The sequence below is a fragment of the Pseudozobellia thermophila genome, assembly GCF_900141855.1.
Classification (GTDB): domain Bacteria; phylum Bacteroidota; class Bacteroidia; order Flavobacteriales; family Flavobacteriaceae; genus Pseudozobellia; species Pseudozobellia thermophila.
The window spans coordinates 4,767-61,686 of sequence record NZ_FQYU01000010.1 but is presented as its reverse complement, the minus strand read 5'-3'; the positions used below and the strand labels follow the sequence as shown (position 1 = coordinate 61,686).

At 48.0% G+C, this 56,920-nt stretch carries 55 protein-coding genes; 24 read left to right on the top strand and 31 right to left on the bottom strand.

Features of this window, described 5'->3' with window-relative positions; all coding sequences use genetic code 11:
- The first annotated feature begins 289 nt into the window (after positions 1–289).
- The 4 genes from guaA to BUB37_RS18085 all read left to right on the top strand — a co-directional run bounded on the left by guaA (position 290) and on the right by BUB37_RS18085 (position 5,065).
- Entirely contained in the window at positions 290–1,822 is a 1,533-nt protein-coding gene (gene guaA, locus BUB37_RS18100; protein ID WP_072995293.1) for a glutamine-hydrolyzing GMP synthase, read from the top strand.
- A gap of 1 nt (position 1,823) precedes the next feature.
- Complete coding sequence (locus BUB37_RS18095; protein WP_072995243.1) at positions 1,824–4,004, top strand: PBP1 and LysM peptidoglycan-binding domain-containing protein; 2,181 nt, start codon at positions 1,824–1,826, stop codon at positions 4,002–4,004.
- 35 nt (positions 4,005–4,039) lie between these two features.
- On the top strand, positions 4,040–4,444 hold the full coding sequence (locus tag BUB37_RS18090) for an OsmC family protein (protein WP_072995242.1): 405 nt from the start codon (positions 4,040–4,042) through the stop codon (positions 4,442–4,444).
- 81 nt (positions 4,445–4,525) lie between these two features.
- The gene (locus BUB37_RS18085; RefSeq protein ID WP_072995292.1) at positions 4,526–5,065 is read left to right on the top strand and encodes a DUF922 domain-containing protein; all 540 of its coding nucleotides are present in this window, start codon (positions 4,526–4,528) and stop codon (positions 5,063–5,065) included.
- 34 nt (positions 5,066–5,099) lie between these two features.
- On the opposite strand, the gene BUB37_RS18080 is transcribed toward BUB37_RS18085, so the two are convergent.
- The 4 genes from BUB37_RS18080 to BUB37_RS18065 all read right to left on the bottom strand — a co-directional run bounded on the left by BUB37_RS18080 (position 5,100) and on the right by BUB37_RS18065 (position 7,390).
- Positions 5,100–5,636 carry a hypothetical protein gene (locus BUB37_RS18080; RefSeq protein ID WP_072995241.1) on the bottom strand — a complete coding sequence of 179 codons (537 nt, stop codon included), beginning with the start codon at positions 5,634–5,636 and terminating at the stop codon, positions 5,100–5,102.
- A gap of 103 nt (positions 5,637–5,739) precedes the next feature.
- Positions 5,740–6,486, bottom strand: a complete 747-nt coding sequence (locus BUB37_RS18075) for a hypothetical protein (protein ID WP_139278138.1) — start codon at positions 6,484–6,486, stop codon at positions 5,740–5,742.
- Positions 6,487–6,526: 40 nt separating this feature from the next.
- On the bottom strand, positions 6,527–6,796 hold the full coding sequence (locus tag BUB37_RS18070) for a hypothetical protein (RefSeq protein WP_072995239.1): 270 nt from the start codon (positions 6,794–6,796) through the stop codon (positions 6,527–6,529).
- Positions 6,797–6,856: 60 nt separating this feature from the next.
- Entirely contained in the window at positions 6,857–7,390 is a 534-nt protein-coding gene (locus BUB37_RS18065; RefSeq protein ID WP_139278137.1) for a hypothetical protein, read from the bottom strand.
- A 502-nt stretch (positions 7,391–7,892) separates the two neighbouring features.
- Here BUB37_RS18065 and BUB37_RS18060 point away from each other — a divergent pair.
- Entirely contained in the window at positions 7,893–9,974 is a 2,082-nt protein-coding gene (locus BUB37_RS18060; RefSeq protein ID WP_072995237.1) for a tetratricopeptide repeat-containing sensor histidine kinase, read from the top strand.
- A gap of 5 nt (positions 9,975–9,979) precedes the next feature.
- A complete protein-coding gene (locus tag BUB37_RS18055; protein ID WP_072995236.1) occupies positions 9,980–10,726 on the top strand; it encodes a LytR/AlgR family response regulator transcription factor in 747 nt (248 codons plus the stop codon).
- 70 nt (positions 10,727–10,796) lie between these two features.
- On the opposite strand, the gene BUB37_RS18050 is transcribed toward BUB37_RS18055, so the two are convergent.
- A complete protein-coding gene (locus BUB37_RS18050) occupies positions 10,797–11,669 on the bottom strand; it encodes a hydroxypyruvate isomerase family protein (RefSeq protein ID WP_094766790.1) in 873 nt (290 codons plus the stop codon).
- 49 nt (positions 11,670–11,718) lie between these two features.
- Between BUB37_RS18050 and BUB37_RS18045 the strand changes: the two genes are divergently transcribed.
- The 3 genes from BUB37_RS18045 to yidC all read left to right on the top strand — a co-directional run bounded on the left by BUB37_RS18045 (position 11,719) and on the right by yidC (position 15,601).
- Positions 11,719–11,961: a DUF3820 family protein gene (locus BUB37_RS18045; protein WP_072995235.1), complete on the top strand. Its 243-nt coding sequence runs from the start codon at positions 11,719–11,721 to the stop codon at positions 11,959–11,961.
- A 50-nt stretch (positions 11,962–12,011) separates the two neighbouring features.
- Positions 12,012–13,649, top strand: coding sequence for a CTP synthase (locus BUB37_RS18040; protein ID WP_072995234.1), 1,638 nt, complete (start codon positions 12,012–12,014; stop codon positions 13,647–13,649).
- 95 nt (positions 13,650–13,744) lie between these two features.
- The gene (gene yidC, locus BUB37_RS18035; RefSeq protein WP_072995233.1) at positions 13,745–15,601 is read left to right on the top strand and encodes a membrane protein insertase YidC; all 1,857 of its coding nucleotides are present in this window, start codon (positions 13,745–13,747) and stop codon (positions 15,599–15,601) included.
- A 299-nt stretch (positions 15,602–15,900) separates the two neighbouring features.
- Here the strand turns inward: yidC and BUB37_RS18030 are convergent, their stop codons facing one another.
- Positions 15,901–17,307 carry a fasciclin domain-containing protein gene (locus tag BUB37_RS18030; protein WP_072995232.1) on the bottom strand — a complete coding sequence of 469 codons (1,407 nt, stop codon included), beginning with the start codon at positions 17,305–17,307 and terminating at the stop codon, positions 15,901–15,903.
- Positions 17,308–17,523: 216 nt separating this feature from the next.
- On the opposite strand from BUB37_RS18030, the gene mnmA reads away from it, so the two are divergent.
- Complete coding sequence (gene mnmA / locus BUB37_RS18025; protein WP_072995231.1) at positions 17,524–18,714, top strand: tRNA 2-thiouridine(34) synthase MnmA; 1,191 nt, start codon at positions 17,524–17,526, stop codon at positions 18,712–18,714.
- A 41-nt stretch (positions 18,715–18,755) separates the two neighbouring features.
- A complete protein-coding gene (locus BUB37_RS18020; RefSeq protein WP_072995230.1) occupies positions 18,756–19,697 on the top strand; it encodes an NAD(P)H-dependent flavin oxidoreductase in 942 nt (313 codons plus the stop codon).
- On the opposite strand, the gene BUB37_RS18015 is transcribed toward BUB37_RS18020, so the two are convergent.
- The 12 genes from BUB37_RS18015 to BUB37_RS17960 all read right to left on the bottom strand — a co-directional run bounded on the left by BUB37_RS18015 (position 19,692) and on the right by BUB37_RS17960 (position 33,633).
- The gene (locus tag BUB37_RS18015; protein ID WP_072995229.1) at positions 19,692–23,111 is read right to left on the bottom strand and encodes a DUF7133 domain-containing protein; all 3,420 of its coding nucleotides are present in this window, start codon (positions 23,109–23,111) and stop codon (positions 19,692–19,694) included. The genes BUB37_RS18020 and BUB37_RS18015 overlap by 6 nt on opposite strands.
- 88 nt (positions 23,112–23,199) lie before the next feature.
- Complete coding sequence (locus BUB37_RS18010; RefSeq protein WP_072995228.1) at positions 23,200–23,433, bottom strand: putative signal transducing protein; 234 nt, start codon at positions 23,431–23,433, stop codon at positions 23,200–23,202.
- Between the two features lie 85 nt (positions 23,434–23,518).
- Positions 23,519–24,961, bottom strand: coding sequence for a hypothetical protein (locus tag BUB37_RS18005; RefSeq protein WP_072995227.1), 1,443 nt, complete (start codon positions 24,959–24,961; stop codon positions 23,519–23,521).
- Positions 24,962–25,192: 231 nt separating this feature from the next.
- The gene (locus tag BUB37_RS21495) at positions 25,193–25,408 is read right to left on the bottom strand and encodes a GNAT family N-acetyltransferase (protein ID WP_139278136.1); all 216 of its coding nucleotides are present in this window, start codon (positions 25,406–25,408) and stop codon (positions 25,193–25,195) included.
- A gap of 8 nt (positions 25,409–25,416) precedes the next feature.
- Positions 25,417–26,439 carry a DUF3500 domain-containing protein gene (locus tag BUB37_RS17995; RefSeq protein ID WP_072995225.1) on the bottom strand — a complete coding sequence of 341 codons (1,023 nt, stop codon included), beginning with the start codon at positions 26,437–26,439 and terminating at the stop codon, positions 25,417–25,419.
- 125 nt (positions 26,440–26,564) lie between these two features.
- Complete coding sequence (locus tag BUB37_RS17990; RefSeq protein WP_072995224.1) at positions 26,565–27,107, bottom strand: hypothetical protein; 543 nt, start codon at positions 27,105–27,107, stop codon at positions 26,565–26,567.
- Between the two features lie 335 nt (positions 27,108–27,442).
- Positions 27,443–28,774 (bottom strand): DUF58 domain-containing protein, encoded by a 1,332-nt coding sequence (locus tag BUB37_RS17985; protein WP_072995223.1) that lies wholly within the window; start codon positions 28,772–28,774, stop codon positions 27,443–27,445.
- 3 nt (positions 28,775–28,777) lie between these two features.
- Positions 28,778–29,776, bottom strand: coding sequence for an AAA family ATPase (locus BUB37_RS17980; RefSeq protein ID WP_072995222.1), 999 nt, complete (start codon positions 29,774–29,776; stop codon positions 28,778–28,780).
- Positions 29,766–30,983: a DUF4350 domain-containing protein gene (locus tag BUB37_RS17975; protein WP_072995221.1), complete on the bottom strand. Its 1,218-nt coding sequence runs from the start codon at positions 30,981–30,983 to the stop codon at positions 29,766–29,768. Before BUB37_RS17975 ends, BUB37_RS17980 begins: the two co-directional genes overlap by 11 nt.
- Complete coding sequence (locus BUB37_RS17970; protein ID WP_072995220.1) at positions 30,976–31,713, bottom strand: DUF4129 domain-containing protein; 738 nt, start codon at positions 31,711–31,713, stop codon at positions 30,976–30,978. Before BUB37_RS17970 ends, BUB37_RS17975 begins: the two co-directional genes overlap by 8 nt.
- Before the next feature lie 5 nt (positions 31,714–31,718).
- On the bottom strand, positions 31,719–32,585 hold the full coding sequence (locus tag BUB37_RS17965) for a hypothetical protein (RefSeq protein WP_072995219.1): 867 nt from the start codon (positions 32,583–32,585) through the stop codon (positions 31,719–31,721).
- Between the two features lie 73 nt (positions 32,586–32,658).
- Positions 32,659–33,633: a stage II sporulation protein M gene (locus tag BUB37_RS17960; RefSeq protein WP_072995218.1), complete on the bottom strand. Its 975-nt coding sequence runs from the start codon at positions 33,631–33,633 to the stop codon at positions 32,659–32,661.
- A gap of 32 nt (positions 33,634–33,665) precedes the next feature.
- On the opposite strand from BUB37_RS17960, the gene BUB37_RS17955 reads away from it, so the two are divergent.
- Positions 33,666–34,382 carry an RDD family protein gene (locus BUB37_RS17955; RefSeq protein WP_072995217.1) on the top strand — a complete coding sequence of 239 codons (717 nt, stop codon included), beginning with the start codon at positions 33,666–33,668 and terminating at the stop codon, positions 34,380–34,382.
- 97 nt (positions 34,383–34,479) lie between these two features.
- Positions 34,480–35,097 (top strand): trimeric intracellular cation channel family protein, encoded by a 618-nt coding sequence (locus BUB37_RS17950; RefSeq protein WP_072995216.1) that lies wholly within the window; start codon positions 34,480–34,482, stop codon positions 35,095–35,097.
- 19 nt (positions 35,098–35,116) lie between these two features.
- On the opposite strand, the gene BUB37_RS17945 is transcribed toward BUB37_RS17950, so the two are convergent.
- Complete coding sequence (locus BUB37_RS17945; RefSeq protein ID WP_072995215.1) at positions 35,117–35,824, bottom strand: peptidylprolyl isomerase; 708 nt, start codon at positions 35,822–35,824, stop codon at positions 35,117–35,119.
- On the opposite strand from BUB37_RS17945, the gene BUB37_RS17940 reads away from it, so the two are divergent.
- Complete coding sequence (locus BUB37_RS17940; RefSeq protein ID WP_072995214.1) at positions 35,823–36,467, top strand: NUDIX hydrolase; 645 nt, start codon at positions 35,823–35,825, stop codon at positions 36,465–36,467. The two genes, BUB37_RS17945 and BUB37_RS17940, sit on opposite strands and share 2 nt — an antisense overlap.
- A 26-nt stretch (positions 36,468–36,493) precedes the next feature.
- Positions 36,494–37,309 (top strand): lysophospholipid acyltransferase family protein, encoded by an 816-nt coding sequence (locus BUB37_RS17935; RefSeq protein ID WP_072995213.1) that lies wholly within the window; start codon positions 36,494–36,496, stop codon positions 37,307–37,309.
- On the opposite strand, the gene BUB37_RS17930 is transcribed toward BUB37_RS17935, so the two are convergent.
- Entirely contained in the window at positions 37,306–37,953 is a 648-nt protein-coding gene (locus BUB37_RS17930) for a hypothetical protein (protein ID WP_072995212.1), read from the bottom strand. The two genes, BUB37_RS17935 and BUB37_RS17930, sit on opposite strands and share 4 nt — an antisense overlap.
- 5 nt (positions 37,954–37,958) lie before the next feature.
- On the bottom strand, positions 37,959–38,453 hold the full coding sequence (locus tag BUB37_RS17925) for an RNA polymerase sigma factor (RefSeq protein ID WP_072995211.1): 495 nt from the start codon (positions 38,451–38,453) through the stop codon (positions 37,959–37,961).
- 184 nt (positions 38,454–38,637) lie between these two features.
- On the opposite strand from BUB37_RS17925, the gene BUB37_RS17920 reads away from it, so the two are divergent.
- The gene (locus BUB37_RS17920) at positions 38,638–39,963 is read left to right on the top strand and encodes an NAD(P)/FAD-dependent oxidoreductase (protein WP_072995290.1); all 1,326 of its coding nucleotides are present in this window, start codon (positions 38,638–38,640) and stop codon (positions 39,961–39,963) included.
- Positions 39,964–40,028: 65 nt separating this feature from the next.
- On the opposite strand, the gene xerD is transcribed toward BUB37_RS17920, so the two are convergent.
- Complete coding sequence (xerD, locus tag BUB37_RS17915; protein WP_072995210.1) at positions 40,029–40,925, bottom strand: site-specific tyrosine recombinase XerD; 897 nt, start codon at positions 40,923–40,925, stop codon at positions 40,029–40,031.
- A 161-nt stretch (positions 40,926–41,086) separates the two neighbouring features.
- On the opposite strand from xerD, the gene BUB37_RS17910 reads away from it, so the two are divergent.
- The 3 genes from BUB37_RS17910 to BUB37_RS17900 all read left to right on the top strand — a co-directional run bounded on the left by BUB37_RS17910 (position 41,087) and on the right by BUB37_RS17900 (position 42,833).
- Positions 41,087–41,674 carry a porin family protein gene (locus BUB37_RS17910; RefSeq protein ID WP_072995209.1) on the top strand — a complete coding sequence of 196 codons (588 nt, stop codon included), beginning with the start codon at positions 41,087–41,089 and terminating at the stop codon, positions 41,672–41,674.
- A gap of 77 nt (positions 41,675–41,751) precedes the next feature.
- Positions 41,752–42,168: a type II 3-dehydroquinate dehydratase gene (aroQ, locus tag BUB37_RS17905; protein WP_072995208.1), complete on the top strand. Its 417-nt coding sequence runs from the start codon at positions 41,752–41,754 to the stop codon at positions 42,166–42,168.
- A 146-nt stretch (positions 42,169–42,314) separates the two neighbouring features.
- Complete coding sequence (locus tag BUB37_RS17900; RefSeq protein ID WP_072995207.1) at positions 42,315–42,833, top strand: hypothetical protein; 519 nt, start codon at positions 42,315–42,317, stop codon at positions 42,831–42,833.
- Between the two features lie 6 nt (positions 42,834–42,839).
- Here BUB37_RS17900 and BUB37_RS17895 read toward each other — a convergent pair whose 3' ends face one another.
- The 5 genes from BUB37_RS17895 to BUB37_RS17875 all read right to left on the bottom strand — a co-directional run bounded on the left by BUB37_RS17895 (position 42,840) and on the right by BUB37_RS17875 (position 46,497).
- Complete coding sequence (locus BUB37_RS17895; protein ID WP_072995206.1) at positions 42,840–43,127, bottom strand: DUF3817 domain-containing protein; 288 nt, start codon at positions 43,125–43,127, stop codon at positions 42,840–42,842.
- Between the two features lie 56 nt (positions 43,128–43,183).
- Positions 43,184–44,575 carry a dihydrolipoyl dehydrogenase gene (gene lpdA / locus BUB37_RS17890; RefSeq protein ID WP_072995205.1) on the bottom strand — a complete coding sequence of 464 codons (1,392 nt, stop codon included), beginning with the start codon at positions 44,573–44,575 and terminating at the stop codon, positions 43,184–43,186.
- A 210-nt stretch (positions 44,576–44,785) separates the two neighbouring features.
- Positions 44,786–45,313, bottom strand: coding sequence for a DUF1572 family protein (locus BUB37_RS17885; RefSeq protein ID WP_072995204.1), 528 nt, complete (start codon positions 45,311–45,313; stop codon positions 44,786–44,788).
- Entirely contained in the window at positions 45,314–45,808 is a 495-nt protein-coding gene (msrB, locus tag BUB37_RS17880) for a peptide-methionine (R)-S-oxide reductase MsrB (protein WP_072995203.1), read from the bottom strand.
- A 152-nt stretch (positions 45,809–45,960) separates the two neighbouring features.
- Complete coding sequence (locus tag BUB37_RS17875; protein WP_072995202.1) at positions 45,961–46,497, bottom strand: hypothetical protein; 537 nt, start codon at positions 46,495–46,497, stop codon at positions 45,961–45,963.
- A 254-nt stretch (positions 46,498–46,751) separates the two neighbouring features.
- On the opposite strand from BUB37_RS17875, the gene glgB reads away from it, so the two are divergent.
- The 4 genes from glgB to BUB37_RS17855 all read left to right on the top strand — a co-directional run bounded on the left by glgB (position 46,752) and on the right by BUB37_RS17855 (position 53,369).
- Positions 46,752–48,650: a 1,4-alpha-glucan branching protein GlgB gene (glgB, locus tag BUB37_RS17870; RefSeq protein ID WP_072995201.1), complete on the top strand. Its 1,899-nt coding sequence runs from the start codon at positions 46,752–46,754 to the stop codon at positions 48,648–48,650.
- A gap of 81 nt (positions 48,651–48,731) precedes the next feature.
- Entirely contained in the window at positions 48,732–51,131 is a 2,400-nt protein-coding gene (locus BUB37_RS17865; RefSeq protein WP_072995200.1) for a glycoside hydrolase family 31 protein, read from the top strand.
- Between the two features lie 30 nt (positions 51,132–51,161).
- Positions 51,162–51,971, top strand: coding sequence for a M48 family metallopeptidase (locus tag BUB37_RS17860; protein WP_072995199.1), 810 nt, complete (start codon positions 51,162–51,164; stop codon positions 51,969–51,971).
- A 63-nt stretch (positions 51,972–52,034) separates the two neighbouring features.
- Positions 52,035–53,369: an MFS transporter gene (locus BUB37_RS17855; protein ID WP_072995198.1), complete on the top strand. Its 1,335-nt coding sequence runs from the start codon at positions 52,035–52,037 to the stop codon at positions 53,367–53,369.
- Positions 53,370–53,413: 44 nt separating this feature from the next.
- Here the strand turns inward: BUB37_RS17855 and BUB37_RS17850 are convergent, their stop codons facing one another.
- Genes BUB37_RS17850 through BUB37_RS17835 form a run of 4 tightly spaced genes read right to left on the bottom strand, consistent with a single transcriptional unit; the run spans position 53,414 to position 56,371 of the window.
- Positions 53,414–54,139 carry a head GIN domain-containing protein gene (locus BUB37_RS17850; protein ID WP_072995197.1) on the bottom strand — a complete coding sequence of 242 codons (726 nt, stop codon included), beginning with the start codon at positions 54,137–54,139 and terminating at the stop codon, positions 53,414–53,416.
- Positions 54,140–54,184: 45 nt separating this feature from the next.
- Entirely contained in the window at positions 54,185–55,279 is a 1,095-nt protein-coding gene (locus BUB37_RS17845) for a hypothetical protein (RefSeq protein WP_072995196.1), read from the bottom strand.
- Positions 55,257–55,814 (bottom strand): hypothetical protein, encoded by a 558-nt coding sequence (locus tag BUB37_RS17840; protein WP_072995195.1) that lies wholly within the window; start codon positions 55,812–55,814, stop codon positions 55,257–55,259. The genes BUB37_RS17845 and BUB37_RS17840 overlap by 23 nt, the downstream gene beginning before the upstream one ends.
- 2 nt (positions 55,815–55,816) lie before the next feature.
- Positions 55,817–56,371 carry an RNA polymerase sigma factor gene (locus BUB37_RS17835; RefSeq protein ID WP_072995194.1) on the bottom strand — a complete coding sequence of 185 codons (555 nt, stop codon included), beginning with the start codon at positions 56,369–56,371 and terminating at the stop codon, positions 55,817–55,819.
- Positions 56,372–56,729: 358 nt separating this feature from the next.
- On the opposite strand from BUB37_RS17835, the gene BUB37_RS21690 reads away from it, so the two are divergent.
- The coding region (locus BUB37_RS21690; protein WP_212635323.1) for a hypothetical protein at positions 56,730–56,920 on the top strand (191 nt) is incomplete at its 3' end.

The window sequence follows — 56,920 nt, the reverse complement described above, 5'->3', positions numbered from 1 at the left end:
TTTAATATGCTTAACACCAGTTTTTTGTTTTTCATTACCTAAACAATTTGTTTCTATTTTTATTTTCGGCAGGTTCAAGGGGTTGTGCCTACGTCATTCGTTGAATACGAGGCTGGCGGACATTCTTTTTTTGTAAAAATTTCGGGGGGCGATCGAGTATTTTGGAATCTGGGATGAAATAGTTGCGATAGTTTATTTTGTAATGGTTTTTTATTGATGATTGTTAAAAACCCGTTATAAATATATGGGAAGAGGCTTTTTCAAATTTGGGAAATTCCTATTTTTGCCCATGCAAAACAACGTCCTTATTTTAGACTTCGGTTCCCAGTACACGCAACTCATCGCCAGAAGGGTTCGGGAACTGAATATTTTCTGTGAAATCAAACCGTATAACAAACTACCTGAAGACTTGTCGGAGTACAAGGCCGTAATCTTGTCGGGATCTCCCTTTTCGGTCCGCGCCGACGATGCACCGCATCCGGACCTCTCGCAGATCAAGGGTAAAAAGCCCTTATTGGCAGTGTGCTATGGGGCACAGTACCTGGCCCATTTCGGGGGAGGCAACGTGGCACCATCGAACACCCGCGAATACGGCAGGGCCAACTTGTCGTACATCAAGCCTGATGAGGTATTTTTCGAATCGATTTCGGAAGGGAGCCAGGTTTGGATGAGCCATAGCGATACCATTCAAAAGCTTCCCGAGGGGGCAATGGTCTTGGCCAGTACCCATGATGTGGAGAACGCCGCCTATAGGATAGCGGGAGAGGAAACCTATGCCATACAGTTCCACCCCGAGGTTTATCATACCAAGGATGGAAAACAGCTGTTGGAAAACTTTTTGGTGAAGATAGCGGGACTCGGGCAAACCTGGACACCCGATGCCTTTGTCGACAGTACCGTTGCGGAACTGAAGCGGAAGATCGGCGACGAAAAAGTGATCCTTGGGCTTTCGGGCGGGGTAGACTCCACCGTTGCCGCGGTTCTTTTGCACAAGGCCATAGGTAAACACCTGCATTGTATTTTCGTAAACAATGGATTGCTCCGAAAAAACGAGTTCGAAGAGGTCTTGGAACAATACAAGGGAATGGGGCTCAACGTGAAGGGGGTCGATGCTTCGGCACGCTTTTTGGATGCCCTCAAAGGGGAAAGCGATCCCGAGAAAAAACGAAAGATCATCGGGAGGGTCTTTATCGAGGTATTTGACGACGAGGCCCATAAGGTCGAAGACGCCAAATGGTTGGCGCAAGGAACCATTTATCCCGATGTGATCGAATCGGTTTCCGCCACGGGAGGGCCTTCGGCGACAATCAAGAGCCATCACAATGTCGGTGGATTGCCCGATTTTATGAAATTGAAGGTGGTAGAGCCGCTTAAAATGTTGTTCAAGGACGAAGTGCGAAGAGTGGGCAGGAGTATGGACATAGGGGAAGAAAGATTGGGCAGGCATCCGTTTCCCGGGCCTGGACTTGCCATTAGGATATTGGGTGATATTACCGCCGAAAAGGTGGCGATTCTGCAGGAAGTGGACCATATTTTTATAAAAGGTTTGCGCGATTGGGGACTTTATGACAAGGTTTGGCAGGCCGGGGCCATGCTTTTGCCCGTAAATAGTGTAGGAGTTATGGGAGATGAGCGCACTTATGAAAAATGTGTAGCTTTACGGGCCGTGGAGAGTACGGATGGCATGACGGCGGATTGGGTCAACCTGCCCTACGAGTTCCTTCAAAAAATGTCTAACGATATAATAAACAAAGTGCCGGGCGTGAACAGAGTGGTTTACGACATTAGCTCAAAACCACCGGCAACTATAGAATGGGAATAAAATGAACCAATTTTTAAAGAATATTGCATTACTTTTTTTACTGACCCTGGCGGCGGGTAATTGTAAGGCGCAGAAGTTCACGACACATTCGGTGAAAAAAGGGGAGACCCTTGAGAGTATTGCCAAAGATTACAATGTAACGCAATACTCCATTTTGCAATTGAACAAAGAGATCAAGCAAGGCGATGCCCTAAGGCCGAACACGATATTGGTGCTCCCCAAAACCGCAAATCCCAAGGTTTCAGGTTCGGGGCCTACTGCAGGCAACAACGACAATGGCCCGGATGTACGCCAAGAAGAGCCGATCGGTTTTACCTCGCATAAAGTGAGAAAGAAGGAAACCCTGTACGGGATCGCCAAACGTTATAACATTTCGGAAGATGAGATAAAGAAATACAATACCGAGTTGTATTCGAGCCAGCTTAAGAAGAAGATGGTCCTTAAGATTCCCAGGTACCGCAGGGCGGTAAGTGACGATGGGCTCGGGGACGATGCGTTCGAAACCTATACCGTTGCCCCCAAGGAAACCCGTTGGAGCATCGCCCACAAGTACGGTATTACGATTGATAGCATGCTTGCACTCAATCCCGAGTTGTCAAAGGCCAACAACCATTTGGCCGCAGGCCAAGAGCTTCGCATGCCGAAGTTGCCGGGAAGCTCTGTCGAAAACCAAGAAACGCAGTTGTTCGTCTCGTATACGGTTCCGCCAAAAATGAACTTTTTTCAACTCAAGCAGAAGTTTGGGGTAGAACCCGATGAGATCGTACGTCTGAACCCGGAGATCACCGAAAGGGGCGGCCTTAAGGAGGGGATGGTCATCCGTATTCCACAGAAAAAGACGGACGCCGGCGAGGTAAATACCGATAATTACAACTTTTATGTGGTCAAACCCAAACAGACCGAGTTCTCCCTAACCCGAAAGTTCGGGGTATCGTACAAGGAGTTGCTGGCCCTTAACCCGGACTTGAAGGACGGACTCAAGGCGGGAATGGTACTCAAGTTGCCTAAAGATCAGAAGGGCGATTTTGAGGTGCGCAACTCGTTGGTGCTTGACAAAATCAATTTACTCGACAGCATCAATGTGGCCCATAGGCCAAAATTGATGTTCCTTTTGCCGTTTAGGCTAAACAAATTGGACCTTGGTGACAAGTCCGAGGTGGCCAGTATTATCGACAAGAGAAACAGTCTTAAATACAGTCTGGGCCTCTATTCGGGCGCTTTGGTGGCCATAGACTCCATAGCCGAGCTGGGCATATCGGTAGATGTGAGAACGTTCGACAACGAATTGAGCCTGGCCAAGACCAAGGAAATATTACAAAAAGAAAACCTTTCGGGCCTTAATGCCATTGTCGGTCCCTTGGATATGCCCTCGCTTAAGGAAACCGCCTTGAGGGCCAATAATAGCCAAGTTCCCGTTATAGCGCCCATACCTGCCGAAAGCGACCTGAGCTTGGTCAACGTATTCTATTCATATACCTCTCCGAAAGTACTGAGGGAGCGTATGATGGACTACGTGGCCGACAACTACGAAGATCAGAATTTGATCATCATTGCCGATAAGGCCCATGCCGCGGTACGCGATTCTATTTTGGAACGCTTTCCCAACGCCAAGGTGGCCGAAGTCGCGGAAGAGGAAAAGCATATTGGCGTGAATATTGACAAATTAAAACGGCTCCTATCGGATGAGACCGAAAATTGGGTCTTTTTGGAGACGGAAAACTTTAAGTTGGTCTCAAGTGTGACCTCTATCTTGAATTCGTTCCAGAACTCTTTGTTGAACCCTGATAACCCCAAGGGCAACAAGGTGAAGATGCGAATGTTCACTACCAACAAAAACAGTGCCTTTGAAAACGATGTGATATCCAATGCACACCTTTCGAACCTGAGGTTTACCTATCCTTCGGTCTATAAGATGCCCGAAAACAATTCGTTCTCGAAGCGCTATGAAAAACGCTTTGGTAGCCTGCCCGATCGTTATGCGGTACGTGGTTTTGACCTTACTTTCGACCTTTTGTTGAAACTGGCCTATAAGAATAATTTGATGGAGGCTTCCAAATTGGTCGGTGAGACCTCGTATTCGGGCAACAAGTTCAACTATGAGAGAAAGGGGGCATCGGGCTACTACAATCGTTCTTCCTATATCATGACCATTGAAGATTTGCGCATTAAGGAAGTACGGTAATCGGCCGGAACACCAGTTAACTAATAAACAAGCCTATGACCTCAAAAGTTACCTATAACGGGGAGTTACGGACCACTTGCGAACACCTTCGTTCGGGAGATACCTTTATTACCGATGCCCCGGTCGACAATAATGGGCTGGGCCAGGCATTTTCGCCTACCGATACGGTTGCTACGGCCTTGGGGAGTTGTATGGTCACCATGATGGGAATCAAGGCCAAGGGCCTGAACGTCGATTTGACCGGGTCTGTAGTGGAAATTACCAAGCACATGGCCTCGGATCCCCGAAGAATTTCCAAAATAGAGGCCAAGCTGTCGCTGCCCTCTCAGATATCGGAGAAAGACAGAAAGATATTGGAACATACGGCCAAGACATGCCCGGTGCTCTATAGTCTGCACCCCGATATAGAAAAGATAATCGATTTTGATTGGTGCCTATAGCGGGCTTTGGTTCAATTGTTGATGCTGTGTTTGCCAAATGCCTTCGACGGTTTGGCGAAGGCTTGCAAGTTTTTCGATAAGATGGTCTTAAAGTTTTCGTTTTTCCTGTTTTTCTTCCTTGCGATAGCCGGTTTTGCACAAGGTGAGGAAATTATTCCGTGGAGTGCCGACCGAAAGCTCCAATGGTCCGATTTTAAAGGCAAATACCTTAAAACGGAATGGGCGGCGGCCACTACGGCAAGCAGTATAAGCTATAAGTTTTCGACCTACGAAAAAGACGGGCAAGTGTATGTCGATTTTGTGGTAGGATGTGAGTTCTACCCCAAAAAATCGTGGTACCGACCCGATATGGTCGATGATTTGATCTTAAGCCACGAACAGCTGCATTTCGATATTGCGGAACTGCATGCCCGAAAATTTAGGAAGCGCCTGGCGGAAACCCGCTTTACGGCCAATATTAAGGAAGAGGTCAGGGAAATCTACAAAGAGGTGCTCAAAGAGCTCTATATTTTTCAGAACAGGTACGACCACGAAACCAACTTCTCCCGCGATACCCAAAAGCAAATGGAATGGAACAAGATGATAGCGGAAGCCTTGGAACAAGAGGCCAAACTCCCCTGACGGGGAGCTTGCTATCCCTTGCTTGCCTTTGAAATTAAAACCGGAACGAGGCCCCTAGGGTCAAGTAGGCGGCACCGTATCCCAGCTCCGCAAAACCGGCGAAACTTTCCGAAAAATACCACCGGCCCCCGGCAAAGACCGTAGCCCCCGGCCTACTGTTCAGGTCGCTATAGGCGTCGCCACTATAGATGCGCATAGAGATCATGGCTCCGCCATAGAGGTCAAGGTTGTCAATGTCGAAACCGGTATAGTGGTATGCGCCGCGGGCACCTATGACCGTATACGACCAGCTGTAGTCGTAGTTGTAGTACCTGTCGTCGTAAGTGAATTTTTTATAACCAATATAGCCTCCGAGGCTGATGACGCCGGGGCCGGGCATATCCCACACCCCTCTTTCATAACTGGCACTGAATACAGGGCTTTCCGTAGAGGTGTTGTATCCGCCGTAATAACCACCTACGCCTATACCTGCGTTGATGACATTGGTGCCTACCTCGAATTCCTGGGCCCTGATGGTGGAAACCAAACAGAATAGGGCCGCAAATAATAACATGTTCTTCGTTGTTTTCATGTGATTGTAGTTTTTACCGATGTGGTTTTATAAAATTGGTGTAAAAATACAGGTAAAACTGTTTTTACGAAGTTTCCAAGCTAAATTTCAAATAAATATCCTCTTATTCCCAGGTAATGGTTCCCTTCAGGGTAAGGACTTTCTTCGTAGTGGTATTGGCGATCTGGGCATCGTCAAAGACCATTTGCTTTTTGTCGAAATCGATATAAAAGCCATCGCCGCACGCAATGAAGGTGCCCACAACGGGTGAGGCACAGGCATATTTGTAATCGGTGCCGTCAACCGATATGTTTATCGATAGGGCCCTGTCGGCAACTTCCGTCGCTTGATCGCCGAGGTCGAGGGCGACGATAACAAAGTTGTTTTCCAAGTCATTGGGTTGTGGCCCTTCCTCTTCCGATATAGGGGTGTTCGAATCGGTCAAGACAATAGTTCTTTCGTTACCGGTCAGTTGGGACAGCCCGATGCCGATATGGCCTACGGTCAGCGACTCCCCTATTTCGGAGGTTTCGTCCCCCGATAGTTCTATGGTGCCGTAATGGTCGTTGGCCCCATCGTCGTCATCGGTCGATTCGTCGTCTTCATCCGTGTCATCGCCGTTGTCCCCCTCGTCCTCGCCATCTTCACCGTTGGCGTCGTCTTCGCCGGCATCATCGTTTTGTTCCCCTCCTTCGTTCTCTCCTTCGTCCCCTTCGGTATCATCGGTTTCCCCGGGAACGGCTTCCTCTTGTTGCGCTTCGGTTTCAGGCGTGGCTTCGGCCGAAGGGGCATCTTCCGAACAAGAGAGGCACAAGTAGAACAAAAGAAGGAAGAGAAGAATAGGGCGAAGGGGTTTATCCGTGTATTTCATAAACGTGGTTCTATGGGTTGTCGGTTCTGTGTTTTTGCCGTTAGTCATCGCTGCAGTTCGCCTTGTAAAATTCCAATTGTGCCTTGTCTTCCGCATCCAGGAACTCACCGCACGACTTCAGTATTTTGTCTATGTCGGATTTAATTTCGGAACAGTCGACATCGTCATCGTCCCATCTCTCGTCGATATCGATTAGTAGGTTGGCACACTCCAAAGTGTCGAACGACTCTTTGATCTCTTCGGCCTGCTCACAATTGGAAAGGGTGAAGGCGATTAGTATTAAAAAGTAAGGGAGTACTGTTTTTTTCATCTTGATGGGTGGTTGGGGTTGTCTAAATTTTGTTTGGTGGACTTCTGGCACAAATGCGGACTAGGGGGTGTCGCCATGTTGTACCACAATTTGATCATCGCTCATCTGGACCATTTTAAAAGGGGAGCGTACCCCCGTCGGTAGGCTCTGCCACAGGGCATCGGCCTTATCTTTGTATTCTACGGTGATGGTAACACTGCCGTTGCTGAAGTTTTTGTTCGGGCTTTTGGCGCCTTTTACACCGATAATATGCTCGTAGAGGGCGTTGAGGTCCGGATCGTCGTAGGTAATGGGGGCGATGCCTATGGTAACGGTCCCCTTCGCCCTCTTTGTTTTTCCTGGGCCGAAAAGGGATTTTATCTCGTTAAGGGCCTCCCTTGAATTGGATACCGTGCTCTTTACGGCATCGGTGGTGTTGGAGGCTGTAGCGCTGATCTCTTCGGAGGCCTGATTGATCTGCTCTACTTCCTTGATCGTGTTTTGGTTTGCCTGCCCTTCCCCGGGGCTGTTTTCTTGACGGGCTACCTGGGCCGACAGGTAGTAATTCGAACATAGCAATAATGCTATTAGGCCGGTGTTTCGTAAAATTTTCATGATCATTGGTTTTGGTGGTTATTTAGTAAGGGTACAGGATGTTGGCAATACTGAATGGGCCTATGTGACCCGTTGAGGGGCATCGGGTCCGGTCTACATCAAGGCTCCGCCTTGATCCATATGGCCTTCAGGTATCCGGTCCGTCGTTCGGCATGCCCATAATCCGCCTCGGCGCAACGTCGCCTTTCCATGATACTGTTGGACCTTCGAAAAACAGCGGCTAAACAGGTTGAGGCTACAATAAGGGTAGCGCGTGGTTCAATGGTGGTTTTCATAAGACGGTGCGTTGGTTCGTTCTCTGTCTGAAAGTAGGGCTTAATATGGTATTTGGGCCATAGGATTTATTGAATGGGCCATATGGGCGGTCACCGTTGTGTTTGGGTTACGGAACGTTTTTGTCGATATCGGCGGCCCGTAATATTTTTTAACGTTTAATAGCATGTCGAAACAAGATTGGTTACATTTATGCTCCCCCGATTAAATTGTTTCAATTGAACTGTATATGAGATTTAGTTGGGTTCCCCTGATTTTTCTGTTGCCCTATTTTGCTTTTTCCCAACAAAGGCAAATCGATTCGATACAAGGGCTCTTGGCGGACCACGTCCAAAACGATTCCGTGCGTTTGGCCCTTCTCAATGAACTGGCCTATCTTCATTATTCGATAGATCCCGAAGAAGGTTTAAGGGTCGGTGACGGTGCCCTGCTGTTGGCCAAACGCCTGAACGATACGGTAGGGTTGGCTACGGCCTATTCCTATAAGGGCCATAATTACAGTGCTTTGGGCCGGGATACCCTGGCCTTGGAAATGTATGGCCTCGCCCGCGACCTTAAAAGGCGGAACAACGATAGGGCCGGTGAGGCGCGACTGATATACAATATGGGCCTGGTGTACTTCAACCAAGCCGATTACCGCCGGGCCAATGACTGCAACCAAAGGGCCTATGATGTATTTGAAAAGGAAAAGGATAGTTTTTTGATGGCAAAGATGCTCAATAGCATTGGCATCAACCATATGTACCTTTCCCAATACCCGCGATCATTGGAAGCTTACTTGAAGGCCAAGGATATTTATGAAGACCTAAAACTTACCGGAGACCTTGAATATGTAAATATCAATTCGAATATCGGCCTATTATACGCCCATCTCGAAAAATTCGATTGGGCCGGGAAGTACCAAAAATATGCCCTCGAAGGATATAAAAAACAGGGCTTTAGGGTAGGGGAGGCCAATGCCTTGACCAATTTGGGGCGTTTGAGAACCCAAAAGGGAATGCCCGAAGAGGCCATAGGCCTATACGAACAAGCGCTTGCGATCATGGAGGAAATCCACAACGAAAGGGGGCAGGCCAGTGCCTTGACCAACATCGGGATTGCTTACGTTGAACTCAAGGCTTACGAAAAGGCCCTGCCCTATTTTCAAAGAACCCAAGGAATTTATGAAAAACTGAACAACCATAACAATCTCTCCATCGTCCACCGCAATTTGGGCGACTGTTATTTCAATCTTGCCGTGGGAGGGGCGAAGTGGGCCAACTTGGATCGCGCGGGAAAAAACTACAATTTGTCACTGGACTATGCCGAAGAGGTACACAACCTGAGCCTTCAATACAATGCCTTTGAAAGCTTGGCCGAATTGTACAGGGCAAAAGGGGATTTCGAACGGGCCTACGATAACAAGGCCAGGGCGGTCGTACTCAAAGACAGTTTTAATTCGACGGATAAAAAAGAGGAAATGGCCCGATTGGAGGCCCAATACCAGTACGAAGGTGAAAAAACGAAGCTTCAGGCCGATTTTGAAAAGAAGGAGATGCTTGCCAAGGCCGAAGTGGAAAAACAGAGGGTAACCAATAAAATGGTCGTCTTTAGTTCGTCGGTTTTCTTGGTGGCCCTTTTGGTGGCCTTCGTGATGTACAAAAAGCGAAGTGACGCCCTCGCGGCAAAAAAACTGGCGGAATTCAACGCCCAGGTGGCCGAGACCGAACTGAAGGCCTTGCGGTCGCAGATGAACCCACATTTTATATTCAATGCACTCAACTCCATAAGCGATTACATGGCCAAAAACGATATTGCCAAAGCGGAGGCCTATTTACTGAAGTTTGCCAAACTGACCCGGGCCATTCTTGAAAATTCCGAAAAAAAATGGATTACCCTTGGGGAAGATCTGGAGCTTATGAAAATTTATATGGATATTGAGGCCATGCGATTGAACCATCCGTTGAATTATTCCATTGAGGTAGACCGACAAGTAGACCCGGGAAATACTTTGGTGCCGCCACTACTTCTGCAACCTTTTATCGAAAACAGCATCTGGCATGGCATTTCGAAAAAGAACGGAGAGGGAAGGGTAGACGTACACGTGCGGGCCGAGGGAGATTTTCTGGTCTGTTGCATTGACGACGATGGGGTAGGGCGACAGAAAAAAATAGATATGAGAAAGGAAAACCATTCCATGGGCCTCAAGATCACCAGAAACCGGCTCGAAATAATCAATCGGTTAAAGCGTAGGAAGGGCAGTTTTAAGGTAGTAGATAAGCAAGTAGGGACGCTCGTGGAGGTAAAACTGCCTTTGGAACTTCAATTTTAACGCCTATGTTGAACGCAATTATTGTCGATGACGAACGGCATTGTAGGGACGCCCTTGAAAATTTGGTCGCAAAACATCGTTCCTTCCTGGATTTAAAGTCCTCCGTTTCGACGGTCAGTGCCGCCATCGAGGCCATAGAAACCTTTGGGCCCGATGTCGTGTTCCTGGATGTCCACCTGCAGAACGAAACGGGCTTTGACCTGTTGAAACAGTTAGATCGGATCGACTTTTACATCATCTTTACCACGGCCTATGAAGCCTATGCCGTGAACGCCTTCAAGTATTCGGCCTTCGATTACCTGTTAAAACCGATCGACCCCGACGAGTTTCAAGAAACCCTCAATAGGTTGAGGGACAGAAGAAATGAGGAGAACCATGCCAAAAAACTGGAAGTGCTTTTCCACAATTTTGAAGCTAGGTTCGACGGTGTCAAAAAAATTGCCATACCGACAGTAAAGGATTTTACGTTTTTAAATGTCTCCGATGTGGTCAGGTGCGAATCGGACGGCAATTACACCCATATTTTCACGGCAAGGGGCAAAAAGCTGACCTCGACAAGAACCCTAAAGTATTTTGAGGAGTTTTTGGGCGATGTACAGTTCTTTCGCATTCACAAATCACATTACGTGAATTTGGCCCACGTTGAAAAGTATATTAAGGGAAAAGGGGGCTATGTAGTTATGTCCGACGGGGCCAGATTGGAGGTCGCGGTACGGCGAAAGGACGATTTTCTAAGGAGACTGGGCAATTAGCCGGGGCTTGCCGACCTATTGTCCGTCCTTATGAATGGTTCCTGGCTTCGCGTTGCCGCGACCCTTGGTTTTATACGTCGCAGATGGTAACCCCTTCCTTAAGGGCGGCAATCTTGTCGTCCCATGTAGGAATGAACTCTTGCGCCACATAACCCTTAAAGCCCGTGTCCAATATGGCTTTCATTATGGCGGGGTAGTACAGTTCCTGGGTTTCGTTGATTTCGTGGCGGCCCGGGTTGCCTCCGGTATGGTAGTGCCCAAAATATTCGTGGTAGTCTTGGATGTTCCTTATGATGTCGCCCTCCATGATCTGCATGTGGTAGATGTCGTAAAGCAACTTAAAATGTTCCGATCCGATCTGTTTGCACAGTTCAACGCCCCAGGCACTCTTATCGCACATATAGTCGGCGTGGTCTACCTTCGAGTTGAGAAGCTCCATTTGCAGTACGACTCCGTGTTTTTCGGCATCCGGCATAATTTGCTTTAGGCCCTCGGCACAGTTCTTCAGCCCCTCTTCGTCGTCCATGCCGTTGCGGTTTCCGCTAAAACAGATCAGGTTCGTGTAACCGGCCTCGGCCACGATGGGTATCATCCTTTTATAGTCGGCTATAAGTTCATCGTGTAGTTTGGGGTCGTTCCATCCTTCTAGAATTCCTTTTCCGGCGCCCCAGCACATAGAGGCGTGTATGCCGTATTTCTTCATTAAGGGCCAATCTTCCGGGCCTGTAAGGTCCATGGCCTTAATGCCAAGTTCGTTCAGGCTTTTTAAAAAATCCTCCATTGGGATCTTGTCGTAGCACCAACGGCATACGCTGTGGTTGATGTTTCCTTTTAGTCCACTGTCTTTTTCGTTCGATGCTTGGGGCATGGCATTCGTATTTTTACAGGCGATAATGCCCACGGAGGCGGCCGCCGAGGCACTGATAAATTTTCTTCGTTCCATAAATTTAAAATCTTAAAGGTTTTAAAGATAAATTATTTAGTTTTAAATCATGGATATATCCCCCGATAAACGAAAGCTGGTCGAACTGGCCCATTACAAAATGCCCTTTGGAAAGTTTAAGGGGCGCTATTTGGTGGATCTTCCCGAACCTTACCTGGTCTGGTTCAAGCAGAACGGATTTCCCGAAGGCAAACTGGGTTTTTTACTACAATCGATGTTGGAAATCAAGATAAACGGGCTCGAGCCCCTGGTCAGAAGGATCCAAAAAGATTTTCCACGCCATAAACTGTGATATCTTAGGGCAATTCGTATCTTTGTGCCCCGTAACAAAGAAACCCCATTATGTCTCAGACAAAGTATATTTTCGTTACGGGAGGTGTTACTTCTTCTCTAGGAAAAGGTATTATCGCGGCATCGCTCGCCAAATTGCTACAGGCCCGTGGCTACAAAACGACCATTCAGAAATTGGATCCCTACATCAACGTAGATCCCGGTACCCTAAACCCTTATGAGCATGGCGAATGTTATGTTACCGACGATGGGGCAGAGACCGATTTGGACCTCGGGCACTACGAGCGTTTTTTGAATGTAAGGACCTCACAGGCGAATAACGTTACCACCGGACGCATTTACCAAAGCGTGATCGAAAAGGAGCGTCGCGGCGAGTTTTTGGGCAAAACGGTACAGGTCGTACCCCACATTACCAATGAAATAAAGGAACGGGTCCAAGTGCTGGGCAATAGTGGGGAATACGATATCGTAATTACCGAGATAGGGGGTACCGTGGGCGATATTGAATCGCTGCCCTATATCGAGGCCGTAAGGCAATTGTTGTGGGATTTGGGCGATAACAATGCCATAGTGATACATTTGACCCTGATTCCGTTTTTGTCGGCGGCAGGGGAGCTAAAGACCAAGCCAACACAGCATTCCGTAAAGACCTTGATGGAGAGTGGTATCAAGGCCGATGTTTTGGTCTGTCGTACCGAACACCAGATATCGGACGAGCTAAAAGATAAATTGGCCCTCTTCTGCAACGTGAAGAGGGAAGCCGTTATACAGTCGATCGATGCATCGACTATCTACGATGTCCCTGTTCTGATGCAGGAAGAAGGCTTGGACAAGGTGGTTTTGCAAAAACTGGCCTTGCCCAATGTCGTGGAGCCCGATCTAACGCAATGGAGCCAGTTCCTGGATCGGCATAAAAACCCTAGGCACGAAGTGTCCATAGGCTTGGTCGGAAAATACGTCGAGCTGCAAGATTCCTATAAGTCGATACTCGAGTCGTTTATCCATGCCGGTGCCACGAACGAGGTGAAGGTAAACGTGAGGTCGATCCATTCGGAGCATATCTCCGAGAGCAACCTGGGCGAAAAATTAAAAGGGCTTGACGGCATTTTGGTAGCACCCGGCTTCGGCGAGCGGGGAATCGAGGGCAAGATCAATGCGGTCCGCTATGCCCGTGAAAAGGGAATTCCTTTCTTGGGCATCTGCCTGGGCATGCAAATGGCCGTAATCGAATATGCGCGCAACGTTCTCGGGCTGAAGGATGCCAACTCGACCGAAATGGACGGCAACACCGAAAATCCGGTCATCAACCTTATGGAGGAGCAAAAGAACATTACCAATAAGGGAGGGACGATGCGCCTAGGGGCCTGGAGCTGCGAGCTTCAAGAGGGCAGCTTGGCCAAACAAGTGTACAACGGGGCCGATGAAATTTCGGAAAGGCACCGGCATCGCTATGAATTCAATAATGAATATAGGTCGGCCATGGAAGAGGCGGGCTTAAAGGCAACGGGAATCAACAAGGAAACCGGCTTGGTCGAGATTGTTGAATTGAGCGATCACCCTTGGTTCATAGGGGTACAGTACCATCCCGAATACAAGAGTACGGTGGCCAACCCACATCCGCTCTTTGTCGGATTTGTAAAGGCGGCCTTGGAGTACAAGAAGAAACAATCTAATGCCACTATGGCATAATCTTGGCTTTTGGGCATATATTTGCAGATTGCCACACACTAAGCGGAAGGAATTTGTAAGCTTGGTTTAATCAGAGGGTTAGTAATTTTATTTAAATGGAAGAAAAAAAGCTTGATATCAACTCCGTCATCGGCTTCGTACTGATTTTCGGAATTCTTATTTTTATGTTTTACCAAAACAGGCCGACGCCTGAGGAACTTGAGGCCCAAAAGGCGGAGCAGGAACAGGTTCAGGAAGAACAGGGGGAAGGTGAGGCGCAAATGGCCGCCGTACCCACTGCCGCAACCCTAAATTTGCAAGACTCCACGGCGGTCGCCAATTACAAAAGTAAACTTGGCGCCTTCGGCTTTACCCAGCCCAGTGACAAAATTACAAAGCTGGAAAACGACTTGGTATCCTTGTCCATCAGCAATAAGGGCGGGCAGATCGTAGAGGCCCGTATGAAACAGTTTCATACCTATGATTCGATTCCCGTATACCTTGTCAAAGACGGCAATGCCTCCTTTGGCTTGAGTTTTACCACCTCCGATAACAGGGTCTTGAATACCGAGGACCTGTATTTCGAGCCTTCCCTGACCGAAAACAACGGAAACAAGGTTCTTTCGATGAAGGCCATGGCAGGCCCCAACGCGTTCTTGGAGTATCGGTACGAAATGAAGCAAGACGATTACCTGGTCGACTTTACCATCAGGTCGCAGGGACTCAACGGTATTATCGATGGCAGCAGACCGGTAGAGTTGCAATGGACGCTTAAAGGCCTGCGCCACGACCAAAGCGTCGAGTACGAGAACCGCTATACCGAGCTTACCTACAACTATGAGGATGACAAGGTCGACTATCTATCCGTCAGTGGAGATGACGAGGAAACCGAGGAAGACGTAAAATGGTTATCGTACAAGCAGCATTTTTTCAGCTCCATTCTGGCCACGAACAAGAGCAGGTTCAAGACGGTCGAGTTTAGCTCCAAGAACTTGGTCGAAGAGGAAAGCAAGGACGTCAAGTTCACCAAGTTGTTCAGTTCCAAGATACCTATGGAATTGGTCGCCGGCGAACTGGCGCAGAACATGTACTGGTACTACGGTCCTACCGATATCAAGGTTTTGGAGCAGTACGAAGAGCTCGGTCTCGACGACTCCATTTCTTTCGGATGGGGTATCTTCGGATGGCTCAACCGATATGTGTTTACGCCCTTCTATACCTTCTTGAGCTCCTTCCTGCCCTACGGCATCGCCATTGTGGTGATGACCATTCTGGTAAGGTTGGCCATGTCTCCAGCTACCTATAAATCGTACTTGTCGCAGGCCAAAATGAAGGTGTTGCGGCCCGAGATCAACGAGCTCAACGAAAAGTACAAGGACAACCCCATGAAAAAACAACAGGAAACCATGAAGCTGTACGGCAAGGCAGGGGTAAGCCCCATGAGCGGCTGTGTGCCGGCCCTCTTGCAAATGCCTATTTTTTACGCTCTTTTCATGTTCTTTCCGACCTCCTTTGCCCTACGGCAAAAATCCTTCTTATGGGCCGACGACCTTTCGTCTTACGATACGATAGCCGAACTGCCCTTCAACATACCGTTCTATGGCGATCATATCAGTCTGTTCCCGATTTTGGCTTCGGTCGCTATCTTCTTTTACATGACCATGACGACCGGTCAGAACATGCCCCAGCAACCGGGTATGCCCAATATGAAGTTTATCATGTACCTGATGCCGGTGATGATGCTGTTCTTTTTCAACAACTACGCAAGTGGACTCAGTTTGTATTATTTTGTTTCCAACCTGATTACCATTGGAATAATGTTGGTGATCAAGAATTTTATTTTGGATAACGATAAGATCCATGCCCAGATTCAAGAGAACAAAAAGAAACCTAAAAAGGAAAACAAGTTTCAGCGCAAGATGCGGGAGATGATGGAAGAGGCCGAGCGCCAAAAGAAAACGGGCAAACGATAACCGGGTCGTAACTTAAATATGGCCGAAAAACAAAAACCCTGACAGTATTATGTCGGGGTTTTTTAGCATTGGTCAGGTATGTCTGATAAGATTTGGGATGACAAAGATGCATCATAGGTGCGCTTAAAAAAAAATAGAGTTGTAAACGGGCCTTTTTTGTATACTAACTGCGAAATACCAGTGGTCTCTGCCTTTGGGGATTTATATAGCTTGGTATCAGCGGACGATTTCGTCGCAGGAGCGAAAAAAAGAAGGCCGCTGGAACAGCGGCCTTCTTAAGGGTAAAATCGATAAGGAAATCAATCTTCAGTGGAGGGAATCAGTACTTGGTCTACGGCGTGTATGACACCGTTGATGGCCTGTACATCGGCCTTTACGATCCCGGTTCCCATGTTGCCGGCCCCGTCGGTAATGGTGAAGGTGCCGTCGGCCTCGTTGAAGGTAAGCGTATCGCCTTCAAGGGTGGCCGGAGATACCAATCCGTCGCTTAGGTCTCCTGAAACGATGTTGGCCTCGGCAATCACATGGTGGTTCAATACGGCGGTCAATGCTTCGCCCTCGGGTACTTCTTCCAGTGAAGCAAAGGCACTGTTGATAGGTGCGAATACGGTAAAGGGGGCATTGTCCGTGGTAGAGCTCAATACCGACACAAAATCAGGTTGGCCCTCTGAGGTCAATGCGCCGACCAGACTCGAGAAATTTTCACTGTCCGCAACGGCAAAGGTAACTACGGTAGGTAGGTCGATTACCGCGTCCACGGCATGGATAATTCCATTGGTGGCCACCACATCACTTATGGCTACGCTACTTTGACCGTTGAATTGTACACCGTCGTCGACGTTTATATAGATGCTCAGGTTGTCGCCATCCCCGTTGGTGGCAGCCGTGTTGGCATAGCCGTTCGATAAATCGGCTGCGGCAAGGGAGGCACCGGCAATTACGTGATTGGAAAGAATGGCGTCCAAATCGTTTCCATTGGGATTGTCGAAGGCGGTAAAGGCATCATTGACAGGGGCCAAGACCGTAAACATGGTTTCTGGATCCGCCAAGAGGTCCGTAAAGGTCGTGTTTCCGTCCATGGTCAAGGCACCGACCAATTCCGATAAGGCCGGATTGTATACGGCATGGTCGACGATGTTGGGCAATCCTATTACTTGATCGACCACATGGACAACTCCATTGGAAGCCTCTATGTCGGCCGTAGTTACTGCAGAGCCGTTTATGGTCACCCCATTACTGATGTCGACGTAAAGGCTGATATTTCTATCATCTACCCCGGCCGTGGAAAGGGAACTTATATATGTGGTCGACAAGTCGGTCGACATAACGTTACCGGCCACCACATGGTTTAACAGTACCTGTTCGAGAACGTCTTCAGGAATATCGTCCAATGAAGCGAATCCGTTGTCGCTCAAAAAAGCCTCAAAGGCCGCGTTCGTTGGGGCGAAAACGGTAAAGGGGCCGTCGCCTTGAAGGGTTTCGACCAATTCGGCCTCGGTTAGCGCATCGACCAAAATGCTCAGATCGGCCGTTGCCAGGGCCAGTTCGACAATGCTTGATTGTTCTTCTTCCTCCTCCATTTCCTCTTCTTCCATTTCTTCCATTTCTTCCTCCATGACAATGCCGTTATCGTCATCGCTGCACGAGACGGCAAAGAAGAGCAGGAAGGCAAAGGGGACCAGTAATTTCATCTTGTTGAGTTTCATAATTTTTGAATTAATAGTTAATAATTTTCCAGGAGGTATTTTTCGTTAGTGCTTTCTCCCTGTATTTAATACGGCTAAACTAAGTCCAATATGTAGTTTTGTTTAACTTATTTGAAAAATAATTGAACGTTTTTGATTTAAAGGAATGCTAAAAGAGGAATCTTGCAAGCTGTTTATTCGCTTTATTGCTTAATTTTGCCCTTTAATTTTGGTGCAATGAAAAAAGTAGTCGTAGGACTTTCGGGGGGAGTAGATTCCAGTGTGGCCGCTTATCTTTTAAAGGAGCAGGGCTATGAGGTCATAGGGCTGTTCATGAAGAATTGGCATGACGATTCGGTAACCATTTCCGAAGAATGTCCGTGGTTGGAGGATAGTAACGATGCCCTTATAGTTGCCGAAAAGTTGGGCATCCCTTTTCAAACCGTCGACCTCAGTGCCGTATATAAGGAACGTATCGTCGATTACATGTTCGACGAGTACCAAAAGGGAAGGACACCCAACCCCGATGTGCTTTGCAATCGGGAAATAAAGTTCGATGTTTTTCTAAAGATAGCCCTTCAGCTTGGGGCCGACTTTGTCGCGACGGGGCATTATTGCCGCAAGGGCGTGTTGACCGACGATGAGGGCAAGGCGACCTACCGCTTGTTGGCGGGCCTCGACGGTAACAAGGACCAGTCGTACTTTTTGTGCCAGTTGTCGCAAGAACAGCTATCGCGCACCCTTTTCCCCATCGGGGAGCTTACCAAGCCCGAAGTGCGTAAAATTGCGGCCGAAAACGGTTTGATCACGGCCGATAAAAAAGATTCACAAGGACTTTGCTTTATCGGCAAGGTACGGCTACCCGAATTTCTGCAACAAAAACTGAAACCGAAAAAAGGGGTGATCGTCGAGGTTCCGTCGGATGTCCCCCAGTATAGGAAGGAGCGTCGCGAGTTTGCCTCCAAGGAGGATGAATTGGCCTACAACGCCGCCAAACCTGTCTATCATTTGGAGGATGGCAAGGTAGTAGGAGAGCACCAAGGGGCCCATTATTTTACGAAGGGCCAGCGAAAAGGCTTGGATGTAGGGGGTACCAAGGAGCCCTTGTTCGTAATTGAGACCGATGTTGAGGAAAATATCATCTACACCGGCCAAGGAAAATCGCATCCGGGACTGTACCGTAGAACGCTCTTTGTCAACGACGGGGAGTTGCACTGGGTACGGCCCGACCTCGCCTTGGAAAGCGATGGGAAGATGGAGGTAATGGCTCGGATTCGTTACCGCCAACCGCTGCAAAAGGCTACCTTGTATAAAATTGACGGGGGCTTGTACGTTGATTTTGAAGAAAGGCAATCGGCCATTACCGAAGGTCAGTTCGTGGCTTGGTACCTCGAAGACGAGCTCGTGGGCTCGGGCGTAATCTCATAATCATTCGGAACGATTCATAAACGGTTTAAGGCATAAGACCCATGCAGAACAGAATTACGGAACTCTTCGGAATACAATACCCCATTGTTCAGGCGGGGATGGTATGGGCCAGTGGCTGGCGATTGGCGGCTGCCGTATCCAATGCCGGGGGATTGGGCATCTTGGGAGCCGGTAGCATGTATCCCGAGGTCTTGCGCGAGCACATCCAAAAATGCAAGCGGGCCACCTCAAAACCTTTTGGGGTCAACGTGCCCATGCTCTATCCCGATATCGACAAGCTGTTGGGTATTATTGTTGAGCTCGGGGTGAACATTGTCTTTACGTCTGCCGGCAATCCGAAAAAGTACACCTCATTTTTAAAGGAGCGGGGAATAACCGTGGTACACGTGGTCAGTAGTGTCAAGTTTGCCCTTAAGGCGGAGGAAGCCGGGGTAGACGCTGTGGTTGCCGAGGGCTTTGAAGCGGGCGGCCATAACGGTAGGGACGAGACGACCACCTTAACGTTGATACCCGCCGTAAGGGAAAAAATAGGGATACCATTGATAGCCGCCGGGGGAATCGCCACGGGCCGGGCCATGCTGGCGACCATGGTCTTGGGCGCCGATGGCGTACAGGTAGGAAGCCGCTTCGTGGCCAGTGATGAAGCTTCGTCGCACCAACTTTTTAAACAAAGGATAGTCGAGGCGGGCGAAGGCGATACCCAGTTGACCTTAAAGGAGCTTGCCCCCGTTCGTTTGATCAAGAACAAGTTTTACAGCGATGTGCAGCAAGCCTATGCCCAAGGGGCGTCGATTGACCAACTTAAGGCCCTGTTGGGCCGTGGACGGGCCAAACGCGGTATGTTCGAGGGCGATATGGACGAAGGCGAACTCGAGATAGGGCAGGTATCGGTATTGATCCACGACATCAAACCGGCCGCTACCATAGTAGCCGATCTGATGTCGGAATTCAATCAAGCCAAACAGGAAGTTGCCAACCTATGAATTGGGACCTTTCTTCAAACTGGAGAGGAATTCTATTAGGTCCCGTAACTCTCTTTTACTGATCAATTTTCCCATGGCGGGCATGGCCGATGGCATATTTTCCCGTTTTTCGATACGCGATATCGGTATTTCCAAGGGTTCGGCGTCGTTGGTTCGAAGTACCAGTTCGTGCTCGTTTTCCTCTTCGAGGATACCGTTGACCTTTTGACCGTCCTTTAAGGTCAATACCACACTTCCATAACCGGGAGCCAATCGTTTGCTGGGTTCGATCAAAGACTCAAGAAGCTGTTCGCGCGTCAATATATTTCCTATGTTTTCCAATTGGGGCCCGACGGTTCCACCTGCCCCGCCTATGGCATGGCATCGGGTACACTGTGCGGTAGGGTTGTTGTTGAACACCCGGTAACCCGCCCTTCGGTTGCCCCCGACCAAGGTTTCCTTAAAGGCCTCGACCGAATTACCACCGCCTTTCAATCCGTCCAATTGGGCGATAAGAGGTTCCGATTCGGTCGTTTCCACCGCTTCGATAAGGTCTAGGATAATCCGTTCATCCAGTTTTTTGGCCTTCGCCTGGGCTACCAAGCCCTCCAACACATCTGCACTCTTTTCCAAGGGAAGCTCGCCCAAGACACCCAGTAACCTTTGTTGTTCCCTTACCGAACCGTTCCTGAAGATGGGGGTTACGACACCGGGCAGGTTTTCCTTTGAAATTTCCAGTTTGGAAATCAGTCCCACAGCCGTCGTCCGCACCTGTTCTTCCTTATCTTTCATGCCCAACTGCATCGCCGCTTCAATACGGTCGAAGTCAAGTTGCCCAAGGGCCTTTAAAATTTCCGATCGTACCCGGGGCGATTTGTTCGACTTCATAATGGCGAAGAGGCTTGGGTTATGGCTGTCAATCTTTAGGTTGGCCAAGGTTTTTGAAATACCGATCAATATTTCCGGATTTTGGTCTTCCAAAAACTCGGGAATGTCTTTTTCGAATTTTTCCCTTACGACGTTGGGGTCGCGCTTGACCTCTCCCCTATACCTGCCGTCTACCCGGTCAAGAACCGATGGCTCGGCCCAAGTGCCGATTGTGGCCAAGGCCTCGCCGCGCAGGGCATTGGAGATGTCCTGTCGTTTGGCAAAGGCAATAAGGTTTTCGAGTTCCTTGTCGCCTCCCACGCGCAACGCCGCATTGATGGCCCGCCTTAACAAGGGTTCCGAGGTAAACCTATCGGAGGTCAATACCGCTGCCAGTTCGGGAAGGGCCTCTTCGATCGACCAGTCGTCGTTGATGGCCCGTGCAGCCTCGGTAACGATGTATTCGTCCGCGTCGTTCAAAAAGCGTTTGACCTCAGGGTTTTCGAGCCGTCTAAGCACCAATACCGCGGCAATACGCAGGCTCCTGTCTTCGTTGTCGGCCAAGGCGACGATTGGTTCCGTCTTCCCGATTCGGGTAAGGGCAAGTACCCCGGCATGCCTTAAATAAAGATCTTCGTCGTTATTTTTGGCAATCATATCCAACAGGGGTTGAACCGCTGCTTCGTGCTTTGTCCGGCCCAAGGCCTGTGCCGCAAAAAACTTGACCCTGGCATTTTCATGTCCGAGCAAGGGAATATAATTTGACGCGGCATCGGTATACTTGACATCGCCCAACACTTTTAGGGCCTGGGCAATGATTTCGGGATCGCTATCGGAAAGCAGGTCTACCAAGACCTTTGCACGGTCGAGGTCATCGGCCGCCAATTGTCCGATGCCCCAAATGGCATGTATCCGGGCAAACTGGTCTTTACCGTTCTTGATTACGTCCTGGAAGGCCTTGTATCCGCTTGAGCCGTTCTTCACCAATTGAAATTGGGCCCTTTTGCGTATGCGCATGTCGGAATAGGAGAGCAGGTCTACCAAGGTTTCCGTCGATTGACCCTTATAGTCCAAGGTCATTAGGCGCTGGGTCTCCCTACGTTCCTGTTCGAGGTCGTTTTGGCCGTCGGAAACATCGAGTTTCCAAACCCTACCGTAGTTCTTGGTGTCCCATCCGTTGATCCAGTCGGCTACGTAAAGGGCCCCATCGGGTCCGAATTGAATACCTGTCGGAAGTACCCCGCTTAAGATACTTTGGTCACTGTTCAGTTCGAAAGAGGCGCCTTTGGGTTTTAGGTCGAACGACCAGATATGGGATCGATCGGGATTTCCGACAAATTCCACCAAAAAGAACCTGTCCAACCATTTTTTTCCAAGGGCGGTACCGGGGTTGTACAACATTCCCGTCGGGCCGTTGTGGAAGTTTTGGATGGGCGGAATGATATAGGCGGCTTGGCCTTCCCAACGGGGTACGTATAGCTTTTCGTCCATCCATACATTGTATCCGTTGTTCTTTTCATCGGTATATTTTCCGTATTGCCAATTGGCCCGCCATCCGGCATCTGACCCTTCTACAATGTGTACCAAGCGTTCGCTTTCACCGGCGTGGTCACCATCGTTGTCGGCTGAAATGATATTTCCGTAGGCATCGAAAACAAACTCATGGGTGTTTCGCAGTCCTCGGGCAAAAACTTCAAAATCGGTGCCATCGGGATTGCTGCGGACAATGACCCCTTGGTTGGGATATTTGTGCTTTTCGCCTTCAACGGTGGTCAAGTTGGCACCGATATCACCGATTCCCCAGTATATTTTGCCATCGGGTCCTTCAACGGCGCCCGACATACCATGGCCCCCAAAACCGATATGGACGGCAAAACCATGGGCAATGGAGGTTTTTTCGTCGAGGACAAGGTCGTCGTTGGTGTCGGTAAGCCTCCACATATCCGGTCCTACACCGACAAAAACATCTTCGTCCCTGACCAAGAGGGCACCGGCAACATCGGTGATCTCTTCGTTAAAGTCTTCGAGAATCCGGGTGGCCTTATCGGCGATACCATTGTTGTTGCTGTCCTCGAGCATCCATACTTCCTCCTTTTCAACGGTCAGGTCCTTCCAGTCGTGGCTGCCGTCTCCGTTAAGGTCTTTGAGCCATTCGTTTTCCTCGCTTTTTTCAGGGGCAAAGGTTTCGCGAAGAAAGGCCCGGCGATCCTCAGGGGATTCGAGGGCAATGGAAGCGGTCATCCAATCGCGGTGGCCCCTGATATCGAATTCGGAGTTTTTTTGCCTGTTGGTACGGGTAAGGTAGACCCTCCCGTATTTGTCCATCTGCATCGCTATCGGGTCGGGGGCCAGGGAATCGGATGCCCATAGGCTTAATTCGAGGCCTTCGCCAACCTTGGGGGTAATGTTTTCCAGGATCTCCCTGGCCCGTGATACCTCGGTCAACGAATCTTCACGAACCACCAGAGGGGTTTCCTTAGGTTTTTTGGGTTTCGAATCGCAGGAACTTAATATTGAAAATAAGGAGGTGAATAGTAGAAAATAGTTGAGGGTTTTGGTGATGTTCATTATATCATCTTTGGATTAAAAAGTTTAGTCGGTCGATAAAAATAGGGAATTCTATAAAGAATTTATCAAAAAATAGATGTGGGGAGTGTTAATCTTCCTTTTGGCCCAATACCGACCTGATGACGGCCATGGCCCTGTCGTGTTCGTCCCGGTGTACATGCACCTCCAGTTCGCCATCCATATTGGCCGCAAAACCGGCCAGCCTTGCAGACTCCGATTCATCTTTTAAAATGGCACTGATGCCTATTTCCTTCAATTTGTTTTCGATCTGTTGTGCCGTGAATCGATTGCCTGAATAAATTTTAAGGTAGTTGGAGCCCATAATATTTTCTGTTTGTCGTTTAAGGTACGCAATGGTTGCGATAGGTTTCTCCCTTTTTGGGGGAATCGTGTCTAAATTGATGTTTTTAGGGCAAACCGGTGGTTGGTCCCTCCTTTTTTTGGGCGAAAAGCCACTCCAGTTTGCCCGGCGTACGCATCACATGGGGCCATATATGGTGTCCTATGCCTTGAAATTCGGTGTATTTAGGATTGCCACCGGCACGTCGTACACTGTGGATCATATCGCGTGATAATTTGGCGGGAACATTGGAGTCGGCCTCCCCGTGAAAGGCCCAAATACCAACTTGGGCCATGTCCTTGCCGTGATCGGGGTTTCCCCCTCCGCAGACGGGTATGGCCGCGGCGAACATTTCGGGCCGCGAACCGATCAGATGCCATGCCCCAAATCCACCAAGGGAGACCCCCATGACATAGCGACGGGACCTGTCTATCTTAAACTCCTTTTCCAACTCGGTAATGGCACCGACTACCAGTTCGTCGATTTTCGGGTAGTTGGGAATACCCCCAAAACTTGACCCTGGCGGGCATTGGGGCACGAAAATAAATGACGGGTATTTCTTTCTGTTCCCGGGTTCGGAAAGGGTCTGCGCAAATTCGGAGGTGGCTACTTGGACTATGTTTTCGGTGCCCGTCCCCCCTCCGTGGTGCAGGCATACCGCCAAAGGGTAACTTTTTTCGGGATCGTAGTTTACGGGCCGTAGTAGACGGTATCCCAATTTTTGACCGTTATCGGCCGTAAATACCCGTGCTTCGAAGGGGGCGGCCAGTAATTTTTGCCTTTCGGATGGTGTCCTGCTCCGCAAGTTGTTGGAAACGCAATCGGAGGCAAGCCGGATACTTAGGATTAAGGCGATTACCAAGGTAGCAAGCATGACGGCTTTTGTGGCCAGGCCAAATGACCCCGTATTTTTTTGGGGTTCAAGGGCCCTCAGTTCATTGTTGAAGTTTAGAATAAAGGGCAGGGGCAGGAGTGAAGCCGCTACAAACAGGGCCGTCTCTACCTGGGCCAAAAGGAGTTTTGTTCCAAAGTCGACCGTGTTCAGCCTTACCAGCAGGCCAAGGCCTAAGCCGAAACCGAAGAGCAGGGCAAGGCCCCCGGCCACTTGAAGCCATTTCCCCTTTTTGGGGCGCGCTACCAAACTGAGGCCGTATAAAAACAAGGTGAACGAAGTGGCCCCATAGACAGTCGTAAAATAACCTTCAAGTCTTTGTGCCGTTACCATAAAATAGACAACAAGGGCATAGGCCGAGCATGTCAGGACAAAAACAAGGGCCGAAATGGCCGTCGCCCGGTAATTTTTTAAAAGATAGTATTTAATTAAGAAGAACATGGCGGCATACCCTACCAGGTTGCAGGCTATGAACCACGAAGAAAAAGAGCTGAGGTATTTTACCGCGCTATCGGCCTGTAGGTATACCATCCCTACAAAAATGTTCAATGCCAGATCGAGAGTCAGGAAAAATATACCGAGTACGTATTCGTCCCTGCGCAATGATGGGGTCCCCATACCTTATATTTAGACAGTGAGTAGTTCTTTTCCCGCAAGGTAATATATCGTTGATTTGAGGGGGCAATGTTACGGGATTAACCAATATACGAAATTGGCCACGGACGGTAAAGGCGGTGGCCCTTAAACTTCAACTTTTGATGAAATGGCAAATCCTAAAACGGCATGTGTGGGATAATCGCGTTTGACCAGACCGCAGATTCCCATCGATTTTCGACGGTCTTTGGGCACCTATCTAAAGAGGCCGTAACCCTTGGTATCGTAACTTGTATACAGGTTCTCCCGTATGCAGGTTCTTGCCCGTTCATGCGAATGTATGTTCCTGTCACCTATAAAAGCCCTCCAGTTGGGGCCGTTCATCAACTCATAAAGGAAAGGGGCGTCCGTTTCGTGCACCTCGACCACCAATAACCGAGGGGTTTCACATACCGACCTGCCTTTTATCAAGCCTTTTTCTAGTGGTGGTCGTGGGCATAGTGCTCCTTGAGTACATCTTTGCCAAAATCATTTTCAAGGTCGCGTACAACCGTATGTACATGATTGTTGTTGTTTTGGGTATTGTCGTACTCAATCAATAGGCTAGGGCCTTGAATACTGTAATAATGTCCTTCCCCACGTTCGAGACTTCCGGCCCAGGCAAAGGTGAGTTCGTCCAAGCCCTGTTTTTTGATTTTTTTCTTGAATTCTTTGGAGAACTTGGCTTCGTAATGGTCGAGATACAGTTGGAGAAGGTTTTTGAAGGCTTGTTGTTGTTCGGGCAACAAGGCGGAATACTTTATGCCCGAATGGTTCAATGGTGCAATATCGGTATGGTTGCTTGTAAACATATCGGCAGGGGCCGTATCGGAAAAGCGGGCCACCTTCAATTGCTCTGGGGTCAGGGAATTGACCATGGCATAACCGAGGTCGGTTTCCTTTTTCAAGATCTCATGGCCTTTGTGCTCGCCTTCGAGTACCCGGGCCGGGTTGGAACCCAGGAAGAACGGCGTACTTGAGACCAAGCGTCCTTCCGATGCCACAAAATTCAACGATATATGGTGTCCTTCAAAACGCCAACCCCAAAATTGGTCTTGGGCCGGGTTGCCGAAAATCCAAAAGTGGTAATTAAGTGGGTCGCGTTTGGCCGTGCCATCGGGCATTTTCGGATTGTTTTCAAGAACCAGGAGAATATTTTCCAGCTCCATGATTTCTTGGGTCTTTCGGTAGGCCTCGGAGCTGATCGAGGCGCGCAAGAGTGCCAAAGCGGCTGTTTTCTGTTCGTCGGTATACTCCTTTAAGGTAGAGCCCTTGCGGTAGACGGGCGTATAATAAAACATTTCGCGTTCTTCGGAGCTAAGCTCGTAAAGCGTCTTTTCCCGCAGTTCGGGGCCAAGGGTTTCCAAGAATCCGATGGCCAAGCGATGCAGGTCTTGGGCGTTGATGTCGTTGAACACAAAGGATTGAATAATTACAAGCAGTGCGATTAGTTTCCGTTTCATAATATAGTTTGGTCTGAAATTTAAGCGATATAAGGTACCAAATCGAGTTCAAAGAATACCTAATTCTTACCTAAAATATCGGTGCCGACCTAAATTCACTGCCCTGATTATCCCCCAAAAATAAGCTACAGGTCGATGGCGTTTTTATAGTCGAGCATATTGATCTTGGGTCGCTCAACCAATTTAAGTAGGCCGGAATACCCTGATTTTTTTAGGTTTCTTAGCAACCTGTCGAAGCGATTTCCACTGGTGACAAGGGTGAGTTGATAGTTTTGGCACTTGAGCATTATCCGCGTTTCCGAAATTCGGTATTCCGATGGATAGACCATTAGGTGTCTCGATATCCGATTGGGCACTCCGAGTTTCGAGAGAATGTACATGGGGGAAAGGTAGAACGTATCGATAATTTCTTTGCCCCTAACCACAGTAATCGAATTGATCTCGCTTTTCAGAACGGGTATTACCCCCTCTTTTTCGGTAAAGTCGCCGACAATCACCAGTCCCTCGGGAAAAATCTCCAAGTTGCATTTTGTTTGGCTGAGAAGAAAATCGGTTTTATGCTGTTTGTTCTTGAAATCGACAAGTCGATAATGGTGCTTTGATTTTCGTTCGCTTACTTTTGATAAAAAGTCAAAGTGGTCGGAATGTTCGCTGGTAAGGCCTTTCATTCTAAATTTAGGGTCAGGTTCTTTAAAAAATGATATTTAAGGTTTGTTATTAACAGGGTGTGGCAGCCAGGTGCCGATTGGGGGGTGGCTAATTTAGATAATTTCGACGAAAGATTTCGTCGACTTTCGCAAACCGGATGGCCGATCGGCCATGATATAAAGGGAGGTAATCGATTAAATGCCGATATTTTAAGGCCTAAGGAGGCTTTATGGAGTGTGAAAAAAGTTATTAACAAAACCTAAAATTGCGTTTTTTCAACTTTTTTACTTCGGTCTTTGCGAAATTTTTAAAGGCTGTCCTTTACTTTTTATTTGGGCCTGTCATTGGCTAGAGATCAAATGAGGCCCTTGGCCTTTATCTCCAAATACTTGTTGATTGTTTTGAGCGTGAGCTGCTCCGGTTGGGTGAGTATGGTTTGTATCCCGTATTTCTGAAGTTCTTTTTGCATAAGGTGTTTGTCAAACGCAAACTTTTCGGCAACCGCTTTATGGTAGAGGGTTTGTTCATCGGTCGTGGACTGGGAAATCAATTCTTCCAGTTCGGTGTTCTCGAAGAAAATGACCACGAGGACATGTTTTTTGGCCATGGCCAGTAAATAGGGGAGTTGCCTTCTTAGTGCCGATATGTGTTCGAAATTGGTATAGAGCAAGAGCAGGCTTCGGTGTGTAACCTTTCTTTTGACATGGCCGTATAGGAGGCCGAAATCGGAATCGGTAAAGGCCGTGTTTATTGCGTAGAGTTTTTCGATAAGGGTGTTTAAGTGGCTGATTTTTCGAGTGGCGGGTACAAAGGTCTCTATGTTTTTTGAAAAGGTCAACAAACCTGTTTTGTCGTGCCGCTTTAAGGAGACGTTGGAAAAGGCCAAAGAGGAATTAATGGCATAATCGAGCAGTTTTAGGCCGTTAAACGGCATTTTCATGACCCGACCTGTATCTATTATCGAATAAACGGGCTGCGATTTTTCATCTTGGTATTGGTTGACCATTAAAAGGTCTTGTTTTGCCGTGGCCTTCCAATTGATGGTTCGAAAGTCGTCGCCCGGTACATATTCCTTTATCTGTTCAAATTCCTGGGTATGGCCGATCCTCCTCATCTTTTTTACCCCGATTTCGCTCAAGTGCTTGTTGATGGCGAGAAAATCGTACTGCTGCATTTGAATGATACTCGGGTAGACGGGTACCATTTGGTCTTTTTGGAAAACGTATTTCCGCTTGGCTATTTTTAAGGGGGATGAAACGAACACGATGAGATGGCCGAAAACGTATTCACCGCGTTCGACCGGTCTTAGACGGTATTCGAATTCGCGCTCTTCCCCTTTGTTCACCACATCCTTATGTTCGAAATCCCTTTTTTGGAACTGAAAAGGAAGCTCGTCGATAATGCTTAGGTAGACCTTGAACCTATAGTCGGAGCGGTAGGATATCCTTAACGGATTGTAGTCGCTGTTCGATAGCTTTTGCGGAAGCGACCTTTTGGCCTTAATGGCATGGCCCTGTGCGTAAAGCAGGTAGATGTCGAAGAGAAAAAAAGCGAACAGCAGTAAGGTCAGCAACCAGGCAATCGGGTAGAGGCCCGGTAGCCAATACGACAGCACAAAGCATGCGGCCAGCACGGCCAGATACCTGAAAAACGTAGTGTCTATATACAACGATTTTAAAAAATTCATCGCTTATCTCGGAATTTCGACCGATTCGGTGATCATTTGGACGACGCTTTCGGTGGTCATGCCTTCCATCTCACGTTCCGGGGTCAAGATCACCCTGTGGTTCAATACGGGGACCAAGGCGTTTTTTACGTCCTGGGGGATCACAAAATCCCGTCCGCCTATGGCGGCGAAGGCCTTTGCCGCATTTAGGGTGGCTATGGAGGCCCGGGGCGATCCTCCCAGGTACAAATGGGGGTGGTTACGGGTTTTTGAAATGATTTCGGCAATATACCTGATGATCTTTTCCTCGACGATCACTTCTTGTATCTTGTGTTTAAAATCGGCCAATTGGGCGGGCGTCAAGATTCCGTTGATGGAGTCCTGTGGTTTTTGCCCCTTTCTTTGGTGATGCGTTTGTATGATAAGTACTTCTTCGTCAAGAGAAGGGTAGTCTACCTTTATTTTAAAAAGAAAACGGTCGAGCTGGGCTTCTGGAAGGGCATAGGTGCCTTCTTGTTCTATGGGGTTTTGCGTGGCCAAGACCATGAATGGCGTGCCCATGGCGTAGGTGGCCCCGTCCATGGTAACCTGGCGCTCTTCCATGGTTTCGAACAAGGCCGCCTGGGTTTTTGCCGGGGCCCTGTTGATCTCGTCGATAAGGACGATGTTGGAGAAGATCGGCCCTTTTTTGTATTCGAACTCGCGGGTCTTGGCACTGAATATGGACGTACCCAAAATATCGCTGGGCATGAGGTCGGGCGTAAACTGAATACGGCTGAAATCGGTTTTTAAGGTCTTGGCAAACAGTTTGGCCGTGACCGTTTTTGCAATACCGGGAACGCCTTCGATCAGCACATGCCCGTCTACCAAAAGTGCGACGATGAGCAGTTCTATAAAGTTCTCCTGTCCAACAATGACCTTGCCGAGTTCGGCTTTGATTTCCGATACCGCGTCCTTTAGGCCTTCCAAATCGATACGATTGTCAAAATTCATGGCTTCGTTGTTGGTTTCATTAGTTTCCATGGGCTTTCCTTTTAAATTTGTCTATGGCCGAATTCAATTTTTGGAGCTCGGCATTCGATATGTGTTGTTGGTTTCCAATATGCTCTATCAATAAAAAAAGTCTTTCCACTTCCTCCGGGGTATGCGAACTTCTGGCCGCAAGGTTTTTATAAAATTCCGGGTCGTTTTTTATCGTATCGAGGTAAAAACGGGTGCGCAGGTATTCCTTGAAATAGTTGATCTTGTACACGGCGATGGCCTTGCCTTCCCCTTGTTCGTAATACATATCGGCAATGGTTCGGGTAAAGGCCAAAGTTTGGTTTTTTAAGGGATGTATTACCGGTATGGGCCTTTGCTTTCTTTTTCCTTCGAAAACAAGGTACAGTACCACCCCTATGAGTACGAGGTAATAGGCCCATTTGAATTCCTTGGTGTTCAAAAAGATGTACATGGGCGAAGTATATACCGATTTTCCCGATTTGTAGTGGTTGTCCATAAAAAGGGTACGCGAACCGTCGAGATATGAAAGTAGGCCCGCTGTATAGTCTTTGTTGCCTTCCTTAAGGATGAAGTAATTCGTAAATGCCTTGGGAAAGGTGCTCAAGATGATTTCTCCCTTTCCGAATGAATGCTTGATGACGTTGTAAAAGGCATCGGTAGGGGCCTCTTTTTCCGTGCCGTTGTCAACGGTGCCGAGTACGGTCGTTTTTTCGGGGTCCACTTCCTTAAAATAGGTCGTGTAACGATCCTTCCCGAACACATAGTCCTTTTCGGGCCCCAACCTCGGGTTGACCAGCCGATGCCGGTACAAACCTACATTTTCGAGTTCGCCGTACAGGCCGGCCGTTTTTAATCGCAGGCTGTCCAAGAGGCGGTCTTCGAAATCGTCGGCGGCCACAAAGAGGGTGTTGCCTTCGGCGACCCATTCCAACAAGCGGTCAAGCTCGGCCTCGCCGAACTCGATGTTGTCGTTTACAAAAAAATAGGTGCCTTGGGCATAGGGGGTTTCGTTTAAGAACTCAAAGGGGGGCTTGTAGACCTGTTGCCGGTTGTCGGGAAAGAACCGATCGATGACATCATTCAGAACGAAGGTGCCATAAGGTATTTTGTGTTGTGCCACGTAGGAGGGAAACCAGTTGATGTCCTTGGGTTTGCTGTACGCCAATAGCATTAACAGACCTACGGTCAGAACAATGATAACAATATAGGAAACTCCTTTTTTAAGCATTGGCCTTCACTGATTTTTGCAGGTTAAGAAAAGCGTTTTCGGCCTTATGGTACCTGTTCTCGTCGATGGGGAAGTCGCCGTACCAGATATAGTCGTAAAGATGGGTTATTTCCGAGAATTGCCGTCTAAGGTCAATACCCTTTATTTCCTTAAGGTAATCGCTATTGGTCTTTTGAAGCTCCCAGGCTATCAGTTCTTTTTCGCTGAGCAGCTTTAGGATATGGAGGTAGTAGTACCTAACGGCCAGCCGAAAGTTCTTGTCGTTTACGGCCTCTTGTATCAATTTTTGAATGTCTTCGTTCCTGATGATGTGTTCCTCTTCGGAAAGCAGTACGGAGTTGCCCGATTTTCTGGCCTGTCGATGGTTGCTGGCATTTACTTTTAAAAAGAATTTGATCAACAGGTAAACAAGCAGGACGAGCAGCAGGTAGGGAACTATTTTTAAAAACGTCGCTAAAAGGCCGGTGGCGCGTTCGACCCCGAAAATGGCCTCGAAAAGGCGAAGCAGGACATTGCCGGCCCACGTCTTCAAGTCGTCCCACCAGCTCGGGTCGGAGTTTACAATCTCATAATTGAAATCAGGGTCGTTCCTGTATTTTTGAAGGTCATCGTCGCTGATATGCCTTAGGTTCAGGGGCGTCTTATCATAGGCAACGGCAATTGAATCTTGCTGGGCATAGGCCGTGCCCATGATAAAGGTCGCTAAAAAGGAATAAAGCAATCGGCGCATATGGTCTATTCTCTCTCCCCTAGATTTTTAATTCGTTCGTAGGTGCCGGTAAAGTTCTTTTTCTCGTTGAGGTTGAAATAGACGAAGACACTTGCCACTACCGAAACCAGGTTCAAAAGGAATTGGGCAAGGGTACTTATGGAACCCAAAAGCAATGACACCGGATCGGCAGTGGTAAAATTTTCGGCGTCGATCTCCCCTGAAAGTATGCCCAACTTGGCGTAGTTGTAAATGGTGGCAGGTATGGAGAAGGCCATACTGGCCACGTAAACGATGATGCCTACCACGAAAAGGGCGGCGAAAGTCGTCCACCAATGGTCCTTTACCAGTGTAAAACTATAGCCGAAGGCATCGGAAACGTTCTTTTGGTTAAATACCATGATGCTAAACGACAAAACCAAGGGTACATACAGGTAGACCCCGGGAAGTATACAGAACATAAAACCGACCCCGACACAAATACCGACCAAGATACCGAGACCGACAAACGACCAGAAAGAGGCGTAGACTTCTTTTTTTATTTCATTAAAATCGGTAACTCCCTTGTTGTTCGTGTAAGATTTGATATAGAAGAGGGTGGTGGCCTGCGAAAGTACATAGGTTACGATCATCGACAGCACAAAGGCGGCGGCAACGGCAAAAAGCAACAGCCCGTTCAGGGCCTCGTTCGAACTCTGGACGTCAAAATTGAAAAAGTCGCCGATCAGGTACATATATAAGACATAGCAGATGAGCAAGACCACCAAATACGGTCCGATGATCTTGAGGAAGGTGTTAAAAAAGGGTTTGAACTCGTTGCGCAAAAAGGCAAAGGTGTCCGAAATAATTTCACCCAGTTCGCGTTGCTTTTTGAATTCGATATACTGTTTCATGCACTAAGTGGTTTTTAAGGACGGTATTTAGATGGCTGCCCACCCGTTCGGCCGGCCTCGTCCTTCAGGTTTTTCAATTTAAGGTTTTGGTTTTCATTTTTTCTTTATGGAGTCGTCGTGGGTATATAACGTAGTAAAAGAGAATTAGTGCCAATGAGGATAAAATAATTAGGATCGCCAATACGTCGGGCATTTCGGTATGGCGGGTGACAAAGCCCTCCAAAAATCCCGCAAGTATAAAGAAGGGGACGGTGCTGAGCATGATTTTTAACCCATCCTTGACCCCTCTCCTGAACGACTCCAATCGCGTATACGTGCCCGGAAAGAGCATGCCGTTCGCAAGGACCAGACCGGCACAGCCCGCTATGATGATTACCGAAATTTCTATGGTGCCATGGATCCAGATGGTACGGGCCGATTCCCACAGAAGGCCCTTGTCGTAGAAGAAATATTGAAAACTGCCCAACATGATTCCGTTGCGCATCATAACGAACAGCGTTCCGATGCCCAGTAGAATGCCCATGGCGAAGGCCATTAGGGCCACCCTGATGTTATTGATGGTAATGCCGAGGAACATATTGAATTCGCCCATTTTTTTGTACACCGCCATAGGGTCCCCTTTTTCAATATTTTCAAGGGTCATGTTGACGTAGCCATCCCCTAAGATCGAGCGTACAAAGTCGCCCTCGTTGGCCGATGAAAAGGCGCCGACGAGGGAAAAGAAGCCAAAGACCAAAAAGGCGATCAGTAGTTCGCGTTGGTACTTGTAAAAAACGAGCGGAAAATCGGTCTTCCAAAATTCTATAATACGGTTTTTGGGCTCGCGCCTGGTCTTATAGATTTTTTGGTGTGCCGCGGAGGCCAATGCGTTCAGATAAATTTCGGTATTGCTGCCGGCATAAAATGTCTTTGCGTAGCTGAGATGGTCCGTAATCTCGATATAGAGGTCGGACAATTTATCGGGTGACAGCTTCGTTTTGTTTGACAAGGCCCTTTCAAAAGTAGCCCATTTGTCTTTATTTTGCTTTACAAAGGCGGCCTCACGCATGTTACGGGGTTATTACCCAAAGAAACGAAACTATGGAACAATTTCAAATAGAAACGGCCCAAAATATAAGCATCGACCAGAACACGGCCCATCTAGGAGACCGTATGCTGGCGTATCTCATCGATTCCCTAATAATTACGGCCTACCTGATCGTGATGTTTTTTCTACTGGTATCCCTCGATCTTGATTTCGGCGACTCGTGGGTTTTTTATCTGATAATGAGCCTGCCCGCCTTTTTGTATTACGTGCTTTTCGAAAGCCTGTTGGACGGTCAGACCATTGGAAAAAAATTAATGCAGGTACGGGTAGTGAAACTCGATGGCTCAAAGCCTGGTTTTGCCAGTTATTTGATACGTTGGGTCTTGCGAATCATCGACGTAGGGATTTCCTCGGGGGGCGTGGCCGTACTTACCATTTTGGTCCGGGGAAAGGGCCAAAGGGTCGGGGATATTGCAGCGGGTACGACGGTCATCAGCGAAAAGAGAAAAATATCGCTTCAAGATACCTTGCTCAGGCAACTGCCCGAGGACTACAGCCCCCGGTTTTCCCAGGTAACCGTTTTTAGCGACAGGGAAATGCAGACCATCAAGGAACTTTACGATTCGGCCGTGCGAAACGGCGACCACAACGTCATCGTTTCCCTCAGCGATCAGATCAAAAAGGTAACCGGGGTGCATACCGAGCTTAAACCCATCGAGTTTGTCGATATAATTGTCAAAGACTACAGTTATTATACCCAGCAACTCTAGGTAGAAAGTAGCCCACTGCGCAAAAAAAGCATTTTGCAATAGGTGTTTTTTTGATCGAATAAGAAGTACTTTTGGCCTTCGGCAAAATACAGCGCCTATGTTTTATTTTATCATCGACATTCTCGGAACCATCGCCTTTGCCATTTCGGGCGTTTTGGTGGCCATGAACAAGAGGCTCGATATCTTTGGGGTCTTTATCATAGCCTTCGTTACCGCCGTAGGCGGGGGTACCTTGCGCGACGTGCTCATTGGCAACACCCCCGTCCTTTGGATGAAGGAGCCTGTCTATATTACCGTGATCGCCGTTACCGTCGTCTTTTCCGTAATTTTCGTGAAGCAGTTGAAGTATTTGAGAAAGACCTTGTTCTTGTTCGATACCATCGGGATCGGTCTCTTCACCATGCTGGGTATAGAGAAGGGACTGGCCGTAGACCTCTTACCGGTAATGTGCATTGCCCTTGGCACGATCACGGCTTGTTTCGGGGGGGTGATCCGCGATATGCTCTGCAATGAAATTCCCGTAATCTTTAGAAGAAAGGAAATATATGCGACGGCTTGTATTTTAGGGGGAAGCAGCTATTTTTTGTTTATCCGGCTGCCCTTTGATGGGGCCTATGCCTACATTGCCGCCATTCTGATAATTATTACGGTACGCTTGTTGGCGGTCAAGTTCCGGATAGCCTTGCCGGATATTTATGGAAAGGGTAAGGGCTAGGGTTTCGGCTTAACAATTGTCATTCCACTACTTCGGCCTTCAATATATAAACGTTTTGATGGGGCCAATCGCCGTCCCCCGTTTCAACTTGGTTGATCTTGTCCACCACGTCCATGCCCGCTATTACCTTTCCGAAAGGGGTGAAGTCCCCGTCCAGGTGATAGGCCCCGGGATGGGTGACCACGATAAAGAACTCATAGGGCGAGGCCAGCATATGGGGGTTGTCGATCTCGCTGCTGGGCATCGAAATCGTACCCCGGTGATGCTTGTAGCCCTTTCGGGTGTCGGGCGGTAGCAGGTAGCGGCCGATCTCCCTTCTTTTACGGGCGGTTTTCTTGTCGTCAGAGCTTCCGCCCTGAATAATGAAATTTCGGACGACCCGATGAAATTGGGTGCTGTCGAAATAGCCTTTTCGGGTCAGATAGATAAAGTTGGCCTTATGGTAGGGTACATTGTCGTACAATTGGACGGTAAAGCTTCCGAAGCTTGTCGTAATCTTGACCTTGTCGACCTTGAGGTCTTTTTGGTAGTCGAAGAAGAAGTCGATGGCATTTTCTTCGGTCAACACAAATTTTTCTTCCCTTGTAGTCGTTGTATCGGTTGGTACGGAATCTTTTTTTGATTCCGCGGACGATACCGGCTGGCTTTTTTTCTTCGCCGTTTCACCGCATGAAAAGAGTAAAAATATTGGTAATATTGCTAAAGCAAAGCATTTTCTATACTTCATGGACTTTGATGAGTTTTCCGTAAGGGTTTCAAAAATAAAAAATCTACCGTTACCGGGGGAGGCGGCCCACTTAAAAATGGCGCCCGAATTTAGGCTCGACGAATTGCGAAAGGTGCGTAAAATGGCCAAAAACCCCAAGCGGGCAGGGGTAATGGCCCTTTTTTATCCGGGTTTGGCCAATGATACCCGTTTTCTCTTGATCTTACGAAGAAGCCACCCCAAGGATGTGCACTCCAACCAAGTGGGCTTCCCGGGGGGCAAGATCGAGAAGAACGATACCGACCTGATGTCGACGGCCCTTAGGGAAACCTACGAGGAAGTGGGCGTGGAGCCTTCCGAGATCCAGGTCGTACGGTCTTTGAGCGAGATCTATATTCCGCCGAGCAATTTTGAGGTTTTTCCGTTTATGGGACTCTACCCCAAGCCCGGGCCTTTTGTGCCGCAAGAGGCGGAGGTGGCCGAGTTGTTGGAGGTGAAGCTAATCGATTTTATGGACGACAAGAGTATTTTTACGCAAAACCTGACAACTTCGTACGCCAAGAATGTCAACGTACCGGCCTTTAAACTAAACGGTTATACGGTATGGGGGGCAACAAGTATGATGTTGAGCGAAATCAGAACCCTTTTACAGCAGGTTTTATAGTACCTTATTTCGTAAATTTGCACCCTATGGGCTTATTTAAGAAAAATCCGTTCGGACATATTTTATTCCTTAAAAAATGGCTTATTCGCATTTTGGGGGTACTTACCCATTCGCGTTACAAGCGGTTTAACAGGTTAGAGGTCGAAGGGTCGGAAATTATCAGGCAGTTGCCCGACAAGAATGTCCTTTTCGTGAGCAATCACCAAACCTATTTTGCCGATGTGGTGGCCATGTTCCACGTTTTCAATGCCAGTCTGAGCGGTAGGGTCGATAATATCAAGAACATTGGCTACATCTGGAACCCCAAGCTGAACATGTACTATGTGGCGGCGGCCGAGACCATGAAAAAAAGTCTCTTGACCAAGATATTCGCCTACGCGGGCTCGATCAGCGTCGAACGTACGTGGCGTTCGGAGGGAAAGGATATCAAACGCCAGGTTAAAATGAGCGACATCTCCAACATCGGCAAGGCCCTCAACGACGGTTGGGTCATTACCTTCCCGCAGGGAACGACCACGCCCTGGAAGCCCCTTCGAAAGGGTACGGCACATATCATCAAAAAGTACAAGCCGGTCGTAGTGCCCGTAGTGATAGACGGTTTCAGGCGATCCTTCGACAAAAAGGGACTGAGGATCAAGAAAAAGGGCATTCTGCAGTCGATGGTCATCAAAGAACCCCTCAATATCGATTACGAGAACGAATCTTTCGATTCGATAATCGAAAAACTCGAATACGCCATCGAACAGCACCCTTCCTTTTTAAAGGTAATCCCGAAGGAAGAGCTTTTGGCCTACGAAGAAGAGAACGAGCTTAGGCGGTTTAGAAACAGCAAGAAGTTCTAGATTTCCAAACGTTTCAGTTCGGTATAGTTCTTTTTGAGCTTTCTGAGCAACAGTCCGTATAGCAAAAAGTAGACCCCGCCGAAAAAAGCGACCAGAACAATGCCCATAAGGGCCATCGATACCATTAACGTCGTTTTTAGTTTTTCGGGTGAAACCGTGCTTGCGCCATCGGTCATTTCGGTAATGTTGTCTACAAAACTATCGTTGAGGTAAATGCCTACGATAACAATGCCTATAAAGACCAGTATGGTCGAGAGGGAGAATATGACGTAGTGCTTTACGGTCCTTCGTGTCCTGATTATTTTGCGCATAAGGCTTCTGGCGTTGTCGAGTACCGATATCTCTTTGTAACGGCTGTAAAATTGGTAGACGAAATAAAAGACGACGATATAATAGATTATCGTCATAACCACGAAGCATTGGTCTACCATGGTGTTGTCGTAGATGCTCATGTTTTTTCTAAAGGAAGGGATCAAATAAAGGAGGTTGGGCAAGACAATCTCCAGAATGCTGATTATAAGTATCCATTTGACTATGGAAGACGATTTTTTCCACAGCATTCTATGAATGTCTTCGTACGACAGTTTGGGAAGGTGTTCTTCCTTTTTTTGCCAATCTTTTTTTAATAGTTCCAGTTCGTCCATACCCGTTAAGGATTCAATATGGTTCGTAATTTTTTCTTGATCCGGTTCATCTTGACACGGGCGTTTACTTCCGAAATGCCCAAAGTCTCGCTAATTTCCCTATAGTCCTTGTCTTCCAAATAAAGAAATACCAAGGCCTTTTCTATATCCCCCAACTGTTTCACCGCCTGGTACATCAGTTTTAACTGTTCCTCTTGGGTAGGATCGTATTCGTCGGCGGTTATCCGAAAAATGACCGAGTCGTAATCATAGGTCTTTAGGGTTCTTTTCGACTTGCGATAAAGGGTGATCGCCGTGTTCAGGGCTACCCGGTACATCCATGTGCTGAACTTCGATTCGCCCCTGAACTTGGGGTAGGCCTTCCACAACTGTATCGTAATTTCCTGAAACAGGTCGTTATGGGCATCCCGATCGTTCGTGTAAAGGGTACATACCTTGTGAACAATGTTTTGATTGTTCTCCAGTTCCGTCACAAATTGATGTTCCAGTTCTTTGGTCACGTGTAGTCGGTAGGTTGCTAAACTATTGGTAGCTAATTATGGTACTTCGTTACAAAATAAGGGGAAATTTTTGGGGGCAATTTGTCCAAAGATAGCAAAATCGACCGGCGACATGGTTTCGCTACGTTCTGAATGCGTAATTTTGAAGTTTTTAAAGAAGGAGTTTATGAGCGAAACCGATGCGTTGAACATCCCCAAGAGCAGTTTTCCGAGAATCGTCATTGTCGGAGGCGGTTTTGGCGGCGTGGCCCTGGCCAAGGAGCTCAGTGGCAAGGAAGTCCAGGTCGTTCTTTTGGACAAGAACAACTACCATACCTTCCAGCCCCTATTGTACCAGGTTTCGACCGGGGGGCTCGAACCCGATTCGATCGCTTATCCGATACGCAAGATCTTGCAAGACTACCCCAATTTTTACTTCCGTATGGCCGAGCTGCAGCAGGTACTTCGCGATTCGAAACAGGTGGTTACCAATATCGGCAAGCTTTCATACGATTATTTGGTCATCGCCATGGGATCGGAGACGAATTTTTTCGGGAACGTCGAGATAGAAATGAACGGCATGGCCATGAAATCGATTCCCCAATCGTTGAACCTGCGCAGCATGATCCTTGAAAATTTCGAACAGGCCCTGCTTACCGATAACCTGCACGAACGAGACGCCCTCATGAATTTTGTCATTGTGGGGGGCGGACCCACCGGGGTGGAGCTGGCGGGGGCCTTGGCCGAAATCAAAAAGGGAATACTGCCCAAGGACTATCCGGACCTGGATACCAGACGTGTCCAGATCAACCTGGTTCAATCGGGAGATCGGATTTTAAAGGCGATGAGTGAAAAGGCGTCTAAAAAAGCGGAAGATTTTTTGGAAAGCCTGGGCGTTCAGATTTGGAAGAACACCCGTGTTACCGGCTATGACGGAAAGAAGGTCACTACCAAAACCGACCTTGTGTTCGAGGCGGCCACCTTGGTGTGGGCCGCGGGGGTCAAGGGGGTATCGGTCAAAGGCTTGGATGCCGGCGACCTTCTCGTACCGGGGAATAGGATCAAGGTCAACGACTTCAATCAGGTAATAGGCGATCCCTATATCTATGCCATTGGCGACATTGCCTGTATGCAGCGCGAAGGTACGCCTCAAGGCCATCCCATGATGGCCCAGCCCGCCATTCAGCAGGGGAGGCACCTGGGCAAGAACCTGGTACGGCTGTTCGAAGACAGGGAGATGCTGCCTTTTGAGTACAAAGACAAGGGGAGTATGGCTACCGTAGGGCGCAACAAGGCCGTGGTAGACCTGAAAAAGTACAAGTTTCAAGGAGTTTTTGCCTGGTTCGTTTGGATGTTCGTCCACCTTTTTTTTCTGATTGGTTTCAGAAATAGAATGGTGGTCTTCATTAATTGGGTCTACAACTATATCCGGTTCGACCGTGAAGCGAGATTGATCATTCGGCCGTATCAAAGGGATTATTCCAAGTTTAACGAGCCCCGCATCCCAAAAGGTACCGAACCAAATGGTTAAGGTTAAATTGAACTAAAACCACCTAGTTCCTCTTTACCCTTGGCGGCCGATTGAAGTTCCAAGGTTTATTTTCTCGGATGGAAGTTGTTCATGACCTCTTTCAAATGGGTCCGGTCTACATGAACGTACACTTCGGTAGTCGTAATGCTTTCGTGGCCCAGCATTTGTTGAATGGCCCTTAGGTCGGCACCGTTCTGCAATAAATGGGTAGCAAAGGAATGCCTGAAGGTATGGGGGCTGATACTTTTTTTAAGCCCTGTTTTTTCGGCCAAGCGCTTGATGATGGTAAACACCATGGCCCGGGTCAGCTGCCTGCCCCGCCGGTTTAGGAAGAGGACGTCTTCATGGCCTTTTTGAACGTTTTGGTGTACCCTTGCCTCATTGCAATAGATGGTAATGTACTTTTTGTTGATCGGGCTTATAGGTACAAAACGTTGCTTGTCTCCCTTCCCGGTAACCTTGATAAAGTCCTCTTCGAAATAAAGGTCCGAAATCTTCAGGTTCACCAATTCCGATACGCGAAGTCCGCACCCGTAGAGCGTCTCCAACATGGCCCTGTTTCGTTCGCCTTCGGGTTTCGAGAGGTCGATGGCCCCTATAAGTTCGTTTATTTCGTCTTCCGATAGGGTATCGGGCAGTTTACGGCCTATTTTGGGCGATTCGATCAGGTCCAAGGGGTTGTCGGCCCTATAATCTTCAAAAACAAGGTAGTTGAAAAAGCTTTTAAGGCCCGAGATGATGCGGGCCTGTGAACGGGGACTCAGTAGTTGGGCCACTTCATAGACGAAGCGCTGAAGCGTCGCCTTTGAAATCGTAAGGGGGCTTTCGGTCACGTTGTTTTGCCCGAGGAAGTGAATGAGTTTTTCGACATCGAGGACGTAACTGGCGATCGAATTGGGCGATAGTCCCCTTTCGATCTTTAAAAAATGCCGGTAGTCTTTTAGCGCCTGGTCCCAATTCATGCCGTAAAGGTAAACAATGGGGGCATTATATTTACAGACTGCTTCTTGAGCTGCGATAGGACGGTCGGTGTACCGCGCAACTTTGTGGTATCAAATAAATTATGGATTGAAGCAAGACAAAGTTTTCTATCTTTGGTCAGGAGAATTGAAAAATAACTGAAATGAAAATAAAGTATTCCGTAGTTCTTGCGTTCGTATTTTTAGGTTATGTCCAACTAAACGCCCAAACCGTCATACAGGGTACGGGGCCTTCGGGCAACAGTGTGGGGGATATCAATTTTGGGGCAAAGGCCGGACTTAATATGGCTACCTGGATGGGAAAGGACCTCGATGGTGTATCGGCAAAGCCCGGGGCCTATTTTGGGGGCATTGCCGAGATTCCCGCCTTTATCGATGATTTTTATTTTCAGCCCGAACTCTTGGTGTCCTTCGTCGGAGCCGACCTGGGTCCGGTCAACGCCAACCTTACCTATCTTACCTTGCCCATGATGGCCAAGTATCACATTATGGACGAAGTGGCTGTGGAGTTCGGCCCGCAAGTGGGGTTTTTGCTTAGCGACAATTGGGAAGAGGACCTACAGGGCCAGGATACGAAAAAAATGGATTTGGGCCTCAATATTGGAGGCGGCTATCGCTTGAACGAGAACTTGTATTTTCAATTGCGGTTTAGTGTAGGGGTCGGTAAGGTACTCGATGTGAGCAAGGTACATAACGGCGTGCTGTCGGTAGGGGCCTGCTATTTCCTCTAGGCGATGAATTGGCCGAATGGCCTTTACATATTACATTTGGCACAGAATCGAATTAACTCGAAGGAGAAACTGGATAGATGAAGATAATTATAATAAATGGGCCCAACCTCAACCTGTTGGGCAAGCGCGAACCGGAAGTTTACGGCAATAAGACCTTTGAAGATTATTTTGCAGATCTTCAGTTTAGGTTTAAGGAAGTACAGCTCGAGTATTTTCAATCGAACATCGAGGGGGAGCTAATAGGGAAAATACAGGAAGTCGGTTATTCCTACGATGGTATAGTTTTAAATGCGGCGGCCTACACCCATACATCGGTGGGCATCGGAGATGCCATTAAGGCCGTGAGTACCCCCGTCGTCGAAGTGCATATCTCGAACACCCACAAGCGCGAGGCATTTCGCCATGTATCGTATATCTCGCCCGTCGCCAAGGGGGTTATTTTGGGCTTCGGTCTCCAAAGCTACGACCTGGCCATTCGGAGTTTTATGGAGTAAGCCACAAATGGGGCACTGCAAGGCGGAGATTGACTTGTTATGGCCCTGTTATCGGTTTTTTTCTTGGTATTGGGCAAAAAAAGGGGCAATTCTATACTTGATCTGTAATTTTTTCGTTTTTGGTTTCCGTGTTAAAAGGAAATCAGATGATCAAACGAATCGTTATTTTGCTGTTTTGCGGTCTGGCCTACATTTCGGTCCATGCCCAAGAAGGTTTTAAGATTGGAGCCCAGGCAGGTTTGCCCCTGGGCGATTTTAATGAAAGGATCGGTGTCGTTATCGGTGCCGATATGGGATATATGTGGGCCCCCAACAAAATTTTCGATTTGGGGATCAAGACGGGGATCATCCATGGCTTTGCCGAGGAATTTAGGGAAGGTACCATTTTGGAAGACCTGCCCAGTTTCCAGTTCGCTCCCTTGGCGGCATCCGTCAGAATTTGGCCGAGCAAGACCTTTTCCTTTGGCGGGGATATCGGCCAGGCCTTTGGTTTGAACGAAGGCAATGATGGGGGGCTGTATATTAGGCCGCAATTGGGTTTTCAGGTAGGCCCGAAATCGGAAGTCAACTTTTCCTATACCTCGATCAACGTGAACGATGAAAAATGGGCAACGGTAACCCTTGCCTATGTCTATACTTTTTTGTCGGCCCGGCATTTCAGGTAAGGATGCCTATACCCTTGTTTCCGGTTTTAGGTATTTGCTTTCTACGTAAAAGGTGGCGAAGGGCAGTAACGATGCCAAAAGAAGAATACTTCCTTTTTTAAGACTCCATTTTTTTTCCATCCATAGGACAACGGCTAGAATGATGTAGGCGATGAAGAGCACCCCGTGTGCATACCCTACGTACTTATTGGGCATGGGCAGTCCGGCCATGTATTTTAAGGGCATGGTAACGGCAAAAAGGGCCAAATAGCTGATACCTTCCAATATGGCCGTAATTCTGAAAAAGGAGAGCATAGATCAAGTTTAAGGTAGGCAATGGGCTTGTTGTATTCAAGCCCATTGCCAAGGTTTTATAAGTGTATGACTTCGTCGTAGGCGTCCGCCACGGCTTCCATAACGGCTTCGCTCATCGTAGGGTGCGGGTGGACGGCCTTCAGGATCTCGTGGCCCGTGGTTTCCAGTTTTCTCGCCACTACGGCCTCGGCGATCATGTCGGTAACCCCGTGCCCGATCATATGGCATCCGAGCCATTCGCCATATTTGGCATCGAAGATCACTTTTACGAAACCTTCGGGATTGCCCGAAGCCTTGGCCTTTCCACTGGCGGAAAAGGGAAACTTGCCTATTTTGACATCCAGTCCCTGCTCCTTGGCCTGTTTTTCAGTTAGGCCTACCGAGGCGATCTCAGGCATACAATAGGTGCAACCGGGTATATTGCCGTAGTCCAGGGCTTCAACATGCATGCCCGCTATTTTTTCGACGCAGAGAATACCTTCGGCCGAGGCGACATGGGCCAGGGCTTGCCCTGGGGTTACATCACCAATGGCGTAATAGCCGGGTATGTTCGTCTGGTAGTAGTCGTTCACCAAAATTTTGTCGCGGTCCGTAGAGATTCCAACATCCTCTAAACCTATATTTTCAATATTCGATTTAATGCCTACGGCAGAAAGTACGATATCGGCTTCCAATACCTCTTCGCCCTTGGCTGTTTTTACGGTGGCTTTTACGCCTTCGCCCGAGGTGTCGACAGAGGTGACCTCGGCATTCGTTTTTATTTTGACACCTGCCTTCTTGAAGCTGCGTTCCAATTGTTTGGACACCTCTTCGTCCTCAACGGGTACGATGTTGGGTAGGTATTCGACGACGGTTACCTCGGTACCCATCGAATTGTAAAAGTAGGCGAACTCGATGCCTATGGCGCCACTGCCTACCACGATCATGCGCTTGGGCTGTTTGTCGAGCGACATGGCCTCGCGATAGCCGATAATCTTCTTGCCGTCCTGCGGAAGGCTGGGCAATTCACGGCTACGGGCACCCGTGGCAATGATGATATGTTCGGCACTGTATTCGGTTTCCTTTCCTTCGGCATCCTTTACCGATACCTTTTTTTGGGGCTTAAGGGTACCATAGCCCTTGATAACCTCGATCTTGTTCTTTTTCATCAGAAACTGGACCCCTTTGCTCATGCTGTCGGCAACGCCACGGCTGCGCTTTACCACCGCACCGAAGTCTTTGTCGACCCCTTCGGCTTTTAGCCCGTAATCTTCGGCATGTTGCAGGTACTGAAAAACCTGAGCTGATTTCAATAAGGCTTTGGTAGGGATACACCCCCAATTCAGGCAAACGCCGCCCAAACTTTCTTTTTCGATAATGGCCGTTTTAAAACCCAATTGAGAGGCCCTGATGGCGGTTACATATCCTCCGGGACCGCTTCCCAAAACAATAACATCGAAATTGCTCATATTTTTTTTGATTTTTGCTGTTCTAATAATGAATTAAGCCCTTGGTAAGGGAGGAGCAAAAGTAAGCAATTCTCTTCAAATTATTTTTGGTAAGATGGCACGGCGGCCACAATAATAACATAAAAGTAAAACCCCGTTGCATATCCCTGAAACTGAGGGCCGAATTTTTTTAGGGGACGACGACGGGGAGGGAAGGTGCCCAAAGGGCCCTCATGCGCCAAATGCGTCCCGATTGAATTTTTCGGATCCTCCCCTGGGTATGGAAAGGGATTGCCACGCATCGCCCTTGATCATTTTGGCGAGCAATACGATTTGCCCTACATGGTTGGCGTAATGGGCCAATTGCCTGTTGATGGCTTCGATCAGGGTGTGCTCTTCATTTCTTATTTTGATGCGGGTTTCGAAGTTGTTCCCGTCGATGCTGCCCAAGGCCTCAAAAAGACAGGCCCAGCCCTTTTCCCAAGCTAGGAGCATCTCTTTCTTCGTGGCATAGGGATGCTCGAATTCATTTTCGCGATGGCGCCAGCTTTTCTCCCCATCCTCGGTCAAAAAACGGGTCCATCGGCTCAACATGTTGCCCGACAGGTGTTTGACGATAAGGGCTATGTTGTTGTCGTTGGCACCGTGTTTCCATAGGATGTCCGCCTCCCCCAATTGGGCGAAGGATTTGTCGCCTAGCGCCTTGTACCTGTGGAACTCGAAAATTACGCTATCGAGGTAGTTGTCGACAAAGTTCATTTAGTCGGATGTGTCGGGAATGAAATCCAGGGCCACCCCATTTATACAATGCCTTAGGCCCGTTGGTTTTGGCCCGTCGTCGAAAACATGGCCCAAGTGCCCACCACAGGTCGCACAGTGCTCCTCGGTTCTCTTGTAGCCAATCTTATAATCGACATCGTAGGCTACGTTGCCCTCTATCTCTTGATAGAAACTGGGCCAGCCCGTCCCGGAACGGTACTTGGTCTCGCTCCTGAAAAGGGGGGTGCCGCAACCGGCACATACATAGGTACCCTTTTCTTTGTTTTCGAGCAGTTCGCTGGTAAACGGGTTTTCGGTGGCCGCCTTTCGCAGCACATAGAACTCCGCTTCGGTAAGTTCTTTTTTCCATTCTTCCTCCGTTTTCGTGACGGCGAAGGACTTTGGTTCGTCACCAGGGCTTTCTTTTTCCTGGGAAACACCTTTACAGCCGATTATCATAAGGCAAAGGGCGATAAGTACATTTTTGGATACCATATTTTTCTATTTGAAGACCGTTGCTCTTTAGACGTAGCACGCGATACATCCTTTCAAATATAGGTTATTTACCGAAGTTTAGCCCGATGGGAAGGCCCAAAAAAAGCCCCGCCGGGCAGGGGCGGGGCCTTGAAATTCTCTTTGTCGTGGGCCTAGTGCAACTTTTTAATATCGCTCTCCTCTACGCCCAGGGCGCTCAAGACCGAGCTCAGGTTGGTTTGGTCCATATCTACCGCCGTGCCCAAATCGCTGGGTACGATTACGATTCGAAATACTTGGTTATCGGTTAAATCGACAGGTACCAGATTGGCTTCGAACTCGGGTTCGAGAAGTACGGTATAGTCGCCTTGTGTAAAGTCGAAATTGTAATAAAGCAGCCCTTCGCCCGAAAAATAGGGCTGGGGCATTTGACGCCATACATCGAGGCCGTCACTGACTTCCTCCAAGCGGTACATCAAGATTACGTCGTCGGGTAGAAGAACAATGTCAGAAGGGTATTGGTTGTAAAACTCATACCTGTTAAGATCGGTGTTGAGGTTTAAATCGACTTCGATTTCAAATGCGGCGGCTTCGAATTCGGCACCGGGGGCGCCATCGAGTCCGTCCCGCCCGGGAGGTCCGGCCGGACCTTCGCATGAAATGAAGAATAGGGTTAGGAGTGCTCCAAGAAATAAGGTGGCCTTTTTCATAAGTTTGTATAATTTAAGTTTCAAAAGTCATTGTAAAATAAGGAGTTTCAAAAAGTGTTCCACTTTTTAAGAACCCTACAAAAAAAAGGAAAATTATCGGTCTTTGTGGCGCGAATCGATAATTGTTTATGGCTATGGGCCTGCGACAATCCCTATTTTTAAACCCCAAAGCGAGGTTGTCGTATCAAATTGATAATCTATTTACCAAAGTTGTGTAGATTTACTACCTTATAAAGCTAAACACCTGAATTACTATGCCGCATGTAACTGTTTTTAGTCTTTTTTCCGAATTCGATATCAACCTCTTCAAATCGGGGAAACATTACCGTCTTTACGAGAAACTCGGGTCGCACCCTATGGAGGTCGATGGGGTAAAGGGTACCTATTTTGCCGTTTGGGCACCTACGGCCAAATCGGTTTCGGTAATCGGGGATTTTAATGAATGGGACGAACACCGACATCTTTTGAACGTCAGATGGGACGCCAGCGGAATCTGGGAGGGCTTCATACCCAACGTTGGGGTAGGTGATATCTATAAGTACAAGATATTTTCAAACAACCACGGTGCGGTTACCGAAAAGGCCGACCCGTTTGCGAGGTACTGCGAACGCCCGCCCCGGACGGCCTCCATTGTTTGGAAGGCCGATTACGACTGGGGCGATAGGCAATGGATGGAGAACCGAAGGGATAAAAACGCACTCGATAAACCTTTCTCCGTTTACGAGGTGCACCTGGGTTCTTGGAAACGCAATGCCCATGGCGATTTTCTGACCTATGCGGAAATGGCGGAAGATTTGGTAACCTATGTTAAGGAAATGGGGTTTACCCATGTGGAGTTCATGCCGATAATGGAATATCCGTACGATCCCTCTTGGGGCTACCAATTGACCGGGTATTTTGCGCCCACTTCAAGGTTCGGAGATCCCGAGGGGTTTAAATTGCTGGTCGATAAAATGCACCAGGCGGGCATAGGGGTTATATTGGATTGGGTGCCCTCGCATTTTCCTGAAGATGCCCATGGCCTTGGGTTTTTCGACGGCTCGCATTTGTACGAACATCCCGATAGGAGAAGGGGCTACCATCCCGATTGGAAAAGCTTGATCTTCAACTACGGTAGAAACGAGGTACGTGCCTTTTTGATAAGCAATGCCATTTTTTGGTTGGACCAGTTCCACGCCGATGCCCTAAGGGTAGACGCGGTGGCCTCTATGCTCTATCTCGATTATTCGAGGGAAGAAGGCGAGTGGGAACCCAATATGTACGGGAATAACGAAAACCTGGAGGCCTTGTCGTTCATACGCGAACTCAACGAAACGGTCTACGGCACTTTTCCCGATGTACAGACCATTGCCGAAGAGTCTACGGCCTTTTCGGGGGTCTCCAAACCTGTGATGTACGGCGGACTCGGTTTTGGAATGAAATGGATGATGGGCTGGATGCACGATACCTTGGAGTACTTCAAGAAGGAACCCATCTATAGAAAGCACCATCAGAACGACCTGACCTTTAGCATGACCTACGCCTTTACCGAGAATTTTATGCTTCCCTTTTCACACGATGAGGTGGTGTACGGCAAGCAATCACTGGTCTATCGTATGCCGGGCGACGAGTGGCAGCGCTTTGCCAACCTCAGGTTGATGTTCGGCTATATGTTTACCCATCCCGGTACCAAGCTGATCTTTATGGGCGGCGAATTTGGCCAAACCTCCGAATGGAACTTTCAAAAGGGCCTTGAATGGCAGCTTACCCAATATGAAGTACACTCGGGCGTACAAGAACTGATAAAAGACCTCAATGCCGTTTACAAGGGAAAAAGGGCCCTATACGAAAAGCAATTCAGTCCCGAAGGGTTTCAGTGGATCGATTATGGGGATCACGAAAATTCGGTATTGACCTATATGAGAAAGGGACTTGAAGGAACGAAGGACATCTATGTGGCCTGCAACTTCACTCCCGTGCCAAGGGAGAGGTATCGGGTCGGGGTGCCCAAAACCAACGGAAGGTTCGAGGTGCTGCTCAATAGTGACGATAAGAAATACGGGGGATCGGGCATGGCAAGTAACATTTCCGCCATTGCAAAAATACCTTGGCACGGGCACGGGCAGTCGATAGAAATGACCATCCCGCCGTTGAGTATCGTTATCTTTGAATAAATTTCTCGCTAATAACATTTAATCGATAATCGTTTCGCAAAAAGGTCTTACTATTTTTGTTGGGCTTTAAATAGTTTCCAGATGATAACTAACACTGAATTAGAATATAAAGGGAATCTTTACCCAAACCATATCGTCGATTACGTTAGGGACAAGGACAAGTTTTATTTTACCACTGAAAACGGGGTCGTTTTGGAGATTACGGTCATACAGGATAGGACCCTCCGTTTTAGGTACGGTACCGAGAACAATTTTCAGCCCGATTTCTCGTATGCCATCGATCCAAATGCCAAAAGGGGATACAACCATCTCGAAATTCAGGAAACGGAGACCGAGTACCTTATAAAAACCTCAAAACTGCAGGTGCTTGTCGATAAAAAAACATTGCGCAACCAAATCTCCGATACAGAGGGCAACATTGTCAACGAGGACGAGCTGGGCTTCCACTGGGAAGAAAACTACGAATACGGGGGCAATACGGTAAAGATGAGCAAGATCACCCAGCATACCGAAAGTTTTTACGGCTTGGGCGACAAGGCCAGCCATAGCAACCTGAAGGGCAAGCGGCTGAGCAATTGGGTGATGGACCAGTATGCCTTTGGCAAGGACCAAGACCCTTTGTACAAGGCCATACCTTTTTATATTGGCCTGCACAGTGGCAAGGCCTACGGCATCTTTTTCGATAACAGCTTCAAGACACATTTCGATTTTGCCCACGAAAGAAGGTCTACCACGAGTTTTTGGGCCGATGGGGGCGAGATGAACTACTATTTTTTCTACGGTCCTGAAATGCACAAGGTCGTTCGGGCCTATACCAACCTTACCGGAGCCCCCGAACTTCCTCCCTTGTGGGCGTTGGGCTACCATCAATCGAAATGGAGCTACTTTCCCGAAAGCAACGTTAAGGAAATAGCCCAACAGTTCAGGAAACTGAAGATACCCTGCGATGCCATTTATTTGGACATTGATTATATGGACGGATTCCGTTGCTTTACTTGGGACAAACAAAAATTCCCAGATCCCAAGCGAATGATCCAAGAGCTTGAAGACGATGGGTTTAAGACCGTTGCCATGATCGACCCCGGCATTAAAATAGATAAGGATTACTGGGTCTATCAGGAAGCCGTGGAGAACGATTACTTCTGCAAAAGGGCCGATGGGCCCTACATGAAGGGGAAGGTATGGCCCGGTGAGTGCAACTTTCCCGACTTTACCAAACCTGAAGTCCGCGAGTGGTGGGCCGAACTGTACAAGGAGTTTATGGCCGAAATAGGGGTACACGCCGTTTGGAACGATATGAACGAACCGGCCGTAATGGAGGTGCCCACCAAAACCGCGCCCCTCGATACGCGCCACGATTACGACGGCCACCCGTGCAGCCATCGCAAGGCCCATAACGTATATGGCATGCAGATGGTAAGGGCTACCTATGAGGGGGTCAAGAAATATGTTTATCCGAAAAGGCCTATGGTCATAACCCGCGCCGCCTATTCGGGTACCCAGCGGTTTTCCTCCACATGGACAGGGGATAACGTAGCTACGTGGGAGCATCTGTGGATCGCCAATGTACAGGTACAGCGCATGTGTATGAGCGGCTACTCCTTCGTGGGGTCCGATATAGGGGGCTTTGCCGAACAGCCCAATGGCGAACTTTTTGCAAGGTGGGTGCAGTTGGGGGTTTTTCATCCCTTTTGCAGGGTCCATTCCAGCGGTGACCACGGGGATCAAGAACCTTGGTCGTTCGGAACGGAGATTACCGATATTGTGCGCAGGTACATTGAATTGAGGTATCAACTGTTACCTTATCTGTATACCATGTTCTGGAGGTATTCCAAGGAGGGTAAGCCCATGATCCTGCCTATCGTTTGCTTCGACCAAGAAGATATGCAAACGCATTTTAGGACCGATGAGTTCATTTTCGGGGAGCAAATTTTGGTATGCCCGGTACAGGAACCCAATGCCCAAGGGCGTAGAATGTATATTCCCAGGGGGAAATGGTACAATTATTGGACGGATGAAGTAATCGAAGGGGGAAGGGAGAAATGGGTGGAAGCCGATATCGATAAAATCCCGCTTTTCGTAAAGGAGGGGGCCATGATCCCCAAGTACCCGGTTCAACAATACGTCGGCGAACTGGAAATCGAACAGTTGACCTTGGAGGTGTATTTTAAGATAGGGGATGAAAGTTCCACGGTGTATGAGGATGCCTGCGATGGTTACGATTACGAGAATGGAAAATATAGCCTAAGGAATTTTAAGTTGTTGGGCAAGGAAGATGAATTGATCATCCAGCAGTTCAAGGATGGTGGTTTTGTAACCAGCTATGATAGTTTTCTGATCCATTTGCATGGCCTTCCGTTCGAGATTTCAAGTATCGAGATAGATAACGAAAAGGTGATGCCGGAAGATGTGAAACTAAACGGTAACAATACGATACAGGTGAGTAAAGAGTTTACCCAACTGCGAATTACCGCCAAATAATTCTATTTTTGTACCATTAAACACGCCATTATGAGAAAAATTATACTGACACTGATAGTATTTGTTGGGGTTGCATCCTGCAAGACCAACCCGTTTACAGGAAAAAAGGTATTGAATTTTTATCCGAACAGCCAAATTTTTCCCATGGCCTTCGCGCAGTACGACCAATTTTTGACCGAAAACAAGGTGGTCGAGAACTCGGCGGATGCGAAAATGATAACCAAGGTCGGGCAGCGCATATCGGCCGCCGCGGAAAGATGGCTGACCGCCAATGGATATGCCGGTTACCTCAAGGACTACAAATGGGAATACAATTTGGTAGAGGACGAAACGGTGAATGCCTGGTGTATGCCCGGGGGAAAGATCGTTTTTTATACCGGTATATTGCCCATTACACAGACCGAAACGGGGGTAGCGGTGGTCATGGGCCATGAGGTAGCGCATGCCCTTGCCGATCACGGGGCCCAACGAATGAGTGCGGGCACCTTGCAGCAGATCGGTGCAGTGGCCGGTAGTGTTGCCATACAGGATGCACAGAAAAGGGAGATTTTTACCCAAGCCTACGGAGTGGGGTCGCAGGTAGGCCTGATATTGCCTTTTAGTAGAAGCCATGAAACGGAGGCAGACCGGATAGGCCTTCAGATTATGGCCATTGCCGGTTATGACCCTACCGAAGCGGCAGAGCTTTGGAAACGCATGAAGGCCCAGAGCGGCGGACAGTCGCCCCCGGAATTCTTAAGTACGCACCCCTCTAACGATACAAGGATAGCAAACCTGACCGAATGGGCGCCCATGGCAAAGGCCGAGGCAAAAAAGTTCGGGGTTACTTCTTTTCAGTAGTTCTTCTGACAAAAATTGTATATTTAAAACCGTTCTAAAAAGGAACGGTTTTTTTATGAGAATATGGCAAGAACAGTAGCTCTCAAGGGGAGTAAAAAATTATTGGACGCTTGGGCCTTTTACGATTGGGCGAACTCGGTCTACAATTTGGTCATCTCTTCGGCGATTTTCCCCATTTTTTACGGGGCCCTTACCTTGGTCAAGGACGAAAAAGGTACGGTTATCAGTGACCGTATCGAATTTTTGGGCATTGACTTTAACAACGATACCCTAATCAGTTATGTTACCGCGGCGGCTTTTTTGGCCGTTTCTTTTTTGAGTCCGCTTTTAAGTGGCATCGCCGATTATGTGGGAAACAAGAAGGTGTTCATGAAATTTTTCTGTTACCTGGGCGCCCTATCCTGTGTGGGACTCTTTTGGTTCAACCTGGAATATCTGTGGTTCGGTCTGTTGTGCTACTTCACCGCCTTGGTCGGTTTTTGGGGAAGTATCGTTTTTTATAATTCCTACCTGCCCGATATAGCCTATCCCGAGCAACAGGATGCCGTCAGTGCCAAGGGCTACTCCTTTGGCTACGTGGGCAGTGTAATTCTCTTGGTCGTCTGTTTGGCCATGATCCTTGAGTATGAGGCCTTCGGTTTTGAGGATGAGGGCATGCCTACCCGGCTCTCCTTTGTGCTGACCGGGTTGTGGTGGATCGGGTTTAGCCAGTATACCTATTACCATTTGCCCAAGGGCAATAAACAGGAATCCTTTACGAACGACCTCCTCTTCAATGGGTTCAGGGAATTAAGGTCGATATGGGGCAAGATCAAGGAGAATGGCCCGCTCAAAAGGTATTTGGGCGCTTTCTTCGTGTACAGCATGGCCGTGCAGACCATAATGTTGGTGGCTACCTATTTTGGGATCGAAGAGCTTGACTGGGGCACCACCGATTCGACCACTGGCTTGATCGTCAGTATTTTGTTGATCCAGATAGTGGCCATTTTCGGGGCCTACCTTACTTCGAGGTGTTCGGCCGTCTACGGAAATATTCCTACCTTAATCGGCCTGAACCTTATTTGGATCGGAATCTGCCTGTTCGCCTATTTTATTACGACCCCATTGGAATTTTATATCACCGCGGGGGTTGTGGGCTTGGTTATGGGAGGTATTCAGGCATTATCGCGTTCCACCTATTCGAAACTACTGCCCGACAATGCCGTAGATACCACTTCGTATTTCAGTTTCTACGACGTGTCGGAAAAGATAGGCATCGTCATCGGTATGGTGGCCTATGGCTATGTCGCCCAGGTCACGGGCAGCATCAGGTACTCCATAATATTCTTCGGCCTTTTCTTTTTAATAGGCATGGTGTTGTTGACACGGGTCAACAAAAAAAGCCCCTATACGGAATAGGGACTTTGGACTGACATAGGTTCGCTTTTTGATGTATTGATGTTTTATCCTCTTGTGATATCACCAGATCCCGAGGTTTTGGTATCGATTTTTTTCGGGTTGCCCCTATAGCTTATGTCTCCCGAACCCGAGACCCGGGCTTTTAAAGACTCATTTGCGGTTATTTCGATGTCGGCCGATCCGGAAATGGTGGCCTCTACGTTATCGGCTTCCAGGCCATAGGCCTTGATATCCCCCGAACCGGAGATGCTTACCTCCAAATGCTCGGTAGAGCCACTTAGGTTCATATCCCCTGATCCCGACATGGCCGCCACTATCGAGTTGGACTCGATATCCAATGTGATGTCGCCCGAACCCGACATGGCCGTCTTAAAATTCGAGGTCTTGATGGTGGTCTTGCCGACGATATCGCCGGATCCGGAAAGGTTTACCCGGTCTATACTTTCAACGGGTACCGTAATATGTATGCCCCTGCTCGATTTTGAAGGGCTTAGGTTAAAGCCCCTTTTTACCTTAATGGTCAGCTTGCCCCCGTCCACTTCGGTAACCACATATTCCAATAGGTTTTCATCACCCTTCAAGATCAGTTCCCCTTCCCGGCCATCGACCAGGTCGATATCGAACCAGCCCGAAACCGCAAGGGCGTCGTAGTCGCCCACGTGCCTGTCGGCGGTCACCAAATTGCCATTGCCTTTAACGCGTTTTCCCAATTGGGCCGAGCATGAAAAGCTAAGGGCTGTAATCAAGCATAATGCAATTGTTTTTTTCATGATAGTTGTTTTTTGATGCCTACCTCGATGTAGGCGGGTTGATGATTAATTTTGATAGAAGCTGATGCCCCCGTAGTCGCTGGAAATCGAGACGGAGTTTCCGCTGTTTTCAGAGCCATAATGCCCCTTGTAGTATTTGCTGTTGTTCTTCTCTTCGCTGATCTGTATTTGAAACCGATCTTTTCCCTTTACCCCGGCATAGGAGGTGTTGATCTCAAAGCTGAAATGGTATTGCTCGTCGTAGCCTATTTTGACCCCCGTATAGTCGGTTTTGATCAAAAGGTTTCCGGCATCTTGGTCCATTTTGTCGATTTTTAGTGAACCATAGTCGGCGGTTATGTCGACGTTGCCATGGACGGTGCCCAATTGTACGTTGATGTAATCGCCGTTTCCGGAGACATTGTTGACCTCGTCCACTTCAATTTTGCCATAATCGGATGAATACTCGAGATTGTCAATTTCGCGGATGACCGAATTGGTGTAGTCTGCACTGATGATCAGATTGATCGCTTTTTCAATGGTAAATCCCGAATAGTCCGCCGAAATTCTACCGCTGTTTATATACCCTATGGTTGAATTTGAGGTGTAATCGAAATTGAGCTGATTGTTCTTACCGCGAAGCTCGCCGATGTCCAACCGCCCGTAGTCGCAGCTTATCTTGGCATGGCCGTCGATACGGTCGAGATTGATGTTGCCATAGTCGTTGTCTAAATTTACCTTGCCCTTGATCGGCACCTTAATGGTGTAATTGACCTGCATGTTCACATTGTTGTTCCTGCCCCAGTTCCATCCCCAACCCCCATGGTTGTTGTTGAAATTTGTTGTTGCCGATACGGCACTTTTAGAGGCTTCGAAATCGACGGAAATCTGTTTTAGTTTTTGGGCTACTTTTTCTTCGTTGTTGCCGTTGGTTTTAATATGTACCTCGATGAGGATACGATTTTCGTTCCAAGAGGTAATGTTGAGGTTGCCATAGCTGTTGTTTACTTCCAGCAGGGCGTCCGGGTTTACGTCATATTCCTTTTTGATGGTCTTTTCCTTGGTATACTTTCCCTTCGGTTTTCCTTCGTGGGCCAAGGCCAATAAGGGAAATGTCAAAAGAGCCAGGGCAATGGGCCTAAAGAGTAGCTTCGTTATCATAACTTTTTATGTTTTTTATATTTTCGATTCGTTCTAGAACATCCTGTAAAAGATTGATTCTGGTCTGAAAATTGGTAATCATTGCACTGAGGATCAATTTGCTGTTTCCGCCTTCGATGAGGTCGCGTTCAAGTTGGGTATAATTTTTTTCCAACTTGTTCAATTGTACCATGGCATCTTCGATTAACTTCCGGGTTTCGGGGGTACGCTCTTTTTGAAGCGCTACGACCTGTTCCTCGATCAGGTTTGTAAAATAGAACTCCGTCCGGGAAACTTCGGGTGATATTTGGGCGACTTGCTCTTCGATGGTCCGTTCAACGGGGTACATGATCAAGGCCAGGGCACAAACGGCAACAATTGACGCCGCTATGCCCACGGGCTTCCATACCGAAGTCCTTTTGCCTTGCAGGGATATAGTTCCCCGTGAGGCGTCCAATTTCTCCCGAAAACGAATTTCGTGGCCCGCTTCGGGCTCCTCGTAATCGAATTTGCCCCTTAGTTCATCAAACAATTTTTCTAGATTCTCTCCTTCCATAATCAAACCATTGATATCTGTTTTCTCAAACTTTCCTTAGCCCTGGAAATCAGGGTCCTGCAATTGGAATAGCTTATGTTCATAATTTCACTTATTTCCTCATAATCATAACCCTCAATAAGATGTAAGGTCAAAGAAACTCTGTAATTGTCTTTTAATCTGTTCATGGTTTCCATCACTTTTTGAGCCTTAAGTTCGGTAAACCCATGTTGATCGGAAGCAATTTCATCATTGTCTTCGACCTTGTACAATACATCTTCCAGGGCAACTTGGTTTGTTTTTTGTTGCTTTCTGTAATGGTAGATGCTGTTGTTGATTACAATGCGTTTTAACCAGGCCCCAAAGGTTACTTCGCCTTTGAAGGTATGCAGTTTGGTAAATGCGTTCAGAAACGATTCCTGCATGATGTCCTCGGCCTCGTCCCTCTTTTTTACAATCCGAAGGGCTGTGTTGTACATGGCCTTGTAATACCGGTTGTATACTTCGAATTGGGCACTTGGACTTCCTTTAAGACACAATTGTAATAAAGCATCAATATGTTCCCTTTTGTGGCTCAAAAAGTGAATGGTTTTGTATAAAGAGATGGTAAGTTAGGGATTGTTACAGTTGTACTTGGATTTGTCCCTGAAAAGATGGGGTGTTTGTCGATTTTTTTACCGTTTTAACGACTACCACAAGGTCCGTAGCGGAAATGATATAGCTTTGCGGTACTCCCCTAAGATGCTCATTTTCACTTTTTTTGGATTTTAAGGAGCCCAAAGCGGATATTCTTGTTTTGAATTGAAGTTTTGGAGCGGTATGTCATTGACTTCGCACAAATAGAATTTTTAGTTAGGGTTAAGGGGCGTTGGGGGTAATTTTTTACATGCAAAGGATATTTCCTTTGGCATTTTTTTTCAATTAACCCAAGATAAGATGACCACACCAACCACCTTTCCAGTCCGAAAAAAAATTCTTTTTATTCTTGTTTTGTGCCTAAGCCTTCCACTTGGTACCCTATATGGGCAGGTCCCTGTAACGGGCATAGCGGTCACGCCCGACGTGGCCACGGTAACGGAAGGGGAGGTCCTTCAGCTGACCGCCACGGTGGAGCCCTCCGATGCGGA

What these genes read in the sequence shown, in the direction of transcription:
- guaA (WP_072995293.1), top strand. Translation starts at nt 290, where the DNA reads ATGCAAAACAACGTCCTTATTTTAGACTTCGGTTCCCAGTACACGCAA.
- BUB37_RS18095 (WP_072995243.1), top strand. Translation starts at nt 1,824, where the DNA reads ATGAACCAATTTTTAAAGAATATTGCATTACTTTTTTTACTGACCCTG.
- BUB37_RS18090 (WP_072995242.1), top strand. Translation starts at nt 4,040, where the DNA reads ATGACCTCAAAAGTTACCTATAACGGGGAGTTACGGACCACTTGCGAA.
- BUB37_RS18085 (WP_072995292.1), top strand. Translation starts at nt 4,526, where the DNA reads ATGGTCTTAAAGTTTTCGTTTTTCCTGTTTTTCTTCCTTGCGATAGCC.
- BUB37_RS18080 (WP_072995241.1), bottom strand. Translation starts at nt 5,636, where the DNA reads ATGAAAACAACGAAGAACATGTTATTATTTGCGGCCCTATTCTGTTTG.
- BUB37_RS18075 (WP_139278138.1), bottom strand. Translation starts at nt 6,486, where the DNA reads ATGAAATACACGGATAAACCCCTTCGCCCTATTCTTCTCTTCCTTCTT.
- BUB37_RS18070 (WP_072995239.1), bottom strand. Translation starts at nt 6,796, where the DNA reads ATGAAAAAAACAGTACTCCCTTACTTTTTAATACTAATCGCCTTCACC.
- BUB37_RS18065 (WP_139278137.1), bottom strand. Translation starts at nt 7,390, where the DNA reads ATGAAAATTTTACGAAACACCGGCCTAATAGCATTATTGCTATGTTCG.
- BUB37_RS18060 (WP_072995237.1), top strand. Translation starts at nt 7,893, where the DNA reads ATGAGATTTAGTTGGGTTCCCCTGATTTTTCTGTTGCCCTATTTTGCT.
- BUB37_RS18055 (WP_072995236.1), top strand. Translation starts at nt 9,980, where the DNA reads ATGTTGAACGCAATTATTGTCGATGACGAACGGCATTGTAGGGACGCC.
- BUB37_RS18050 (WP_094766790.1), bottom strand. Translation starts at nt 11,669, where the DNA reads ATGGAACGAAGAAAATTTATCAGTGCCTCGGCGGCCGCCTCCGTGGGC.
- BUB37_RS18045 (WP_072995235.1), top strand. Translation starts at nt 11,719, where the DNA reads ATGGATATATCCCCCGATAAACGAAAGCTGGTCGAACTGGCCCATTAC.
- BUB37_RS18040 (WP_072995234.1), top strand. Translation starts at nt 12,012, where the DNA reads ATGTCTCAGACAAAGTATATTTTCGTTACGGGAGGTGTTACTTCTTCT.
- yidC (WP_072995233.1), top strand. Translation starts at nt 13,745, where the DNA reads ATGGAAGAAAAAAAGCTTGATATCAACTCCGTCATCGGCTTCGTACTG.
- BUB37_RS18030 (WP_072995232.1), bottom strand. Translation starts at nt 17,307, where the DNA reads ATGAAACTCAACAAGATGAAATTACTGGTCCCCTTTGCCTTCCTGCTC.
- mnmA (WP_072995231.1), top strand. Translation starts at nt 17,524, where the DNA reads ATGAAAAAAGTAGTCGTAGGACTTTCGGGGGGAGTAGATTCCAGTGTG.
- BUB37_RS18020 (WP_072995230.1), top strand. Translation starts at nt 18,756, where the DNA reads ATGCAGAACAGAATTACGGAACTCTTCGGAATACAATACCCCATTGTT.
- BUB37_RS18015 (WP_072995229.1), bottom strand. Translation starts at nt 23,111, where the DNA reads ATGAACATCACCAAAACCCTCAACTATTTTCTACTATTCACCTCCTTA.
- BUB37_RS18010 (WP_072995228.1), bottom strand. Translation starts at nt 23,433, where the DNA reads ATGGGCTCCAACTACCTTAAAATTTATTCAGGCAATCGATTCACGGCA.
- BUB37_RS18005 (WP_072995227.1), bottom strand. Translation starts at nt 24,961, where the DNA reads ATGGGGACCCCATCATTGCGCAGGGACGAATACGTACTCGGTATATTT.
- BUB37_RS17995 (WP_072995225.1), bottom strand. Translation starts at nt 26,439, where the DNA reads ATGAAACGGAAACTAATCGCACTGCTTGTAATTATTCAATCCTTTGTG.
- BUB37_RS17990 (WP_072995224.1), bottom strand. Translation starts at nt 27,107, where the DNA reads ATGAAAGGCCTTACCAGCGAACATTCCGACCACTTTGACTTTTTATCA.
- BUB37_RS17985 (WP_072995223.1), bottom strand. Translation starts at nt 28,774, where the DNA reads ATGAATTTTTTAAAATCGTTGTATATAGACACTACGTTTTTCAGGTAT.
- BUB37_RS17980 (WP_072995222.1), bottom strand. Translation starts at nt 29,776, where the DNA reads ATGGAAACTAATGAAACCAACAACGAAGCCATGAATTTTGACAATCGT.
- BUB37_RS17975 (WP_072995221.1), bottom strand. Translation starts at nt 30,983, where the DNA reads ATGCTTAAAAAAGGAGTTTCCTATATTGTTATCATTGTTCTGACCGTA.
- BUB37_RS17970 (WP_072995220.1), bottom strand. Translation starts at nt 31,713, where the DNA reads ATGCGCCGATTGCTTTATTCCTTTTTAGCGACCTTTATCATGGGCACG.
- BUB37_RS17965 (WP_072995219.1), bottom strand. Translation starts at nt 32,585, where the DNA reads ATGAAACAGTATATCGAATTCAAAAAGCAACGCGAACTGGGTGAAATT.
- BUB37_RS17960 (WP_072995218.1), bottom strand. Translation starts at nt 33,633, where the DNA reads ATGCGTGAGGCCGCCTTTGTAAAGCAAAATAAAGACAAATGGGCTACT.
- BUB37_RS17955 (WP_072995217.1), top strand. Translation starts at nt 33,666, where the DNA reads ATGGAACAATTTCAAATAGAAACGGCCCAAAATATAAGCATCGACCAG.
- BUB37_RS17950 (WP_072995216.1), top strand. Translation starts at nt 34,480, where the DNA reads ATGTTTTATTTTATCATCGACATTCTCGGAACCATCGCCTTTGCCATT.
- BUB37_RS17940 (WP_072995214.1), top strand. Translation starts at nt 35,823, where the DNA reads ATGGACTTTGATGAGTTTTCCGTAAGGGTTTCAAAAATAAAAAATCTA.
- BUB37_RS17945 (WP_072995215.1), bottom strand. Translation starts at nt 35,824, where the DNA reads ATGAAGTATAGAAAATGCTTTGCTTTAGCAATATTACCAATATTTTTA.
- BUB37_RS17935 (WP_072995213.1), top strand. Translation starts at nt 36,494, where the DNA reads ATGGGCTTATTTAAGAAAAATCCGTTCGGACATATTTTATTCCTTAAA.
- BUB37_RS17930 (WP_072995212.1), bottom strand. Translation starts at nt 37,953, where the DNA reads ATGGACGAACTGGAACTATTAAAAAAAGATTGGCAAAAAAAGGAAGAA.
- xerD (WP_072995210.1), bottom strand. Translation starts at nt 40,925, where the DNA reads ATGAATTGGGACCAGGCGCTAAAAGACTACCGGCATTTTTTAAAGATC.
- BUB37_RS17910 (WP_072995209.1), top strand. Translation starts at nt 41,087, where the DNA reads ATGAAAATAAAGTATTCCGTAGTTCTTGCGTTCGTATTTTTAGGTTAT.
- aroQ (WP_072995208.1), top strand. Translation starts at nt 41,752, where the DNA reads ATGAAGATAATTATAATAAATGGGCCCAACCTCAACCTGTTGGGCAAG.
- BUB37_RS17900 (WP_072995207.1), top strand. Translation starts at nt 42,315, where the DNA reads ATGATCAAACGAATCGTTATTTTGCTGTTTTGCGGTCTGGCCTACATT.
- BUB37_RS17895 (WP_072995206.1), bottom strand. Translation starts at nt 43,127, where the DNA reads ATGCTCTCCTTTTTCAGAATTACGGCCATATTGGAAGGTATCAGCTAT.
- lpdA (WP_072995205.1), bottom strand. Translation starts at nt 44,575, where the DNA reads ATGAGCAATTTCGATGTTATTGTTTTGGGAAGCGGTCCCGGAGGATAT.
- BUB37_RS17885 (WP_072995204.1), bottom strand. Translation starts at nt 45,313, where the DNA reads ATGAACTTTGTCGACAACTACCTCGATAGCGTAATTTTCGAGTTCCAC.
- msrB (WP_072995203.1), bottom strand. Translation starts at nt 45,808, where the DNA reads ATGGTATCCAAAAATGTACTTATCGCCCTTTGCCTTATGATAATCGGC.
- BUB37_RS17875 (WP_072995202.1), bottom strand. Translation starts at nt 46,497, where the DNA reads ATGAAAAAGGCCACCTTATTTCTTGGAGCACTCCTAACCCTATTCTTC.
- glgB (WP_072995201.1), top strand. Translation starts at nt 46,752, where the DNA reads ATGCCGCATGTAACTGTTTTTAGTCTTTTTTCCGAATTCGATATCAAC.
- BUB37_RS17865 (WP_072995200.1), top strand. Translation starts at nt 48,732, where the DNA reads ATGATAACTAACACTGAATTAGAATATAAAGGGAATCTTTACCCAAAC.
- BUB37_RS17860 (WP_072995199.1), top strand. Translation starts at nt 51,162, where the DNA reads ATGAGAAAAATTATACTGACACTGATAGTATTTGTTGGGGTTGCATCC.
- BUB37_RS17855 (WP_072995198.1), top strand. Translation starts at nt 52,035, where the DNA reads ATGGCAAGAACAGTAGCTCTCAAGGGGAGTAAAAAATTATTGGACGCT.
- BUB37_RS17850 (WP_072995197.1), bottom strand. Translation starts at nt 54,139, where the DNA reads ATGAAAAAAACAATTGCATTATGCTTGATTACAGCCCTTAGCTTTTCA.
- BUB37_RS17845 (WP_072995196.1), bottom strand. Translation starts at nt 55,279, where the DNA reads ATGATAACGAAGCTACTCTTTAGGCCCATTGCCCTGGCTCTTTTGACA.
- BUB37_RS17840 (WP_072995195.1), bottom strand. Translation starts at nt 55,814, where the DNA reads ATGGAAGGAGAGAATCTAGAAAAATTGTTTGATGAACTAAGGGGCAAA.